The sequence below is a fragment of the Anaerosacchariphilus hominis genome, assembly GCF_014290175.1.
Lineage (GTDB): Bacteria > Bacillota > Clostridia > Lachnospirales > Lachnospiraceae > Laedolimicola > Laedolimicola hominis.
Window position 1 is genome coordinate 57,672 of the sequence record NZ_JACOOR010000009.1, and the last position, 57,381, is coordinate 115,052.

57 protein-coding genes, 1 tRNA gene and 1 riboswitch (2 of these 59 running past the window's edge) are annotated in these 57,381 nt (G+C 50.7%); of the genes, 9 read left to right on the top strand and 49 right to left on the bottom strand.

The genetic code is table 11. From position 1 onward, the window contains the following. From rsmH to H8S44_RS14520, 25 genes are all read right to left on the bottom strand, one after another. A protein-coding gene (gene rsmH, locus H8S44_RS14400; RefSeq protein ID WP_186997548.1) for a 16S rRNA (cytosine(1402)-N(4))-methyltransferase RsmH crosses the window boundary here: on the bottom strand, positions 1-255 show its 5' portion. The gene continues 681 nt to the left of window position 1, outside the view; the window shows 255 of its 936 coding nt (coding positions 1-255); it begins with the start codon at positions 253-255; its stop codon lies off the left edge, out of view. A gap of 32 nt (positions 256-287) precedes the next feature. Beyond that, positions 288-725 (bottom strand): division/cell wall cluster transcriptional repressor MraZ, encoded by a 438-nt coding sequence (gene mraZ / locus H8S44_RS14405; RefSeq protein ID WP_186873891.1) that lies wholly within the window; start codon positions 723-725, stop codon positions 288-290. Positions 726-990: 265 nt separating this feature from the next. Next, a complete protein-coding gene (gene efp / locus H8S44_RS14410) occupies positions 991-1,548 on the bottom strand; it encodes an elongation factor P (RefSeq protein ID WP_186873892.1) in 558 nt (185 codons plus the stop codon). A gap of 198 nt (positions 1,549-1,746) precedes the next feature. After that, a complete protein-coding gene (locus H8S44_RS14415; protein ID WP_186873893.1) occupies positions 1,747-2,826 on the bottom strand; it encodes a M24 family metallopeptidase in 1,080 nt (359 codons plus the stop codon). 28 nt (positions 2,827-2,854) lie between these two features. After that, a complete protein-coding gene (locus H8S44_RS14420; RefSeq protein WP_186873956.1) occupies positions 2,855-3,352 on the bottom strand; it encodes a YqeG family HAD IIIA-type phosphatase in 498 nt (165 codons plus the stop codon). Positions 3,353-3,370: 18 nt separating this feature from the next. Continuing rightward, the gene (gene nrdR, locus H8S44_RS14425; RefSeq protein WP_186873894.1) at positions 3,371-3,823 is read right to left on the bottom strand and encodes a transcriptional regulator NrdR; all 453 of its coding nucleotides are present in this window, start codon (positions 3,821-3,823) and stop codon (positions 3,371-3,373) included. A gap of 149 nt (positions 3,824-3,972) precedes the next feature. Next, positions 3,973-4,656 (bottom strand): SpoIIIAH-like family protein, encoded by a 684-nt coding sequence (locus H8S44_RS14430; RefSeq protein ID WP_186873895.1) that lies wholly within the window; start codon positions 4,654-4,656, stop codon positions 3,973-3,975. Continuing rightward, entirely contained in the window at positions 4,653-5,264 is a 612-nt protein-coding gene (locus H8S44_RS14435; protein ID WP_186873896.1) for a stage III sporulation protein AG, read from the bottom strand. Before H8S44_RS14435 ends, H8S44_RS14430 begins: the two co-directional genes overlap by 4 nt. Then, positions 5,203-5,607: a stage III sporulation protein AF gene (locus H8S44_RS14440; RefSeq protein ID WP_186873897.1), complete on the bottom strand. Its 405-nt coding sequence runs from the start codon at positions 5,605-5,607 to the stop codon at positions 5,203-5,205. The genes H8S44_RS14435 and H8S44_RS14440 overlap by 62 nt, the downstream gene beginning before the upstream one ends. Before the next feature lie 25 nt (positions 5,608-5,632). Next, positions 5,633-6,685, bottom strand: a complete 1,053-nt coding sequence (locus H8S44_RS14445; protein ID WP_186873898.1) for a stage III sporulation protein AE — start codon at positions 6,683-6,685, stop codon at positions 5,633-5,635. 2 nt (positions 6,686-6,687) lie between these two features. Next, on the bottom strand, positions 6,688-7,071 hold the full coding sequence (locus H8S44_RS14450) for a SpoIIIAC/SpoIIIAD family protein (RefSeq protein WP_186873899.1): 384 nt from the start codon (positions 7,069-7,071) through the stop codon (positions 6,688-6,690). Positions 7,072-7,086: 15 nt separating this feature from the next. Then, positions 7,087-7,281, bottom strand: coding sequence for a stage III sporulation protein AC (spoIIIAC, locus tag H8S44_RS14455; protein WP_186873900.1), 195 nt, complete (start codon positions 7,279-7,281; stop codon positions 7,087-7,089). A 46-nt stretch (positions 7,282-7,327) separates the two neighbouring features. Continuing rightward, a complete protein-coding gene (locus H8S44_RS14460) occupies positions 7,328-7,846 on the bottom strand; it encodes a stage III sporulation protein AB (RefSeq protein WP_186873901.1) in 519 nt (172 codons plus the stop codon). Continuing rightward, the gene (gene spoIIIAA / locus H8S44_RS14465; RefSeq protein ID WP_186873902.1) at positions 7,840-8,790 is read right to left on the bottom strand and encodes a stage III sporulation protein AA; all 951 of its coding nucleotides are present in this window, start codon (positions 8,788-8,790) and stop codon (positions 7,840-7,842) included. Before spoIIIAA ends, H8S44_RS14460 begins: the two co-directional genes overlap by 7 nt. A gap of 195 nt (positions 8,791-8,985) precedes the next feature. Further along, a complete protein-coding gene (alaS, locus tag H8S44_RS14470; RefSeq protein WP_186873903.1) occupies positions 8,986-11,625 on the bottom strand; it encodes an alanine--tRNA ligase in 2,640 nt (879 codons plus the stop codon). Between the two features lie 89 nt (positions 11,626-11,714). Next, complete coding sequence (locus H8S44_RS14475) at positions 11,715-11,963, bottom strand: thioredoxin domain-containing protein (protein ID WP_186873904.1); 249 nt, start codon at positions 11,961-11,963, stop codon at positions 11,715-11,717. Position 11,964: 1 nt separating this feature from the next. Next, entirely contained in the window at positions 11,965-13,197 is a 1,233-nt protein-coding gene (tyrS, locus tag H8S44_RS14480) for a tyrosine--tRNA ligase (protein ID WP_186873905.1), read from the bottom strand. A gap of 507 nt (positions 13,198-13,704) precedes the next feature. Next, entirely contained in the window at positions 13,705-14,493 is a 789-nt protein-coding gene (locus H8S44_RS14485; RefSeq protein ID WP_186873906.1) for an ABC transporter ATP-binding protein, read from the bottom strand. Positions 14,494-14,505: 12 nt separating this feature from the next. Then, on the bottom strand, positions 14,506-15,564 hold the full coding sequence (locus H8S44_RS14490; RefSeq protein WP_186873907.1) for a FecCD family ABC transporter permease: 1,059 nt from the start codon (positions 15,562-15,564) through the stop codon (positions 14,506-14,508). Between the two features lie 74 nt (positions 15,565-15,638). Then, positions 15,639-16,709, bottom strand: a complete 1,071-nt coding sequence (locus H8S44_RS14495; RefSeq protein ID WP_186873908.1) for an ABC transporter substrate-binding protein — start codon at positions 16,707-16,709, stop codon at positions 15,639-15,641. A 279-nt stretch (positions 16,710-16,988) separates the two neighbouring features. Continuing rightward, positions 16,989-17,204: riboswitch (cobalamin riboswitch) on the bottom strand. 205 nt (positions 17,205-17,409) lie between these two features. Next, the gene (locus tag H8S44_RS14500; protein WP_186873909.1) at positions 17,410-17,949 is read right to left on the bottom strand and encodes a hypothetical protein; all 540 of its coding nucleotides are present in this window, start codon (positions 17,947-17,949) and stop codon (positions 17,410-17,412) included. Beyond that, positions 17,946-18,869 carry a hypothetical protein gene (locus tag H8S44_RS14505; RefSeq protein WP_186873910.1) on the bottom strand — a complete coding sequence of 308 codons (924 nt, stop codon included), beginning with the start codon at positions 18,867-18,869 and terminating at the stop codon, positions 17,946-17,948. The genes H8S44_RS14500 and H8S44_RS14505 overlap by 4 nt, the downstream gene beginning before the upstream one ends. 16 nt (positions 18,870-18,885) lie before the next feature. Beyond that, positions 18,886-21,081, bottom strand: coding sequence for a DEAD/DEAH box helicase (locus H8S44_RS14510; protein WP_186873911.1), 2,196 nt, complete (start codon positions 21,079-21,081; stop codon positions 18,886-18,888). Positions 21,082-21,084: 3 nt separating this feature from the next. Then, positions 21,085-22,923: a site-specific DNA-methyltransferase gene (locus tag H8S44_RS14515; RefSeq protein ID WP_186873912.1), complete on the bottom strand. Its 1,839-nt coding sequence runs from the start codon at positions 22,921-22,923 to the stop codon at positions 21,085-21,087. 19 nt (positions 22,924-22,942) lie between these two features. Next, on the bottom strand, positions 22,943-23,866 hold the full coding sequence (locus H8S44_RS14520; RefSeq protein WP_186873913.1) for a Fic family protein: 924 nt from the start codon (positions 23,864-23,866) through the stop codon (positions 22,943-22,945). A gap of 143 nt (positions 23,867-24,009) precedes the next feature. Between H8S44_RS14520 and H8S44_RS14525 the strand changes: the two genes are divergently transcribed. Together H8S44_RS14525 and H8S44_RS14530 are read left to right on the top strand one after the other, a co-directional pair. Next, positions 24,010-24,312 (top strand): hypothetical protein, encoded by a 303-nt coding sequence (locus tag H8S44_RS14525; protein WP_186873914.1) that lies wholly within the window; start codon positions 24,010-24,012, stop codon positions 24,310-24,312. A 17-nt stretch (positions 24,313-24,329) separates the two neighbouring features. Next, positions 24,330-24,497, top strand: coding sequence for a hypothetical protein (locus tag H8S44_RS14530; protein WP_186873915.1), 168 nt, complete (start codon positions 24,330-24,332; stop codon positions 24,495-24,497). Positions 24,498-24,600: 103 nt separating this feature from the next. Here H8S44_RS14530 and H8S44_RS14535 read toward each other — a convergent pair. The 15 genes from H8S44_RS14535 to mgtE form a co-directional block, all read right to left on the bottom strand. After that, positions 24,601-24,672, bottom strand: a tRNA-Glu gene (locus H8S44_RS14535). A gap of 131 nt (positions 24,673-24,803) precedes the next feature. Then, on the bottom strand, positions 24,804-25,973 hold the full coding sequence (locus H8S44_RS14540) for a CapA family protein (RefSeq protein WP_186873916.1): 1,170 nt from the start codon (positions 25,971-25,973) through the stop codon (positions 24,804-24,806). 122 nt (positions 25,974-26,095) lie between these two features. Continuing rightward, positions 26,096-26,446 (bottom strand): PqqD family protein, encoded by a 351-nt coding sequence (locus H8S44_RS14545; RefSeq protein WP_186873917.1) that lies wholly within the window; start codon positions 26,444-26,446, stop codon positions 26,096-26,098. Further along, a complete protein-coding gene (locus H8S44_RS14550; protein WP_334297575.1) occupies positions 26,447-28,366 on the bottom strand; it encodes an OPT family oligopeptide transporter in 1,920 nt (639 codons plus the stop codon). Between the two features lie 182 nt (positions 28,367-28,548). Next, complete coding sequence (locus tag H8S44_RS14555) at positions 28,549-29,202, bottom strand: HAD hydrolase-like protein (RefSeq protein ID WP_186873919.1); 654 nt, start codon at positions 29,200-29,202, stop codon at positions 28,549-28,551. 12 nt (positions 29,203-29,214) lie between these two features. Continuing rightward, complete coding sequence (rnhA, locus tag H8S44_RS14560) at positions 29,215-29,697, bottom strand: ribonuclease HI (protein ID WP_186873920.1); 483 nt, start codon at positions 29,695-29,697, stop codon at positions 29,215-29,217. Positions 29,698-29,706: 9 nt separating this feature from the next. Beyond that, complete coding sequence (locus tag H8S44_RS14565; RefSeq protein WP_186873921.1) at positions 29,707-31,074, bottom strand: NCS2 family permease; 1,368 nt, start codon at positions 31,072-31,074, stop codon at positions 29,707-29,709. A 174-nt stretch (positions 31,075-31,248) separates the two neighbouring features. After that, positions 31,249-32,730: a stage IV sporulation protein A gene (spoIVA, locus tag H8S44_RS14570; RefSeq protein WP_186873922.1), complete on the bottom strand. Its 1,482-nt coding sequence runs from the start codon at positions 32,728-32,730 to the stop codon at positions 31,249-31,251. Positions 32,731-32,818: 88 nt separating this feature from the next. After that, on the bottom strand, positions 32,819-34,348 hold the full coding sequence (locus H8S44_RS14575; RefSeq protein WP_186873923.1) for a PucR family transcriptional regulator: 1,530 nt from the start codon (positions 34,346-34,348) through the stop codon (positions 32,819-32,821). Between the two features lie 66 nt (positions 34,349-34,414). Beyond that, positions 34,415-35,266 carry a bifunctional 5,10-methylenetetrahydrofolate dehydrogenase/5,10-methenyltetrahydrofolate cyclohydrolase gene (locus H8S44_RS14580; RefSeq protein ID WP_186873924.1) on the bottom strand — a complete coding sequence of 284 codons (852 nt, stop codon included), beginning with the start codon at positions 35,264-35,266 and terminating at the stop codon, positions 34,415-34,417. 22 nt (positions 35,267-35,288) lie between these two features. Beyond that, positions 35,289-35,918 carry a cyclodeaminase/cyclohydrolase family protein gene (locus H8S44_RS14585; RefSeq protein WP_186873925.1) on the bottom strand — a complete coding sequence of 210 codons (630 nt, stop codon included), beginning with the start codon at positions 35,916-35,918 and terminating at the stop codon, positions 35,289-35,291. Positions 35,919-36,170: 252 nt separating this feature from the next. Then, positions 36,171-37,862 carry a formate--tetrahydrofolate ligase gene (locus H8S44_RS14590; RefSeq protein WP_186873926.1) on the bottom strand — a complete coding sequence of 564 codons (1,692 nt, stop codon included), beginning with the start codon at positions 37,860-37,862 and terminating at the stop codon, positions 36,171-36,173. A gap of 373 nt (positions 37,863-38,235) precedes the next feature. After that, positions 38,236-38,736: a flavin reductase family protein gene (locus H8S44_RS14595; RefSeq protein WP_186873927.1), complete on the bottom strand. Its 501-nt coding sequence runs from the start codon at positions 38,734-38,736 to the stop codon at positions 38,236-38,238. Positions 38,737-38,769: 33 nt separating this feature from the next. Further along, a complete protein-coding gene (gene trpS / locus H8S44_RS14600) occupies positions 38,770-39,774 on the bottom strand; it encodes a tryptophan--tRNA ligase (RefSeq protein ID WP_186873928.1) in 1,005 nt (334 codons plus the stop codon). A 54-nt stretch (positions 39,775-39,828) separates the two neighbouring features. Next, entirely contained in the window at positions 39,829-41,184 is a 1,356-nt protein-coding gene (mgtE, locus tag H8S44_RS14605) for a magnesium transporter (protein ID WP_186873929.1), read from the bottom strand. Between the two features lie 364 nt (positions 41,185-41,548). Here mgtE and H8S44_RS14610 point away from each other — a divergent pair, with 364 nt between their 5' ends. Next, on the top strand, positions 41,549-42,028 hold the full coding sequence (locus H8S44_RS14610) for an S-ribosylhomocysteine lyase (RefSeq protein ID WP_186873957.1): 480 nt from the start codon (positions 41,549-41,551) through the stop codon (positions 42,026-42,028). A 152-nt stretch (positions 42,029-42,180) separates the two neighbouring features. On the opposite strand, the gene H8S44_RS14615 is transcribed toward H8S44_RS14610, so the two are convergent. The 3 genes from H8S44_RS14615 to H8S44_RS14625 are packed head-to-tail and all read right to left on the bottom strand — an operon-like array spanning position 42,181 to position 44,767. Further along, positions 42,181-42,939 (bottom strand): inositol monophosphatase family protein, encoded by a 759-nt coding sequence (locus H8S44_RS14615; protein ID WP_186873958.1) that lies wholly within the window; start codon positions 42,937-42,939, stop codon positions 42,181-42,183. A 14-nt stretch (positions 42,940-42,953) separates the two neighbouring features. Beyond that, the gene (locus tag H8S44_RS14620) at positions 42,954-43,553 is read right to left on the bottom strand and encodes a YdcF family protein (protein WP_186873930.1); all 600 of its coding nucleotides are present in this window, start codon (positions 43,551-43,553) and stop codon (positions 42,954-42,956) included. A 41-nt stretch (positions 43,554-43,594) separates the two neighbouring features. Continuing rightward, entirely contained in the window at positions 43,595-44,767 is a 1,173-nt protein-coding gene (locus H8S44_RS14625; RefSeq protein WP_186873931.1) for an aminotransferase class I/II-fold pyridoxal phosphate-dependent enzyme, read from the bottom strand. A gap of 198 nt (positions 44,768-44,965) precedes the next feature. Between H8S44_RS14625 and H8S44_RS14630 the strand changes: the two genes are divergently transcribed. After that, positions 44,966-45,325, top strand: a complete 360-nt coding sequence (locus tag H8S44_RS14630) for a DUF1292 domain-containing protein (RefSeq protein WP_186873932.1) — start codon at positions 44,966-44,968, stop codon at positions 45,323-45,325. A gap of 156 nt (positions 45,326-45,481) precedes the next feature. Here H8S44_RS14630 and H8S44_RS14635 read toward each other — a convergent pair whose 3' ends face one another. Genes H8S44_RS14635 through H8S44_RS14645 form a run of 3 tightly spaced genes read right to left on the bottom strand, consistent with a single transcriptional unit; the run spans position 45,482 to position 48,729 of the window. After that, positions 45,482-46,324, bottom strand: a complete 843-nt coding sequence (locus H8S44_RS14635; RefSeq protein ID WP_186873933.1) for a MurR/RpiR family transcriptional regulator — start codon at positions 46,322-46,324, stop codon at positions 45,482-45,484. Positions 46,325-46,378: 54 nt separating this feature from the next. Beyond that, positions 46,379-47,548: an amidohydrolase family protein gene (locus H8S44_RS14640; RefSeq protein ID WP_186873934.1), complete on the bottom strand. Its 1,170-nt coding sequence runs from the start codon at positions 47,546-47,548 to the stop codon at positions 46,379-46,381. A 20-nt stretch (positions 47,549-47,568) separates the two neighbouring features. Then, positions 47,569-48,729, bottom strand: coding sequence for an ABC transporter substrate-binding protein (locus tag H8S44_RS14645; protein ID WP_186873935.1), 1,161 nt, complete (start codon positions 48,727-48,729; stop codon positions 47,569-47,571). A 277-nt stretch (positions 48,730-49,006) separates the two neighbouring features. On the opposite strand from H8S44_RS14645, the gene H8S44_RS14650 reads away from it, so the two are divergent. The 4 genes from H8S44_RS14650 to H8S44_RS14665 are packed head-to-tail and all read left to right on the top strand — an operon-like array spanning position 49,007 to position 52,384. Then, entirely contained in the window at positions 49,007-49,885 is an 879-nt protein-coding gene (locus H8S44_RS14650; protein ID WP_186873936.1) for a branched-chain amino acid ABC transporter permease, read from the top strand. A 10-nt stretch (positions 49,886-49,895) separates the two neighbouring features. Then, positions 49,896-50,912 (top strand): branched-chain amino acid ABC transporter permease, encoded by a 1,017-nt coding sequence (locus tag H8S44_RS14655; RefSeq protein ID WP_186873937.1) that lies wholly within the window; start codon positions 49,896-49,898, stop codon positions 50,910-50,912. After that, on the top strand, positions 50,909-51,670 hold the full coding sequence (locus H8S44_RS14660) for an ABC transporter ATP-binding protein (protein ID WP_186873938.1): 762 nt from the start codon (positions 50,909-50,911) through the stop codon (positions 51,668-51,670). The genes H8S44_RS14655 and H8S44_RS14660 overlap by 4 nt, the downstream gene beginning before the upstream one ends. Positions 51,671-51,673: 3 nt before the next feature. Then, positions 51,674-52,384 carry an ABC transporter ATP-binding protein gene (locus tag H8S44_RS14665; protein ID WP_186873939.1) on the top strand — a complete coding sequence of 237 codons (711 nt, stop codon included), beginning with the start codon at positions 51,674-51,676 and terminating at the stop codon, positions 52,382-52,384. 29 nt (positions 52,385-52,413) lie between these two features. Here H8S44_RS14665 and H8S44_RS14670 read toward each other — a convergent pair whose 3' ends face one another. Together H8S44_RS14670 and gltX are read right to left on the bottom strand one after the other, a co-directional pair. Then, positions 52,414-54,258, bottom strand: coding sequence for an ATP-dependent helicase (locus tag H8S44_RS14670; protein WP_279288126.1), 1,845 nt, complete (start codon positions 54,256-54,258; stop codon positions 52,414-52,416). A 3-nt stretch (positions 54,259-54,261) separates the two neighbouring features. Continuing rightward, positions 54,262-55,713, bottom strand: coding sequence for a glutamate--tRNA ligase (gene gltX, locus H8S44_RS14675; protein WP_186873940.1), 1,452 nt, complete (start codon positions 55,711-55,713; stop codon positions 54,262-54,264). Between the two features lie 204 nt (positions 55,714-55,917). Here gltX and sigG point away from each other — a divergent pair, with 204 nt between their 5' ends. After that, on the top strand, positions 55,918-56,700 hold the full coding sequence (gene sigG / locus H8S44_RS14680) for an RNA polymerase sporulation sigma factor SigG (protein WP_186873941.1): 783 nt from the start codon (positions 55,918-55,920) through the stop codon (positions 56,698-56,700). Between the two features lie 14 nt (positions 56,701-56,714). Here the strand turns inward: sigG and sigE are convergent, their stop codons facing one another. Next, positions 56,715-57,381 carry the 3' portion of an RNA polymerase sporulation sigma factor SigE gene (gene sigE / locus H8S44_RS14685; RefSeq protein WP_186873942.1) on the bottom strand. The gene runs 74 nt beyond the window's last position, so only the last 667 of its 741 coding nucleotides appear in the window; its start codon lies off the right edge, out of view; its stop codon occupies positions 56,715-56,717.

Here is a 57,381-nt window from a genome sequence, read left to right on the forward strand (position 1 = left end):
TCTTCGCATGTTGCAGTAATTGCTTCGCACGATGGTCACCCGCTCTCCGAACTCCTTCAGGCGTTCCCCGGCTGCCGCGATGGCGTCTGCGTCCTGATCGATGCCGATAAGTCTTCCCTTTTCGGAAAGTCTCTTACAGATCTCATAAGAATGGCCGCCGCCTCCAAGAGTTCCGTCCACATAGATGCCGTCGGGGCGGATATGCAGTTGTTCTATGGTCTCCTGCAAGAGGACCGATACGTGTGAAAATTCCATGCGCTTCTCCGGTTTTCTTTTCTCGACAGGACCTAGATATCCAGGCCCAGCTCCGTCAGCTGACCGGCGATCTCGTCCATATCGATCTCTTCGTAATTGTTATTCTCGTTCCACTTCTCCTCGCTCCAGATCTCGATACGATTCAGGAGTCCGGCCAGTACAACGTCCTTCTCGATACCGGCAAACTTCCGAAGGGTCGCCGGAATCAGTACTCTTCCCTGCTTATCAAACTCACAGGAAGTGGCGCCTGCGGTCAGAAAACGGACGAAAGAACGGGCGTTTTTATTGGTCATGGGCAGCTTTTTCAGCTTTTCCTCATAGTTTTCCCATTCTTTCATGGGAAATACAAAGAGGCAGCCATCCAATCCCCTCGTCACGATACATTCATCGCCGAGTTTCTCCCGGAATCTGGAGGGAATGATCAGCCTGCCCTTGGTGTCTACCGTATGGTTATATTCGCCTCGGAACATAGCGTCACCCCACTTTCGTCGAGCTCTGTGCCTCTGTCACCACTTTCCTGCACATCAGCTCCACCTTTCACCACTATTCACCACTTGTGGTATCATCATATCTTAATTTTTATTAAAAATCAAGCCCTTTTTCTGTGAACTTTGCACAAAAATAAGAACCTCCATATCTAGTATTTACATATTCTGCAAACACTAGATATGGAGGTTCTTAAATTCATGCCGGATCCCTTAAAAATCCGTCTTCATAATTTCTTAAGATAATGGCTTAGACTCTGGACAGATACTCGCCTGTACGTGTATCGATCTTGATCTTGTCGCCCTGCTCCACGAACAGCGGAACATATACAACTGCTCCGGTCTCTACGGTAGCCGGCTTGGTTGCGCCTGTGGCAGTATCACCCTTGAAGCCCGGCTCGGTATCCGTGATCTCCAGCTCTACGAAGAGAGGCGGCTCTACTGCAAATACGTTACCATTGTAGGAACATACCTTAACCATTTCATTCTCTTTTACAAACTTCAGGGAATCTCCGATATCGTCCTTGTTCAGAGCGATCTGATCGTAATTCTCTGTGTTCATGAAGTTATACAGATCTCCGTCGCTGTACAGATACTGCATCTCCACACGATCGATTCTTGCTGCCGGGAACTTCTCGGTAGGACGGAAGGTCTTCTCTACCACGCCGCCATTGATGATATTCTTAAGCTTGGTTCTTACGAAAGCCGCGCCCTTACCCGGCTTTACATGCTGGAACTCCATGATCTGATATACATTTCCCTCGATCTCAAGTGTTACACCGTTTCTAAAATCTCCTGCTGAAATCATTCTTAAATTTCCTCCTGATGTTTTAAACGCATGGTTTCTGCGCATATAGTTATAAGTTGTAACTGCCTGACACAATCACCTGCATTATATTCTATAATAAAACTTCTGCTTTTTCAAGCTTTTTTCTGCGTCTGTCCGCACTTCTGTAAAATTTCTATGAAATCCCCATCTGCTTTCCATAAGATTCCCATGGGAGCTCTATCCTATCTCGATAAGCTCCTTTGGTGAAGAAGTGAGATTCCGGACGCCGGTCTCCGTGAACACTACCATATCCTCGATGCGGACGCCGCCGAAACCGGGCACGTAAACTCCCGGCTCCACAGTCTCAATCATGCCCGGAAGAAGCACGGTGGTATCTCTCACAGACAGGGTAGGCCGCTCATGGATTTCCAGTCCTACGGAATGTCCCAGTGCATGTCCGAAGCAGGCGCCGTATCCGGCCTCCGCGATCACATCCCGGGCCAGTCGATCTCCCTCGATCCCGGTCATGCCGGGCTTCAATCCCGCAAGGGCTGTCTGCTGGGCCCGGAGCACCAGTTCGTAAAGCTCTTTCTGCCGCGGACTCGCCTTTCCGACGATCACAGTACGGGTCATGTCTGAACAGTAGCCCCGATACCGGCAGCCGAAATCCATGGTCACGAAATCACCCGGTTCCAGCTTTTTCTCCGTGGGAACCGCATGGGGAATGGCCGAATGATACCCCGATGCCACGATGGTATCGAAGCTGGTTCCCTCCGCCCCGTGATTTTTCATAAAATACTCCAGCTCCGCAGCCACCTGAAGCTCGGTGACTCCCGGCCGCAGGAAATCCAGGATATGGGAAAAGGCCAGATCACCGATGTGTTCCGCCTCTGCCAGAAGCCGAATCTCCTCCTCCGTCTTCACGGCCCGGAGCTTCGAGAGTTCCATTCCCAGAGACTTCCACTGTTCTGCCGGGAGTCCGCTTTTCTTCATCAGGCTCATTACCGTTCCGTAGAGCATGGCGCCTTCTTCAAAGCCCAAACGCCCGACTCCGTCCTCTTGCATCAGCTCCTTCAGTAGATCCCCGTAGCCGTACCCGGCGCTTATGGTGCGGACTCCATAGCCCTCCCCGGCCTCTTCCTCCGCCAGCAGGGTGTACCGGCTGTCCGTAAGGATCAGGCTGCGCTCCGCTGACAGATACAGATAGCTGTCCGTCCCGGTAAAGCCGCTGAGATAGCGGATATTTGCCGGAGATGCCGCCAACACTCCGTCTACCTTCTGTTTCTTCAGAAAACTCCTTACTTCTTCCTGCGTCATTTCTTATGCTTCCCTTCTTTCCATCCCCTTATTGCTGCTTTCTCCGATAAAAGAACAACACAATTTTCTCCAGATACCGTTTCAGCACGATCTGGATCTCCTCATGGGGATCCATGGGCTTCACCAGGATCGAGTACATCCCGGCCCGGTTCGCCCCCCACACGTCTGTGAACAGCTGATCCCCGATAAACAGGGTATTTTCCAGACGGGTTCCCATTTTTTCCATTCCCTCCAGATAGCCCTTCCGGGATGGCTTGTCCGCCTTGTATACAAAGGGAGTCTCCATGGCATCCGCAAAGGGCCGCACCCGGGGCTCTTTATTATTGGAAATCAGACAGGTAGCAAAGCCCAGTCCATGAAGCCGCCGAAAGAGCTCCACGCTCTGTTCGGTAGCGGGAGCTCCATGGGGAACCAGTGTATTGTCCACATCAAACAGGATGCCGCGATAGCCCCTGCGATACAGCTCTTCAAAATCGATTCCATAAGTGGAATCCTCATATTCTTTCGGGTAAAATGCCTGTAACAGCACGTATTTCTCCTCCTGTTATTTATCTAACATCTTCTTCAGTTCGCTTAGGAAAGTATTCACATCCTTAAACTCCCGGTACACGGAGGCAAAGCGCACGTAGGCCACGGAATCCAGATCCTTCAGCCGGTCCATGACCATCTCTCCGATGGCGGAGCTTGGGATCTCCCGCTCCTCCCTGCTGAAGATATCGCTCTCAATCGTGTCGATCATGGCATTGATATTCTTCAGGGGAACCGGCCGCTTATGGCAGGCTCTGAGCACACCATCCTCGATCTTGCTCCGATCGTAGGGCTCCCGGTTGTTATCCTTTTTTATTACAATCACAGGAATGGTTTCAATCTTTTCATAGGTGGTAAAACGTTTGCCGCAGGCATCGCAGAGACGACGGCGGCGGATAGAACTGTTGTCGTCGGCCGGTCTGGAGTCAATGACCCGGGTATTTTCCTGGCTGCAATAAGGACACTTCATAATATACCTCCGTTTTTTTGGCACTGACAGCCCGGTTCCCGGGCTGCCGGTACGCTTGAATTGTAAAAAGTATATTATATTTTTGTGTTTTCTGCAATGGATTCTCTCCAGATCGGGCCATTTCTTTCTGATTTTCTTTCTGATTTTCATCACTCCGCTTCCGCGGCCGGTGTGATCACGATATTTTCCGCTGTCACGCCGGTTTTTCGTTTTACAATATCCTCGATCTGGGCCCGGCCCGCGTCGTCCACATCGGCCATATTGACCACCACATCGGCCTTGCCGTCAGTGAGGCTCACCACCACGTCCTCGAAACCCTTGGCCTCCAGAAGCAGCTCCGCAGCCGCTTCCTTTTCCGCCAGATCCGTCAGCTCCACCATACTGTCGATGGCGCTCTGCTTCTGGGCGTCCGAGATATTGGCATTGTTAATGATATCCAGAAGAGTCTCTTTGTTTCTGGAGCGCAGCTGCTCCCGGCTGAGCTTTGCCTCTGCAGCAAAGCCTGTGCCCGGGGAGGTGCTGGCCATGACCGCTTCTCCCGGTTCCTCATTTTCCTCCACCTCCGCAGTTTCTCCTTCCGTTCCGTCCCCGTCCAGACTGGCAATATCCCCATCCTCGAACTGCAGCTCCTCCAGACCAGACTGGGCGTAGAGATCCTCCGCTGAGAGATCCGCAGCCGCCTCCGCGTCTGTCCCGCTCTCCGCCGTATCCGTCCCGGCTGCTTTTTTCACCGAGTCCAGTCTGGTTCCTGAATAATTCAGATAGCCTGCCACGGCAATCATGATTGCGAGAGCTGTAATAATCATCTGATTTTTTTTGAATATGTTTTTCACTTCGCACCCTCCATCTTCATTATTTTAATTTTATGTGCCTCTATGGGGAATAATGCCTCCACGGCTTCCAGAATCTCCTGACGAATTACCGGATTCCCGCCGCCCTCGGCAATAACCAGCACACCCTGTATCTGCGGCTCCAGCTCCTTTACCACATAGGGCACTTTACTGCCATCGCTCTCTTCCCGGTAAACGGTGGACTCCGACCAGCTCCTTTCCGTGGTCTCCCGGCTTCCGCCCGAGGCGTCCTCCTCCTGTACAGTCTGGCTGCTGCCCGGCTCATCCTTTTCCACCACCTGTTCTCCGGTGGTCTCCAGAGTAATCAGCACCCGGGTCCGGCCCACACCGGAAACCTGACTCAGGGCCTCGGAAAGCCGCTGTTCCAGCTGTTCCTCGTAAGACAGGCTTTCCCGGGTACTTCCTTCTGTTTCCGCTGTATTCGTCTCCTGCTGCCCGTCCTCCCCCTGGGAAGGATTTTCAGGGGACACCGGAATGGCAATGACCGCCAGCAGGACCCCGCAGAGCAGAATCACCGCCAGTTGTTCCTTATTCGGCTTTTTCAGCTTCTTCAGGTTCTCCCATTTCCACTTTGATTTCCGGGATTCCAAGCTCTTCTTCCTCCTCCATTTCTATCTCTGACTCCGACTCTGATTCAGATTCCGTCTCCAGTTCCTCCATTTTCTGTTCCAGGGCCTTTTCGGCTTCCTCCTGCCGCCTCTTAAAATCCCGGAGCTCCTGATCGCTGGTCATCTCCACATAAGTATCATCCAATACCCGGTTCAGTCCCATCGCAGAAAGAACCGGAGACAGCACCACGATCATCAATACGATTCCCATAAAAAAGCGCAGATATTTCCGCTGGCTCTCCTCCGGTAATACATGGAGTACCACATTCATTAGAAGGGTATAAAAAGCCACATCCCGGATCCAGCCATACAAAAACTCTTTCATCTGCCCGCCTCCTTCCCGGAGTTTTTCACAGTCCGCCCCGCACGGACACGGTTACCACCACAATGGCGATCACAAAGAGCACCAGCACTGTAAACACCAGCTGCAAAAGCAGGCAGATTCCTTCTCCGGCTCCCGCCACGCAGCCCACGATCCGTTTATCAGAGACCGGCTGAACCAGGGCTGCCGCACCTTTCAGGATCAACATCAGGACACCAAGCTTCACCAGGGGCGTCAGGCACAGCAGGACCAGGACCACCAGGGCCGCAGCTCCGATGCCGTTTTTGATGAGCACCGCGGATCCCAGCAGCAATTCGGTCACAGATCCCGCCGCGTTTCCGATACCCGGCAGGCTTTTGAATACCTGGCTGAAAGCTGTCTGCCGCACTGCGTCCACTGCCGGGCTAATGAGGCCCTGAATGGTATGAAAACCCACCACCACCGCCAGCAGGGACTTCAGGATCCAGCCCACGGCTTTTCCGGTCATCTCCGTCATCTGGGACAGATATTCTTCCTTTGTCATGTGATTGACAAATACCAGTATCAGATAAACCTGGATCAGAGTCAGAAGCCATTCCCGGATCAGCCATTCCAGCAGATAAATGAGTCCCAGTAGGAACTGATAAAAGACTAGGGCCGTGGTACTTCCGGCGGCCAGCGTTACCGCCAGACACCAGGCCGGAAGCAGGGCTTTCATGAATTCCAGAATCCCTGTGAGCACCTGCTCTGTCAGCTCCGTGGCCCCGGAAAATACCTGCATCAGGGTCAGAAATAATAACAGATAGGTGATTTCAAAGCCGGTTTCGCCCGCCTGCCGGTTCTGGAAGATATCCGTAAAGCCCGTGAGCAGGGCCGCCGCGATGCCCAGTACCAGAATGGACACCAGGATATATTTTTCCGTTCTCCAGTCTGTCCCGGCCTGTTGGAGCACCGCCCGCAAGAAACCGTCCAGGGTAAAGGGCCGTTCCCCGGAAATCAGCTCCAGCACCGTATCCCGGAACTGAAAGCTGCCGTTTAAGATGTCGTCCACAGCCCTTTGTACTTCCTGAAAATCCAGCTGTTCCCATACAAATGTATCCATGGCTACCCTCCCAGAAAGCCCTGCACCGTATCCAGCAGGGCGGTCACGATAGGCATGCTCACCGCCAGAATGGAAAGTCTGGCAAAGATCCCAATCTGCCCTGCCACCGCCGAATAGCCCGCGTCCCGGCAGATATCCCCGGCGAATTCTGAGATGCAGGTGATTCCGATGATTTTTAGCAGCACCCGGATATAGGAAGCCTGGATGGAAATGGAATTCTGGATGAGCCGGATACTTTCCACCACTGCTTCCAGCTTCTCCTGGGCCAGCATCAGAAGCAGGACACCTGTGGCCACGCTTAGGACCGCCGCGTATTCCGGTTTGGTCTCTTTCAGCTCCATGGCCAGAAAAACGCCTGTGATCCCAATTATCGCCGCCTGCAGCATGGTCCTCCCTCCTTTTCAGAGCGCAAATAGCTGCTTCATGGTATCAAACAGTTCAAAAATATAGGGCAGGATCCAGAACAGCACCAGTACCAGACCTGCCAGACTGGTGAGAAATGCCTGTTCCTCCCGGCCGCTGTGCTTCAGCACCTGGCTAATCACGGATACCAGGATTCCCACCGCCGCGATTTTAAATATGAGATTGACGCTCATATTCCCTCCCTGTCTCTCCGGGCTGTTTTCCCGAAAGTTTCTGTCTTTATATCAGTAATATCACCAGGAAGATGCCTCCGGCCACTCCCAGGCTCCGGTACAGCCGTTCCTTGCTTCCTCTGTCCTCCAGAGCCTCGGCGATTCCGCAATCCAGCTGCTCCAGATAAAGGTCGATGGCCGCCAGCTGCATCTCCCTATCCAGATATCCCAGTACCTCGCCCAGAGTCTTTAATCGTTCCCGATCCGCCCCGGTAAGCCGGGTCTGTCCCAGGCACTGGCAGATCTTCCGGTTCCAGATTTCGCCAAGCCCCGTTCCGTCCGCCTGTTCCAGTTCCCCGGCCACTTCCTCCAGAAACCCCTGAAAAGGCTCCGAAAGCCGCTGGGCAATGCGGACAAAGGCCTCCGGAAGGGGCGTCTTCGCGTAGCGGATCTCGCCCCGCAGCATGGCCGCCAGCCGCTTCAGGATCCGCAGTTCCTCGCATCTCTTTTTCAGATCCATGCTGAAGCTCACGCCGATTCCCGTGGAGGCCAGAAGAATAAGAAATGCTCCCGCCGTTTTCAGCACAGCACTCTCCCCTTTCCGTCCAGAATCCGCTCCACCACTCCGGGTGGGCCGCCCGCTTTCAGAATCACCAGCCGCTCAAAGACCCTGTCCTCCATCATGGACCGGAACAGTGGCTTGGCCAGCAGATCTTCCCGACTGCTTCCGTGGACGGTGGCCAGGATCCGGCAGCCGCAGTAAAGGGCTGTCTCCATGGCTTTCACGTCCTCGGGCCGCCCCAGTTCATCTACCGCCAGCACCTCCGGCGCCATGGAACGGACCAGCATCATCATTCCCTCCGCTTTGGGACAGGCGTCCAGGATGTCCGTCCGGATACCCAGATCGTTTTGGGGGATTCCCTGATAGCTGCCGCCGATCTCCGACCGCTCGTCCACGACGCCCACGGTGCAGCCCCGCAGGCCCAGGCAGCCGTCGGAGATCTGGCGGATCAGATCGCGCAGCAAGGTGGTCTTGCCACAGCGGGGCGGCGAGATAATCAGTGTATGGAAGGGGCCCTCCGGGCCATACAGCCAGGGCAGTACTCCGTCAGCACAGCCTTTTACCTGGTGGGATATCCGCAGGTTCAGGCTGGACAGGTGACGGATGTTCCGGACGCTCTCCCCTTCCGTGATGACTTTTCCGGCCACGCCCAGGCGGTGGCCGCCGGGCAGGGTCAGATAGCCCTGGCGTAGCTCGTCCTCATAAGCGTAAAGGGAATAGGTTCCAGCCAGCTCCAGTGTCTGCTGTACTTCCTGTTCGGTGACTGTCAGGCCCTTTGCCTGCTCTGTGGTACAGGCACCTGATTCGGTCAGGAAGGTTTCCCTGTTCCGGTAGTTAAGAATCAGTGGCTTTCCGGATCGGAGACGGATCTCCTGCAGGCGGGGGCTGTCGGCCAGGATGGGGGACAGAGCGGACCGCAGACGGGTGGGAAAGATGTTGGATAGCTGTTGGGGGGATTTTGGTTTCATGGTTTCACCTCTTGGGACAGTATATGTGGAGGTGTAGTGTGAAAGAACTTTGACAGATGAAAACGGACGAAAAATACCAAAACTACTGAGACTGTCCGTAAAAATAGAATCCTGCAACACGGTATTTCCTATAGAGCAAAGAAGCGGCAGGTCGCTTACGCTCCTGCCGCTTTTTTGTATCCTAATGTGTCTGTTTTATTTCATTTGCTCGGCTGCCACTTCGGCTACTTTGGTGATGGCTGCGTCGATGCCATCGGCATTTTTGCCGCCGGCCTGGGCCATGCCGGGACGTCCGCCGCCGCCTCCTCCTACGAGGCCTGCGATGGCTTTGATCAGGTTGCCTGCGTGTGCGCCCTTTTTCTGGGCTCCTTCGGTGGCTGTTGCCATGAGGCTTACTTTGCCATCGATGGCGCTGGCCAGGACAACTACGCCTTCGCCCAGCTTTTCCTTGAGCTGGTCGCCCAGGTCGCGGAGGCCGTTCATGTCTACGCCTTCCAGCTTGGCTGCCAGAACTTTGACTCCGTTAATCTCTTTTACCTGGTCCATGACGTCGCCCAGGGCGTCTTTGGCCGCCTTGCTCTTCAGGGCTTCGTTTTCACTGTGCAGCTCTTTGATCTCGGCCAGCAGGTGCTCGATCTTCTCGTTCAGGCCTGCCGGGGTGGTCTTGGCGGTCTTGGCTGCCTCCTGAAGCTGTGCCTCTACGTTCTTATAATAAGCAAATACACCATCGCCGGTCAGTGCCTCGATACGGCGCACACCTGCCGCGATGCCTGCCTCGGATACGATCTTGAAGACCATGATCTGGGAGGTATTGGCTACATGGGTACCACCGCAGAGCTCCTTGGAAAAATCGCCCATGGTTACCACACGTACCTTCTCTTCGTACTTCTCGCCGAACAGAGCCATCGCTCCGGTCTTCTTCGCTTCCTCGATATCCATAACGTCCGTCACAACCGGAAGTGCCGCCTGGATTTCCTGATTTACCAGAGCTTCTACTTTCGCGATCTCCTCCGGCGTCATAGCCTCGAAATGGGAGAAGTCGAAGCGGAGACGATCCGGTGTAACCAGAGAGCCCTTCTGCTCCACATGGCTGCCCAGTACCGTCTTCAGTGCTTTCTGAAGCAGATGGGTAGCGCTGTGGTTCTTGCAGGTGTCTGCATGCTTCTTGGCTGCTACTTCCAGGGTTACCTGATCGGATACCTTGAACATGCCCTTGGTTACGCGTCCCACATGGCCGATCTTGCCGCCGCGGAGCTTGATGGTATCCTGTACTTCAAACTCGCCGTTCTCAGAACGGATGACGCCTGTGTCACCCTCCTGGCCGCCCATGGTAGCGTAGAACGGGGTCTCTTTTACAAAAATGGTGCCGCTCTGGCCGTCTGTCAGAGCTTCGGTCAGTTCGCTCTCTGTGGTCAGGACTGTAATCTCAGACTCTGCGGTCAGGCTGTCATATCCCACGAATGTGGAGGTTACCTTCGGGTCGATCTGGTCATATACGGTGGCGTCCGCACCCATGTAGTTGGTCACTGCGCGGGCCTCTCTTGCCTTGACACGCTGCTCCTCCATGGCTGCCTTGAAGCCGTCCTCGTCTACGGACAGGCCCTTCTCCTCCAGGATTTCCTTGGTCAGGTCTACCGGGAATCCGTAGGTATCGTAAAGTTTGAAAGTATTCTCACCGGAAAGCACCTTCTCGCCCTTTGCTTCCATCTCTGCTTCCATGTCTGCCAGGATGCTTAAGCCCTGGTCAATGGTCTTGTTGAATTTCTCTTCCTCCTGGTCCAGAACCTTGAAGATAAACTCTCTCTTCTCGTCCAGCTCCGGATATCCGTCCTTGGATCCCTCGATAACGGTCTCGCTTAAGTGCGCCAGGAACTTGCCCTCGATACCCAGAAGACGTCCATGGCGGGCTGCCCGGCGGATCAGACGGCGCAGTACATAGCCCCGGCCCTCATTGGTGGGCATGATACCGTCGGAAATCATGAAGGTAGCGGAACGGATATGGTCGGTGATCAGACGGATGGATACATCCTTCTGTTCGTCCTTCTTGTATTCGGTGTGAGCCAGCTCGCAGACCTTATCCCGGAGCGCTCTTACGGTGTCCACGTCAAAGATGGAATCCACGTCCTGCACCACGCTTGCCAGACGCTCCAGACCCATACCGGTATCAATATTCTTCTGCTTCAGCTCGGTATAGTTGTTATGGCCGTCGTTATCAAACTGGGTAAATACGTTGTTCCAGATCTCCATGTAACGGTCGCAGTCGCAGCCTACGGTACAGCCCGGCTTGCCGCAGCCATACTTCTCGCCTCTGTCATAATAGACCTCGGAGCAGGGGCCGCAGGGGCCTGCGCCATGCTCCCAGAAGTTGTCCTCTTTTCCAAAACGGAAAATACGGTCTGCCGGGATGCCGATCTCTTTATTCCAGATATTAAATGCCTCGTCATCCTCAAGGTATACGGACGGATACAGACGCTCCTTGTCCAGTCCCACCACCTCGGTCAGGAACTCCCAGGTCCAGTGAATGGCCTCGTCCTTGAAGTAATCGCCGAAGGAGAAGTTACCCAGCATCTCAAAGAAGGTGCCGTGACGGGCGGTCTTTCCCACATTTTCAATATCGCCTGTACGGATACATTTCTGACAGGTGGTCACTCTGCGGCGGGGCGGAATCTCCGCGCCGGTGAAATACGGCTTCAGCGGAGCCATACCAGAGTTAATCAGCAGAAGACTGTTGTCATTATGAGGTACAAGAGAAAAGCTCTTCATTGCCAGATGTCCCTTGCTCTCAAAAAATTCCAAGAACATTCTTCGAAGTTCATTTACGCCATACTGTTTCATTTGTTCCCTCCTAAGCCCATATCTCGTTACACAGGCTCTCTCTATTCCATAATCTTTTTTATTATAAATTCTGGAATAGGGTTTGTCAATTACCAGCGCTTCATTTCCCGGATCAACTCTTCCTCGTAGTCGCCCAGGACCTCCTGCTGACGGCCGCCGTGGTAGAGATTGGTCTCTGCGCCGCGCTCACCATTTTCCTCAAACTCCCAGATGTGATAGGGGACGCCGCGGTAGGAGAAGTCAATGCTGCCAAGCCCGTCCTCCTCCGTGTATTCATATTCCCAGCCCTTTTCCTCCAGAAAGGCACGGACGCGGGAAAGATACTGTCTTTCTTCCATATTAATCAGCCTTTACCTTATGGTATGCCTTCTTGCCTTTGCGAAGCACCAGCGCTCCGTCGGCGTCCATATCGCTTGTAGTGAACTTCTGATACACGTCGGTTACCTTCACGTCGTTGACGGTGACGCCGCCCTGCTGTACCAGACGTCTTGCCTCGGAACGGGTGGGAGCCAGCTTTGTCTCCACCAGAAGAGTCAGGATATCCTTGCCCTCATCCAGGTCAGCCTTTGCGTAAGTGGTAGTCGGCATATCGTCGGTCTTGCCGCCGTTGGCGAACAGGGCTCTTGCAGCCTCCTGCGCTTTCTTAGCTTCTTCCTCACCGTGTACAATCTTGGTGATCTCGTATGCCAGAACCTCTTTCGCGTGATTGATTTCCGCGCCCTCCAGAGCTCCCAGGCGACGAACCTCGTCCATGGGCAGGAAGGTCAGAAGTCCCAGACACTCCTCTACCTTCACGTCCTCGATGTTTCTCCAGTACTGGTAGAACTCGTAGGGAGAGGTCTTCTCCGGGTCAAGCCATACAGCGCCCTTCATAGTCTTGCCCATCTTAATGCCCTCGCTGGTAGTCAGAAGCTTGAAGGTCAGGCCGTAAGCCGGTTTGTTCTCTTTTCTGCGGATCAGCTCCACGCCGCCAATGATGTTGGACCACTGGTCATTGCCGCCCAGCTCCATCTGGCAACCGTACATCTGGTTCAGCTTCAGGAAGTCATAGGACTGCATGATCATGTAGTTGAACTCGAAGAAGGTCAGTCCCTTCTCCATTCTCTGCTTGTAGCACTCTGCGGTCAGCATCCGGTTTACGGAGAAATGAGCTCCTACCTCGCGCAGGAAATCCACATAGTTCAGATCCAGCAGCCAGTCAGCGTTGTTGGCCAGAATCGCGTTGTCATTGTCGAAGTCAATGAAGCGGGACAGCTGGTTCTTGAAGCACTCTGCGTTGTGCTGGATGGTCTCTTTGGTCATAATCTTACGCATATCGGACTTACCGGAGGGGTCTCCTACCATGGTAGTTCCGCCGCCCAGAAGGGCGATGGGGCGATGTCCTGCCCGCTGCATGTGCATCATTGCCATGATGGTCAGGAAATGTCCTGCGGTCAGACTGTCTGCGGTGGCGTCAAAACCGATGTAAAAGGTTACTTTCTCTTTTCCGAGGAGCTCTCTTACCTCCTCCGGATGGGTACACTGCTCGATGAAGCCACGCTCCATGAGTACGTCATAAATGTTTTCTGCCATTGTTCTCTTCCTCCTGATTAGAAATTTACTCTGCTGTGCAACCCTGGCTTTTTTTCAAAGCCAGGGTTCACGGGCTTCGCCCTATGTTCGAGTCTCCATCCACATTTCCCATGCAAGCATGAAAAATGTACCTGTAGCCCGGAATGCACGGCTCATTGCTTACGTGCAAAAGAAACCCCCGTCCCGTAAAAGGACGAGGGCTACGCTCGTGTTACCACCTTTTTTCATAAACAGCTCGCGCTGCTTACCTCTTCAAGTGCCCGGTATCGACACTCTAGCACGTTAACGGGTGCGGGATTCCGTCGCAGCCTACTTCCTGCCCCGGAAAACGCTTCCGGAAATGGGTTCGGTGCGAAGCTCGGGGATGTATTCAAAATCAGGAGATACGCGCGCCTCTCATCGCCCGGCTGCTTTCTGTCCGCTCCCTCCGACTTCTACTTGTTCCCGTCAAAGCCTTTTGGTTTATGTGTAAATCTGGGTTCATTATAGGCAGGGAAACTGGTTTTGTCAAGCCTTTTTTCCGCTTTTTATCCAGCCTGGCAGATAATAGATCTGCTGCTTTCCCGTGGCTGTATTTTTCGTAATCTGCGCTTCGATTCGGAAGTATTCCCTGAGATTTTCCCGGGTCAGCACCTGCTCCGGTGTGCCGTAATCCACGATTTTCCCCTGATACATAAAGATGATCTTATCACAGTACAGGGCCGCCAGGTTCAGGTCATGGATAGATGAAAACACCGTCACATCCTGCCCCTTTAAGATATCCATAATCTGATACTGATAGCTCACGTCCAGATGGTTGGTGGGCTCATCCAGCACGATAAAGGCGCTCTCCTGCATCATCACCCGGGCCAGCAGTACCCGCTGCTTCTCGCCGCCGGACAGGCTCAAGTAGGAACGGTGCTCATAACCGGACAGTCCCACTTCCTTCAGACATTTTTCACAGAGCTTCTTATCCTCCGCCGAATCCCCCTGCAGGAATTTCTTCTTGGCGTACCGGCCAAACATGACCATGTCCCGCACCTCGAAGTCGAATTCCACATGATTCTCCTGAGCCATGACTGCCATTTCCCCGGCCATTTTTTTGAAGGAAAAATCCAGCACATCCTTTTCATTCAGAAAAACGGTACCCCGGCCCGGCTTGTAGGTCCGGTAGATATTTTTGAGGAGGGTGGATTTGCCGCAGCCGTTCGGTCCGACCAATCCTACGAACTCGCCGTCCTGTACCTCCAGGCAGATTTGTTCCAGAATGCTTTTTCCGCCTATCTGATAATCCAGATTTTTTACCTGTAAACTCATATTCTGCCTCCTCTACTTTTTTCCCATATTGCCCCGACGAATCAGATACAGGAAGAAGGGCGCGCCGAAAAAAGCCGCTACCACGCCGATGGGCAGTTCAGACGGAGCAATGATGGTACGTGAAATCAGATCGGTAAGCATCGTAAAGAGTCCGCCTCCCAGAATCGCCATGGGAATCAGCCGTCTGTGTCCGGATCCCACAAAGCTCCGCATGATATGGGGTACGACCAGCCCCACAAATCCGATCACGCCGCTGACCGATACGACAACGCCGGTCAGAATCGTGGAAGCCACAATGATAACCAGTTTCATTTTCCGGGTATCCACGCCCAGGGTCTCCGCCACGTCGTCGCCCAGAAGCAATACGTCCAGCTCCTTCGCGAACAGGAAAATGACCACGATTACCACAACGCCAACCACCACCACATATCTCAGCTTGCTCCAGGTGGCTCCGCTTAAGGATCCTACCATCCAATAGAGCGCCATCTTCGCCTTATCCGATCCCGTATTGATTCCATATACCATCAGATTGGTAAAGGCCGAGAACAGGGCGGAAGTCGCGATACCCGCCAGAACCAGCTGCGTCGAGGTAATCCGGCCATGGATCGACGCAATGCTGAGAGACAGACAGATGGAGACAGCCGCTCCCGCCGTAGCTCCAAAGATAACCGAATATCCGCCCATAAAGCTGAACCAGCCAAGCAGGATCGCGCAGACTGCCCCGGCAGAAGCTCCGGAGGAGATACCCAGCACATAGGGATCTGCCAGGGGATTCTTGGTCAGCGCCTGCATCAGAACGCCGCACAGCGCCAGTCCCGCGCCTACGATAAAGGCCATCAACACGCGGGGAAAACGGATATTCCAGATAATATTTTCTGTCTTGCCCTCCCAGGCAATCCGAAAGATATCCTTCCCGGAGATCTTATTTACAAGAATTTTTCCAATATCGCCTGCCGAGACGTTCACCGCACCGATGGTTACCGATATGGTCAATACCGCGGCAATCAGCAGCAATACCAGCAGCAGCGTCACAAGGAAGCGGCCTTTGCCCGATTTTACTGTTCCTTTCATAGATTCCTCCTTCAAGAACACAAATAGAATGAGCAAGAAAAACGGGGAGCTTTCACTCCCCTGTCTTTCCCCTGTTAGAATTTATCCGGATACAGCTGCTCGGCAATGGCCTTAACCGCGTTGGCGCTTCCTGCGCTTCCCTGCATATCGCTGCAGCATACGGAGTAGATTCTGCCTTCCTTTACGGCGCGCAGATCCTTGGTGAACTCATTGGTCTCCAGGAACTCCCGCTTCTCAGCCACATCGTCTCCGGTATACTCCAGAATCAGAATCACATCCGGATCACGCTCTACCACTTCCTCCCAGGAGGGCTTTGCCCAGCCTGCTTCAATATCATCGAAGATGGAGATACCGCCGGCCTTCTTGATGATATCGCCCGGCATACCCTGGCAAGCAGTAAACGGTACATCCTCTCCGGAATCATAAGCAAATACTTTTACCGGATTCTCATAGGCCTCATCGCCCAGAGCGTCCTGCACCTCCTGCAGGGTATCCTTCATAGCCTGTACCTTCTCAGCTGCCAGATCCTGCACCTTGAAGATCTCGCCCAGAGTTTCGTAGTCCTTATACAGATCCGCAAAGGTTGCGCTGTCTGTGCACACATACGGGAAATACATGGCGATACCATTCTCATCGCAGAAATCCTTATTGAAATTCTTATCGGAAAATGTGGAATCCCAGGCCATCAGGAAATCGCAGCCGGTTGCCAGCAGCTCTTCCTTGGACAGATTTGTCAGGCCTTCGCCCGGGTTCATCAGCTGGGGAACCTGATCGCGGGCCGGATACTCAGAAGCCGTACTCCAGCAGGAGCCCTTGGTATAGCCTGCCATCTGATCCTGCAGTCCCAGATCAAAGAAAAAGTCTGCCATCTGGTCACCGGAAGCTACCACAGCGGAGGGCATTTTGGTGATGGTATACTCTACGTTCTCGCCCAGTCCGGAACGCTCCAGGTTCAGGGTAATGGTAACCGGCTCATAATCGCTGTCTGCATCGACCGTCTCATCAGCTGCGTCGGTACTTTCTGCATCCTCTGTGGTCTCCTCCGCAGTGGTGGTTGTGGTATCCGCAGTCTTGGAACCACAGCCTGCCAGCATACCAGCCACAAGGCAGGTGCTTAACAATACGCTTACTACTCTCTTCTTCATGTTTCTTCTCCTTCGTTCTGTAAAATGATTCGTCCATAAATAGAATGTGCCATCGGCACGTTCTCGCGCCGAGGCGCGGTTGCTTCAGCAACCATCTGCCATTGCGCCGAGTGCGCATCTATGCAAGCTCTGCTTGCTTTTTATGGAATAAGGAATTCTAATAGAATTCCTTATTCCATAAAAAAAGCACCCTCTGATCTATCCAAATCAGAAGATGCACCCGTATTCGGCATCCGGACGCACTGCGCCCTTTATCTTTCGCAAATGTCATGGACCGTGACAGCAAAAGCAGAATAAGCAGGTCTTCTGGCTTGCGCTGGCCCTGTCTGTCTTCTTCCTTCCCACCCCGGATTCCAGTCTCTGCTGGTCTGGGCAGTGAAAGAAAACGGCCTTTCTTTCGCGCTTACAGCGGCGGCACCGCACGGGATTCCCACCCGTTTCTCTTTTCACCGATTCCACATTACGGTGGTCGGCACTTATTCCGTTAATTTTATAACATACTTCCCTTTTCCTGTCAAGTAGCTGCTTTCTATTTTTCATTTTTCATTAACAAAAAAGGTCTTCTTCAAAGAAGGTCTGGGTAAGTATGCTCAAAATCAACAACGGATAGGGAAAAGAGCTAAATCTAAACGTTTTTTCTTAAAATAAAAGGGTTGCAGTAGCGATTTTTAAATCGTTACTGCAACACATCCTTCATTAGTTATTTTTTATTTGCCCAAAAAGTAAGATACATTTGTGCTACCGATTCAAGCAATACAAATAATATATGTAAGATAATAAAGATACAAATAGATGTAATGTATTTTAAAGTTACAATCGGCAAAAGATTCTGCACGAGAGAAAGTGTAATAAGCCCTACTAAATATATAATCTCAATAATAACATTATAAGCTATGTTGGAAAGTAAAATCTGAAATAAGGATAATTGCTTTCCATTAACCGGCTTATATTGCTTTTTGTTTGACTCGGTTTCTTTTAAGTGTTGTATATTCTTGTTATCTGAAGATACTAAAATTGTAATTATCGCTACAGAAAAAGAAATTAAAATTGCTACGATATTTATTTGTGTACCTACAAATCCAGAAAAGGTCACCAAAACTTTTTCTGAATTACCGATATTGAAGCATATTGCTAATAATAATGCAGCCAAAGCAATCAACATTGGAACGAGGAATTTAGTAAAGACTTTTTTCCTTGAAATAAAATAATCTTTAAGTGGAACAAATATTATACTTTTCATTTTTTATTCCTCATTTCTTCTATAAACACCTGCGCTTTGTCAAAGAAATCAGCACTATTCACCTCATTTGTTATAACTTCAGACTGAACAGATAAATAATGTTTCATCTTCATAAGGTCTGTATCGACTTCAAATTGACCAGAAGCGTTTGTTCCCTTAACAGAAATTTTCTTTATTCTATTATTACTTTGTAAATCATCATAATATGCTTTAATAAGATTATCAGGAAACTTTTTGGCTCCTTTAGGTCGCTTGAGCCAAATTTCAACTTCATCATCTATATCATCACGATTTGCAAATTGCATAAAATCATCCTTTATATCCTCTTTGCTGACAGTTAATTTTAGAGCTGATGTTGTTCTGGCATTTTTCAATGAGGAAAGGAAATCGTCTCCTGGCATAATTTCGTGAGATAGCGTATAATGATACTTATCCTCACTATCTTCGTTATAATTTGCAAATTGTGTGTTGAGGTAGTCAATAATACAATTTATAGATATACCATAATGATTGCTCTCGTGAACCGCAAGAAAACGGTGCTGTCCTTTAGCAAGGCGAACACATAGATGCGTCTTTTCCTCATCACCATCTTGCTGACGCTTACGAGTCCCCAATTCAGTCATTGTATCTGTATCTATTTCATTTCGAACATGATTATATTTTGCGGACTTAAAAATAATATTGTAGTTTCCATTTTTTAAATCTGTATACGAGTCAAGCCACACAACCTTTTCTGAAGTTGTAATGTCCTTTTTCCTGTCGGTCAGATTCTTTGTTGTTATATATGACAGTAATTTTGAAAAGGAATCCACGATCTGCTGTATATCGTAAGTAGAAGAATCATCACTATCCTTCTGTTTTGAAATTGTAAGATAATAAAAGTAAATCGGAACTTTTTTCTTTGGTTCTTGACTACTCATTTTTATCTCGCCTCCCTTATAATACATCAGATAGCAGTTTCCAACTGTCACTTTTTATATCCTCAGAATATGTTTCTGTACAAATGCAAAGTTCGCCACTTTGCTTATCCTGCCGAACGATACCACCAAGCAGCTTATATTTTTCGGTGTAAGACTTTAGCACTCTAAACTCTTTGGCAGTATACTTATCAATATCCTCACTGTCACCCGTCTTAGTAAATCCGCCTTTTGTTTCTATTATCCAAATCTTACCATCAGTAGTTCCGATAATATAGTCAGGATAAAAAGACTTTTGCTTTCCAAAGTTATCCGTATAAACAATAGAGAAATATTCAATGCCCCTATCTCCATTCTTATAAAACCACTGAATTTTATTGCTGTTCTCACAATAGCGTTCAAAAAGTTTTTCAGGCAAGGAACGATTTTCTGCAGAAGATAGATATCCCTTGTATACGTTCTTCGAAAATTCAACTTGTGATTTTGCAGTTCCGTCATAGGTGAAAATCATTTCCAATGGAAAACCAAGTGGCTTTTCTGTTGTTTTCGGAATTGCCAATGTCAGTTGCAAAGCCTCATCTGCCATAGCATCACGAACATCCTCAACCAATAAACGTTCATTATTGATGATAAATGCATAAAGTTCCTTTGTTTCAATTTTTAGAATTTTAAAATCACATCGCAACCCATTAAGGAATAATTTACGCATAATAGTATTCGTACTATTGTAATCCAGGTTTACTTTATAGCCTATCTCTGCAACACAATGATGATATTCCTTACCGTGTTTATGTGTGTTCAATGGCTCGTGTATCGAGATATCGTTTAAGCCAGCTATATTTTCTTTTGATAAAGTATTCACAGAGCCCGACTTCGTATAGTCGATAATATCCGCAGCAAAGGAATAACCGTGTGCTTCCAATAGCGTTTTATTTTTAGCCGTATCGCCCGTGATGTGATATTTCTTTTCAAAATACTTGTATATTACTTTAAGGGATAGTTTTGCATCACGAGGATATGGAACATCGGTTTTATATTCGCTGATAAGTGTCAATGAGCGATACTCTGGCTTTAAAAACACCTTGTATGCATCGAGTGCCCCTTTTCCTAAATTCTGCTTTACACTTTCTGTGAACTTCTCATCTAAAGTATACAGATAACAGCTATCAAGCAAATCACTTTCATAATGCTTTGCTTCAGGCATACGGCGGATTCGCCCGATTGTCTGAATTTCAAAGACTTCACTCATGTTATCACGAAGCTTTACAAGAATTTGTGATCGAGGGCAATCCCAGCCTGTAGCCACAGCCTGTTTGATAATGACTGCGATAGGTTCTGTGTTTGGTTGTTCAATATCTTCAAGGTTTTGTTTCTTGTCTGAAAGCCATACGGCAAGCAAATTGTTCTCGTAAGTAATTCCTTTGCTTTCAAAATATTCTTCAACTCTGTCAAGAAGGGCATCTGACTTGTTCGGAATTTGCACAATAATAAGGGGATTAATTTCAGCATTTCGATTTAAATACTCTGAGTGCAATTCCCTCTGCTTGGTGATTGCCTTGTCAAGTAAATATGTAATTTGATCATCCACGCTGATATGCTGCTCAAAATTCTCATTAATAATAAGCAGTTTTTTGATTAATCCTTCCGAAATAACATCTTCTTCGGGAATATCGATTAAAATGGCGTTCTTATAATTTTTAGGCGTAGCAGAACAGCGGATTATTTTATCAGAGTGAAATAACTCAATAATATCATCCGCTTTGATTGTGTCGTTTTGGTGGGACTCATCAACAATAATTTTAAAGCACAAATCATTATCAAGAGCATTGCGTATGTGTTCGATAAAGTTTGTGCGCTCGCTGTCTTTTAAAGCATTGTTTCCTTTCTTAGTCAGCTTTTCCCAGTTAATAAAGCAAGCGTCGTTTTCTTCAAAACCAGCAGTCATAATATCTGAAAGCAATTTTGTTTGACTACCATGAATATACCGATCCATTTTTTCTTTACTTTGTTCCTCAAGGTTGCCTTTGCCGGGAGTAAGCCAAATAAACACCGTTTTATAATTACTTTTTAAATACTCATCCATAAAATGAGTGAGTATAATGGTCTTTCCGCTTCCCGTACAGCTTTTGAGAATAATATCTCTATTCGACTGTTCCATCGCTTCAGTTAAATCGGCGATAGCTTTTATCTGAAAATTTGCAAGGGTAATATCCATTTTTTAGCCCTCCAATTCTTTGTAATAGTAGTCAGGAATGATATTTACTGTGATTTTCCTATCTTTTATAGCTTGTGCTTGCTGGGCATCCATCAAAATATCGTTCCCTAAGTATAATTTCTGACATTTTGTATTGTTTTCAAGTTGAGAAATAAAATCGTCAAGTTCTTCTTCGGTCAGCACGATAGCAATTTCTGCATTACCCGTGAAATTCACACCGTTTTCAAGCTCGACAAGTTCACGGATATGCTTTAACAACTCGTCCGCATATTCGTAATACATACGGTCGGAAATGGGGACATAGTCAACTTTATAATATTTAAGGCTTGCGGGCATTGCTTCAAAAACTTTTCCTTTTTCTGTGGTATAACCTCGTATTACATTTGAAAGTCTTTGATATGTTTTTTCCCTGCATATATTATTTTGATTATTTGTGCAAAGTATAAATTGTCTATTTCCTTCATCTTCAATATTTTGAGATATTACAGCATGTCCTGTTGACCCTGAACCTGCGAAGAAATCAAGTACCGTTATGTCATCATCAGGATAAAGAGAGATAATTCTTTTTAACAAATCAATAGGTTTTTTGCCGTTGCCAAATTCAACATTACCTTCTTTTGTCAAATTATTGATCCTTGATGTATAGTCCCAATAAGTGCCTTGAAGATCTTTTTTATAAAGAGCCCCATCAATATTTTCACATATATCTCCTAGCCAAGCAAACAAACGACACTTATCTCCCTTGTAAAACTGTTCATAAAGACGGCCTTTGTTCTTACCCGTTTTAGGAATATATTCAATAGATACAATGTCATCAGATATTCCATATTGTTTTTTGGCATTTATAACTCTTGTTCTGATTGATGATTGAGCATCTTTAGCTTCAAAAATAAGTTGTCCGTATTTGTAATAAACTTCTTGTTCGCTGATATTTTTGTCAATCATAACTTGCCTTACGGATTTAACAGTTGCATTTTTCCGGCGAAAAAGTTTAATCTCATCTCCGTTACCATCAACTGTCGAGCCAATATATTCTTTTTCTCCACGATCAACTAAAACAGAAGTATAATGCCAATTCTTGCCTTCCGATTTATATTGCTCTACAACGGAATAGATTTCTCTGTACTCATAAGGACCATTGAATAGCGGTAGCGATGAATAGTTCTTCGCATAGACAAGTATGTATTCGCAGTTTTTCTTAAATTTTTTATCTTCTCCGCCACCAGATGCTCCTGCAATATTTTTCATATTGACACTGATAACATTCAAAAAATTTTCTTCGCCGAAAACAGAATCACACATTAAACGAAGCTGTGATAATTCAATATCACTTATCTGAATAAATATTACGCCCCTTTCAGTTAATAAAGTACGAGCAATTTCAAGTCTTTTCGACATAAAACTAATCCACTTTGAATGTCTGAATCCATCTTCCGAATCAACATAGCAATCGTCGTATATAAAATCCTTGTTTCCAGTATTGTATGGCGGATCTATATAAATAAGATCCATACTATTTTTATGTGTTTTTTGCAACAGTTTTAAAGAAGCAAGATTATCACCCTCGATAAGAAAATTCATTTGTCCGCCGTTGTCGATGAACAGCTCTTTCTCTTCGGTAAGTACCGGGGTATGGGTATCCAGCACCTCGTCAATTTCCTCACGGTGTTCCTCGAATACAAGTCCATATTTCTTGCCGTTTACATCTTTCTCCAAATCAGAAAGATAAGAAAGCAGGTTACCAGTATTCTCATCCTGTGGAGCTGAAGCAATAAAGGTTCGGATTTCTTTTATTTTATTCAGCAAGTCCTCACGCTTTTGTTTTGATATATTTGTACTCATTTTGTTTCTCCTAATGCTTTTACTCTTTCACAATTTCTAAATATCGGTCAAGGCGTTCGTTTACATACTCTGTAACAAGTAACACCATATCGTCTGCTTTGCCGTCACAATAAAATGCATCAAAAGCATCATAATAGCGTTTACGGTCAGTAAACTTCACATTGATTGCGGGATAGCCGTTACGGATAAGCTCAAGATTTAAAATCAATCGACCTGTTCTGCCGTTACCGTCTATAAAAGGGTGTATTCCTTCAAATTCGAGATGAAAACGGGCAATGCGTTCAATCGGATGCATTGTCTTTTTACGCTCTTCATTTTCGGCAAGTAACTCCGTCAATTTCGGCTCAATGAGAAATGGTTGTACCGGTTCGGTATATGCACCTGCAATTGTGACAGGAATACGGCGGTAAACTCCTTTATCTTCAGGTCTGTTCATTAGTACTAATGAATGAATCGCCTTGATTTCCGTATCTCTCAATCTTGCCTTATTTTGTGCAATATCTTCAATATAAAGGAATGCGTCACGGTGCCCGACAGCTTCAAGATGATCTTTCAAGGGTTTACGGTCTATCGTCATTCCTTCAAGCACCATAGCGGTCTCTTTCAAAGTAAGCGTGTTGCCTTCAATAGCGTTTGAATTATAAGTGAAGTCAACCATAAACTCATCACGCAAACGCTGTGTTTCGCCTGCAGTAAGCGGACGCATATCGTCAAGTTTAACTTTTTTAATATCAATTTCAGTTAGTATATCTGCAAATCTGCCGCGTTTTCTTTTGTTAGGCAATTTTCGTTTATCCAACGGTTTTTCTGTTTCTGCAGGTATCATATATAATTTTCCTTTGCGGATAACTCCGTCAATTTCACCTTTGGCACAAAGCAAACGAACACGACGGGTAGAGATACCCCATTTTTCCGCCGCCTGTGTAACTGTTAAATATTCCATCTTTCATACCTCCTGATTTGAGGGCTACTTATATAAATTTAGCATATCACATTATCGGAATAATTACAATGAATTTTAGAAAAATTCGACATGTATTTGCCGATAGCGGAGTGTTCGGCAGTTAGTATAACAAAATAGTCACGATGACAGACAATATTCTTTATCTTGACGAGCAGGGCTCCCCCTGCGACGATTACAGAGATATTCACGAAGCGATTGACGAAACGACGAAAATGCTTCTCTCCATGACAAAGGAGGAGCGTATCGAATGGTTTCGTGAAAGCAGGTATCCGTATCCCATCAACTTTGATATGGAAATCGGCAATACGGTCTACTCCGTATCCAGCCATTTCAAAAGCTCTACGAGGATAACGCAACTGGCAAAATCAGCGACGAGCAATTTGCCACAATGTCGGTGTCCCTTGAAAATGAGCAGAGCGAGTTAAAAGATCGTATCCCCATTTTGGAAGATGAGCTTGAAAATGCAAAAATTAAAACCGAAGGCTTACAAAGGTTCATTGACAAAGTAAAACAGGTTACTCGTCCCAACACCCTCACAGCCGAAGAAATGGAAGAATACTTCCAAGAGCACATCAGCAAAAAGCCTTTCTTAAAGGCAAAAACGGCATAGCCACAAGGCTACACCGTATTCACACAACAATATTTCATTGAGATACAAAAGCCTTTGGGGCACCTTCCTTACGGAGGGTACCCCAAATCCAGAAACTTTTCAGCAGTCGATAGGGGAATCGAACCCCTGTTTTCGCCGTGAGAGGGCGACGTCTTAACCGCTTGACCAATCGACCATCTTATAAACTTTTGTGCCGCTCGCTTGCGACTTGTTTAGTATATAATAAGGCCGGAAAAAATGCAAGCACTTTTTTCAATATTTTAAATTTCTTTTAATTGTTCATATATTTTCAACTTTTCAGATAATTTATGGTATCACCGTTCCATCGCCCTGAATGTTCACTCCAAAGGACAAATTCCGGAGGTTTTCATAAAAGGCCGACCGCTCTGACTCCGGCATCAGCCCCATCTGATTGGAGACGCTGACGCAGGGAAACACCCGCACGCCCACGCCCTCCTCCGACAGGGTCAGCTCCGCCATCATGGTCTCATAGGTGCGGTTGGCGAAAATGAAATTTCCCAGGCTGTAAAAAATGGGTTTTCCGTTATAGTACTCGATGCCCTGGAGCACATGGGGATGGGCCCCAATGACCGCATCCGCCCCGACGTCGATGTACTGGCGTGCCAGGGACTTCTGATAGTCCTCGGGCTCCGTATTCCGCTCGATGCCCCAGTGGACATAGACTACCACATAGTCGCACTGCTCCCTGGCAGCCCGGATCTCACTCAGAAGCCGGGTGGCGTCATAGGTGGTGAAGAGTCCGGAATTTCCCGAGGAAGCGTTCCAGGAATGCTCCGGGATCACCCGGGTGGCTCCCAGAAAGCCAATGGTTTTTCCGCCCGCTTCTATGGTCTTCAGAGCGCTGGCCTCATCCAGATTCTGTCCGGCTCCCACATGGAGAATCCTGTTCTGATCCAGCACTTCCAGAGTCTCCGTCAGGGGGCCCCGTCCGAAGTCCAGCATATGATTATTGGCCAGGGTTACGATGTCCACGCCCAGCTCCGGCAGAACGGAAACAAAGCCCGGATCCACCCGGAAGGTATATTCCTTGTCCTCCATGGCCTCACCGGTGGTGCCAAAGGGGAATTCCTCGTTCAGCATAAAGATATCTGCGTTCCGGGTCGTCTGCAAAAGTTCGTCGGAGGCCGCCGCCCCGATGCCCTGCTGTCGGTACTTGGTCTGCAGCACATCCGTCAGAAAGAGATCTCCCGCAAACAGTAGGGAAATCTCCGAATCCTGTGTCTGTTCCTCTTCCGCTGCCTCTTCCCCATCCTCCGTAGTCTCTTCCAAAGCCCCAGGCCCCTCCGCCGGAAGCTCCTCTGCCGGCTCTGCCACCGCCACCTGCGGAGGCTCCGCCGTACCTTCCACCCACTGTACGCTGTTCCACACGAAAAAGCGGTCGAGAAAAACCAGCATTCCTGCCAGTACCACTGCGATTCCGATGATTGTAAACAGCCTGCGGAAAAATCTTCCCATGGTCTCCTTCTCCTTTGCTGCCGTTCTTTTTCTGTTATCTTACCCTGTTTTCATAAAAAAGGCAACAGCCCTCCGGGAGGAAGGGCTGCTGCCGATTCTTAAGATTTTATGATTTCTTCGTTTTATTTCTCCAGCGGCGTACTGTATCCGATGTAATGATTCTGATACAGAATCTGGAAAAACTTCGTAAGTCTGGGAAGAAGCGGTTCCGCCTCCTCGCCGTAGCGCTCCTTTACCAGGAAGCTGATGTCGTAGATGGTCCGCTGGCCATCCATCTTCTGCCATACAAAGCTGCCGTATTCGTCCAGACTGATGTAGCTCACCTTGGGCCGTTTGAAAAACTTCTGTGCCAGCCAGTTATAGAAGCCCTTGTTCTGCACTTCTATCTCCACCTGCTTCTTTTCGTTCAGCTTCCAGTTGTAACCCGGCGCGCAAACCGGCACATAATCCAGATAATTCTTCTTTTTCTTCATTTATTTCTTCTTTCTGCCAATGGTAACCTTGAACAGGGTCGCAGTCAGCAGCGCAAAGAATACCAGACCGCCGATGTTGCTGTTGATCGGAGTACCGGATACAATGGTACCCAGGAACTCACCCAGGGAGCCGTCTGCCATGGGGATGATAGCAAATACTGCCAGCAGAATACCAATCAGACCCTCACCTGCGATCAGACCAGAGCAGTACAGCACGCCGTTATCGATCATGTCCTTCTTTGCCTTCTCGTCCATGTTCTTACGCTTCTCAAGGAAGAGACGAACCAGACCACCGATCATCATCGGGGTGCTCAGGTGAATCGGCAGATACAGACCTACGGCAAAGGGAAGTACCGGGATGCCAAGAACCTCAACCACGATACCGATGAACGCGCCTGCGAATACCAGGTTCCAGGGCAGGTTGCCGCCCATAACGCCTTCAACGATCATCTTCATCAGAGTTGCCTGGGGAGCCGGAAGCTCAGTGGAACCGTAGCCCCATGCCGCGTTCAGCAGGTACAGAATACCGCCGATGGCAATGGCAGACGCGATAACACCAATCAGCTCACCAATCTGCTGACGCCAGGGTGTCGCTCCTACGATGTATCCGGTCTTCAGGTCCTGAGAAGTATCGCCTGCAATGGCTGCTGTGATACAGATTACAGAGCCAATCGCAATGGCTGCTGTCATACCAGCCTGTCCAACCTGGCCGGTAGCCTTCAGAATCATAGCTGTTATAAGCAGGGTAGCAATGGTCATACCGGATACCGGGTTGTTGCTGCTTCCGATCAGACCTACCATACGGGAGGATACGGTTGCAAAGAAGAAACCGAAGATGACGATCAGGAACGCGCTGAACAGATTTACCGGTACGATCGGTACCAGCCAGATAATCAGAGCAAGCGCTACAATACCGATAACGATGAACTTCATGGAAAGATCCTTATCCGTACGCAGGTCGCTGCCGGTGCTGCCCTTGCCATAGCCCTTTATAGCGTCGCGGAAGGTGCTGATGATCAGCGGCAGGGACTTGATCAGGCTGATCACACCGCCTGCTGCTACGGCGCCTGCGCCGATATACTTGATATAGTTGCTCCAGATAGCAAAGGAACCGTCCACTGCGTACAGCTCAGCAACGCTTACCTCTGCCGGGAACAGGGTTACATTCTGACCGAACAGAACGATCAGCGGCATCAGCACGAACCAGCCCAGCACACCGCCTGCGAACAGATAGGAAGAAATCTTGGTTCCGCAGATATAGCCGACGCCAAGCAGAGCCGGAAGCACGTCGATGCCGACGCCGGATCCCTTGTAAGCCGGAATCTCATAATGCACCTCGCTGGGGAACAGCTTCAGGCCGTCTGTAACGAACTTGTAAACTGCAGCCAGGCCCAGGCCCTTAAATACGATACCGGCTTTTTCTCCGCCTTCCTCGCCTGCCAGAAGTACCTCGGCGCAGGCCTGTCCTTCCGGATAGGGAAGGGTACCGTGCTCCTGCACGATCAGAGCCTTACGAAGGGGAACCATGAACAGTACGCCCAGGCAGCCGCCGATCGCAGCGATGATCGCAATCTCAGGCAGAGACGGCGCGCTTGTACCCCACTCGCTGGCCCACAGGAACAGGGCCGGCATGGTGAAGATAGCGCCTGCAGCTACGGACTCACCGGCGGAACCGATGGTCTGTACCATATTGTTTTCCAGAACGGAATCCTTCTTCAGGATGACGCGGATGACACCCATGGAAATAACCGCTGCCGGAATGGATGCGGAAACTGTCATACCTACTCTCAGTCCCAGGTAAGCGTTTGCGCCGCCGAACAGAACAGCCAACAGAATACCGAGGATGACAGAGGTCGCCGTAAACTCCGGAAGAGACTTCTCAGCCGGAATATAAGGCTTAAAATTGTTATCACTCATAATTACTCTCCTTTTCTTCTCTTCCCGGCCCGTTTCTCCCGCCGGAACCTGGAAGGCAGTGATTTTGCTATTTTAGCACAATGATGCAGCCTTTCGCAATCCTTTCTTATCACTTTCTTAAGATTTCCACCATTTTCCGTAAGATATTCACCCTTTTTTCTTTTACCGCCCCTACATTTTACTTTTTATTCTTCCAATAACATCTCTTCCAGCTCCGCCACGCTTCCGGCGATGCGCTCCGCGCCGGCTTTCCGGAGTTCTTCCAGGCTTCCGTAACCGTACAGGGCGCCGATGCTGTGGATGCCGCTCTCGGCAGCGGCAGTCATGTCGTTTTCCCGATCGCCCACCATGACAGTGCCGGACAGTTCCGAAATCTGCTGCTGTTCCAGCATCTGACGGATGAGATCTGCCTTGGGAATGGAAAGGCCGTCCACCTTCTGACCCACGATATCATCGAAACGGCGGGTCAGGTCAAAGTGGTCAAGAATGTCCCGGGCGAAGTTCTCGCCCTTGGCAGTCACCACATAGACCCGGTGGCCCTTTTCCCGCAGCCGGTCCAGCATTCCCGGGATACCCGGATAGACCTGGTTTTCGTATTTACCCTGGCGGTCGTAGTACTCCCGGTAGTAGGCACAGCCCCGCTCGCTCTGCTCCTCTGTCAGCGTATAGTACTTTCCGAAGGATTCCATCAGGGGCGGCCCGATGAAGGGACGCAGCTTATTCAAATCCGGCTCCGGCACGCCCAGCTTCTCCAGGGCGTACTGTACTGCCTTTGTGATGCCCTCTTCGGAAGCTGTCAGGGTTCCGTCCAGGTCAAAGAATATATTCTGATAACGCATCGTTTCTTCCTCCTATACCCCGGCCATCAGGCCCTCGTCCTCGATGAGATCGCCGCCGTCGGCCGCCGTGGTGGCCAGATGATCGCAGCGTTCGTTCTGGGGATGGCCGTCGTGGCCCTTTACCCAGATAAACTGCACCTGATGGGGCTCCTTCGCCTTCAGCAGGCGCTTCCAGAGATCCACATTTTTCACCGGGCCGGAGCTGCCCTTCCAGTTCTTTTTCAGCCAGCTGTCCACCCAGTGCTTATTAAAAGCGTCCGTCACATATTTGGAATCGGAATACAGCTCCACCTGGCAGGGGCGGGTCAGGGCCTCCAGGCCCGTGATCACCGCCATCAGTTCCATGCGGTTATTGGTGGTTTTTTTGTAGCCCTGGCTGTATTCCCGCTCATGGAGCTGCCCCTTACTGTCCGTATAGTGCAGCACCACGCCGTAGCCTCCGGGGCCGTCCGGATTCCCCCGGGCCGCTCCGTCCGTATAGATTTTTACCAGCATACCTTCTCCTTAAATCAGGAAATATTTCGCCAGGAACAGCACTGCCAGGATATACATAACGATGCTGATCTTCTTTTCCTTTGCCTTACCGGTTACCACATTCAGCACCACATAGGAAATGACTCCCATGGAGATACCCTCGGAAATGCTGTAGAAGAACGGCATAGCTGCCATACAGATAAAGGCCGGGATACCCTCGCCGAAGTCGGTAAAATCGATCAGGCCCACCTGATTTACCATGTAGAAGCCTACCACAATCAGGGCCGGAGCCGTCGCAAAGGACGGAATCGCCAGAAAGATCGGAGACAGTAAAAGTGCCAACGCAAAGAGAACCGCGGTGGTCATGGCTGTCAGACCGGTTCTTCCACCCTCGGATACGCCGGATGCGCTCTCCACAAAGGTGGTGGTGGTAGAGGTTCCAAGAAGGGCTCCCACAGTCGTACCTACGGCGTCTGCCATCAGCGCGCCCTTGATATTCGGCAGCTTTCCGTCCTTATCCAGCATGTCCGCCTTGGAAGCTACTCCGATCAGGGTTCCCAGGGTATCGAACATATCCACAAACAGGAACGCGAATACGATAACGATAAACTGGCTGATCGGAATCGCCTTAAAGTCCAGCTTGCAGAAAATGGGTGCCAGGCTCGGAATGGAGATTCCGGCAGAAAAATCCGGGAGCAGGTTATAGAAGCCCAGCTCCGGGTTCGGCACATAGATACCTGCGAACTGGCAGATGATCCCCAGAATCCAGGTGGCCAGGATACCCCAGAGAATATTGCCCTTTACATTTTTGATAACCAGAATTGAAGTGATAAACACGCCTACGATGGCCAGAAATACAGTGATTCCCACATCGTTCATGGTGCCGCCCTCTACGGCATCCAGGGAAAAGAACTCCACCAGGGTAGCTCCACCCACCACGATCTTGGCATTCTGCAGACCGATGAAGGCGATAAAGAAGCCGATACCTACGGATACTGCCTTCTTCAGGTTCGCCGGAATAGAATTAAAAATGGCCTCACGGATATTGAACAGGGACAGCAGGATGAAAATAACGCCCTCCACGAATACAGCCGCCAGAGCCGCCTGCCAGAGATATCCCATGCCGATAACTACAGTGTACGCGAAGTACGCGTTCAGCCCCATACCCGGAGCCAGCGCGAACGGATAGTTGGCGAACAGCGCCATACATACGGTACCCACAACAGAAGCCAGGACTGTGGCTGTGAAAATCGCGCCCTGATCCATTCCCGTTGCACCAAGGACACTGGGATTTACTGCCAGGATATACGCCATGGTCATAAACGTGGTGATACCTGCCAGAATCTCTGTCTTCACTGTGGTATGATTTTCTTTCAGTTTAAACAACTTCTCTAACATTATTTCCCTCCTATAAGTTGTAGTGTAAACAGAACATGTATCCTAGTGTAGCATAGATACGGACGGAGGTAAACTGTTTTCTCTCTTTTCCCCGGCTTTGCGCCTTTGCGAGCGGCTAAAAAAGACCGGAATCTCCACTTTTCAGATTCCGGTCCTCCACATATTCCCACCTTTTCAGATAATAATACACACCAGCCCGCCGGTGCTTTCGTTGACGATCTTCTGCATGGTGTCCTGAAGCTTCTGCTGGCTTTCGTCGCCGATCTGGTAGATTTTGCTGCGGATGCCGTCCTCCACCAGTTCTTCCACGGATTTGCCGAAAATGTTCGTACTCCAGATCCCCTTTTCGCTTCCGCCGCTGTCCTTCAGATAGGTAATCAGATCCCGGGCCTGGGCCTCGCTTCCCAGGATGGGCGCGATCTCCGTCTCGATATTGGCACGGATCAGATGGATGCTGGGGGCTGTGGAGCGGATCTTTACCCCGAATTTATTGCCCTGATGGATCAGCTCCGGTTCCTCCAGGGTGATCTCCTCCTGATCCGGCAGCATCACCCCGTAGCCCTTCTGACGCACCGCCAACAGGGCTGTTTCTGCCTTGTCATATTCCTGTTTCTTTCGTGACAGCTCCCGAATCAGGCCAATCAGCTCATACTCCCCGGCGATCTCGCTGCCGGTCAATTCGCTTAACAGCTCATAATAATACTTTTCATCCAGCTCCAGCCGCACCTTCCCCACGCCGCAGTCCATCTGCACCGCTTCCAGCTTCATGCTGCGGATGAAAGAGCCTGAGGGCGTAAATTTTTCCTGCTGCAGATCCCGGATGGTATGCAGCTCCCCGGAAAGCCTCCGCAGCTGCTCCAGAATATCCTGCCGGATCCGGTGTTCCGCCGGAAGCATCTCCACCCACCGGGGCGCGTAAAATTCCAGCCGCACCAGCGGAAACTCATAGAGCATCTGGGTGAGAATCCGGGTCACATCCTCCTTTTTCAACTGCTCGCAGTTTACCGCCAGCACAGCCACCCCGTATTTTTCCTCCATGCGGGCTGCCTCTGAAGCCGCCGCTTCGCTGTAGGGCTTCTCGGAATTCAGCAGAATCAGGAAGGGTTTCCCCAGCTTTTTTAATTCCGCCACGGTCCGTTCCTCCGGCTCTATGTAGTTCTCCCGGGGAATCTCGCCGAAGGAACCGTCGCAGGTCACCACGATGCCGATGGTGGCGTGATCGGTGATCACTTTCTGGGTGCCCAGTTCCGCTGCCTGGGAAAAGGGAATCTCATGATCAAACCAGGGCGTCCTGACCATCCGCTCCACTCCGTCCTCGATGTGTCCCTCGCTTCCTGGCACCATGAAACCCACGCAGTCGATCATGCGGATCTTCACCTCCACGTCCCCGGAAATCCGCACAGAAGCAGCCTCCTTGGGAATGAACTTGGGCTCCGTGGTCATAATGGTTTTCCCGGCCGCCGACTGGGGCAGTTCGTCCCGGGCCCGGGTCCGGGCATGCTCATCCTCGATCCCCGGCAATACACACAGATCCATGAACCGTTTGATAAAGGTGGATTTTCCCGTGCGGACCGGCCCCACTACCCCCAGATAAATCTCCCCTCCCGTGCGGGTCTGGATGTCTTTATACAGATTATATTCCGGATTTTTGTCCATAAAAATACCCCTTCCACATATACTGCTAAAATATATGTCAGGGGTATTTTCTATATTACAGGGTTTTCTGTCATATTTTATCAGTTGTTTATTCTTCCTGCTCCAGGATACGAAAGGTCATCATTACATACAAAAGCGTGTCATAATCGTTCAAATCCAGCTGTACCAGTTCTTCGATCTTCTCCATCCGGTACAGAAAGGTGCTCCGGTGGATAAACAGCTTCTTGGCTGTCTGTACCGCATTCAGCTGGCTTTCCACATAGGTCTTCAGGGTATGATAATAATCTGTATGATGCTGCCGGTCATAGTCCTGCAGCCTTAAAATCCGCTCAGAGCACACCAGCCGCACCGGGAGCTCCCGGCTGGCCTGCTCCAGCACATAATCCAGGGCCACTTCGTCGAACCGGTAGATCCAGCGGTAGGGCTTTCTCCGGCACCCCACTTCCAAAGCCGTCACAGCCTGACGGTAATAGGCGTCCAGTTTCTTAAAGCCTGTGAACTCATTGCTGACACCGGCCTTCAGAAAGGTATCCTTCAGAAAATTCACCATTTTCTCCAGAACCTCTTCGGCCTCGCTCTCCATTAAGGTCAGATTCGCAAAAATCGCGATATTGTTTTCGTACTGGAAAGCACTGCTTCCACATTTTCCCAACATGCTTTCCATATGTTTGCAGATAAAACGGACAGTCATATTGGCCCAGTCCAGGGAATTCACCTTCAGGCTGACGCAGAAGTAACGGTGCTCCGCCTTCCAGCCGAACTCAGAAAACCATTTTTCCGCGCTCTTATTATCCCTGCCCGGATTCGACAGAATGTCGGACAGGATCCGATCCAGCCGGTGGCCAATCTCCACCTGGGAATCGATGAGCCGCGCCAGGGCACTTTGGATATACACCGACAGATATTCCAGCAAAGCTCCGTCGTAGGATTTGAACCGGCTTAAGCTCTCCACCATCATCACCTGATAGGTAAACTGATCATTTTCAAAGAGATTCACCCGCAGGGTCCTGGCTCCTGTGATATACTCCGGCAGGTAATAGGCCCCACGTTTCTTCCGTTGGTTCAGGATCCGTTTTCCGTTCTGATACTCGTCACTGGACTGGATAACCGAGTCCAGATCCACCAGACTGGCCAATTCCTCCCGGGTATCAATGACGCTGGAATAGCCGATGACAAAGTAGTCCGCAGAGCTGACGATAATGGGATTCAGGAAGAGACGGAAGCTCTCGTCCAGCAGTTCCTGGATACTGTCTGCCTTCTGGGCCAGATCCCGGATCTGCTTCTCCCAGCGGTCATAATAATCAAAAATCCGCTGAATCTCATTGAGCAGCGCAAAGGGCGATGGCTCGTCGATCAGCTGAAACACCTGACCGTCGTTCTCCGTATTCCGGGTCGGCACCTTGCCGATACAGAACAGCACCGTCCGCTCCGGCACCACCAGCATCTCCGCAGTCCCCGGCTTCTGGGTGTAAATATAGATCTTATCCGGCTGCATCTCATCCCCGTCCTCGTAAAATAATACCTGCTCCAGATGCAGTTCATTGGTCAGGGCCTTTTTATTCTGAAGTCCAAATTTAGACTTTAATTTATCTGCCAGTATGGCGGTGCTCAGCTTCATACGCAAAAATGCCTCCTTTTCGTACATAGTGTACGAAAAGGAGGCATAAATGTCAATGTCAATCTATTACAGATATTTTCTCTTTGCTGCCTCTACCACATGGCCTACCAGTACGGAAGTGGTTACGCTTCCTACGCCGCCCGGTACAGGAGTGATAGCGTCTACAATCGGCTCAACCTCAGCATAAGCCACATCGCCGCAAAGCTTGCCCTCTGCGTTTACGTTAATTCCCACGTCGATAACGGTCTGACCCGGAGCCACATAATCCTTGGTTACCACGCCTGCGCGGCCTGCTGCTACGATAAGGATATCAGCCTCGCGCGCTACGCTGGGCATATCTACAGTCCTGGTATGGCATACGGTTACGGTCGCGTTCTTCTTGATCAGCATCATGGCAGCCGGCTTTCCAACTACCAGAGAACGGCCGATGACTACAGCCTTCTTGCCGGTGCAGTCGATTCCGTAGTGATCCAGGATCTCCATACAAGCCTGAGGTGTACAGGGCGGGAAGCCTACTGCCTTGCCGGTAAATACGCCGGACATGGAACCGTCGGTCATACAGTCTACATCCTTCGCCGGATCAAGAGCGTTCTCGATCTCAGTCTGGTTCAAATGCTTCGGAAGGGGACGGAACAGCAGGACGCCGTGAATATTGTCGTCCTTATTTACCTTATCAACTGCTGCCAGAACCTGCTCCTGGGTAGCATCTGCCGGAAGCAGAATCTTCTCGCATGCTACGCCCAGAGTCTCACAACGCTTGGTTGCGCCTCTCTCGTAGGAGATGTCGCTCTCGTTCTCACCCACACGGATGATACCGAGGGTCGGGTTGATGCCCTTCTCCTTCAATGCTGCCACATCTGCTTTGATGCGCTCGTTCAGTGCTGCTGTTACTTCTTTTCCTAATAACTGCTTTGCCATTTTTTATTTCCTTCCTTTTATTTTATCTCAGTCTCGCTGTTACGCTTGCGAAAATATCGTCTGCGATCTTGGTGTACTTCTCAAGCATGGCGTCTGCTTTGGCGTTCAACTCTGCTGCGTACTCCTTGTCCGCCATGGACTTGGTGTTAATAAATACGTTCAGAGAAGCACCCTCCAGAGCCGCCTTACAGAAAGCTGCGCCTACGCCTGCGTCGCTGATAGCCAGGGCAGAACCCTTTGCAGCGAACTCTACAATGAGATCCAGTGCCTCGCAGCACTTCTCCATAATCTCCATCGGTACGGAGCAGGCATCCTTCAGAACGATGGCCATGACACGCGCCTTCTCTGCCTTCTCCTCCTCGGTCTCACGGGGCATACCGTAAGCCTTTGCCAGGGGCTCGAAAACCTCTGCGTCACGCTCGATCAGACGAAGGAAATCCTTCTGAAGAGCCGTCGCCTTCTCTTTCAGTGCATACATCTCTTCCTCTACGTCCGCGTACTTCTTCTTGCCGACTGTCAGGCTGCCTACCATGTTGCCCAGGGCAGTTCCCACTGCTCCTACCAGTGCGGATGCTCCGCCGCCGCCCGGAACGGGAGCCTTGGAAGCCAGCACTTCTACAAATTCATCACATCTGCTGGTTGAAAATCCCATATCGTTCTCCTTTATGTATCAAAATGATAGATTCATTATATCATTGTTTCCCTATGCGCACAAGTGGGAAGGACCATTCGGTCCTTCCCTTTGTGTCTATTTGTTTGGGTTTATAATGGGTAGCTGATTCTATAGAAACGCTGTTCAAGCGTTTCCTGCACCGGATTTGCGTCGTGAAGCGACAACTTCCTCTGCAAATCCGTGTGCATCCTGCAGAGCATCTAAGAAAATACGGATGCAATCAGGATTTTCTTAGAACAGGCCGCTGATCTTACCGGTCTCGTCTACGTCGATTCTCTCTGCAGCCGGTACCTTCGGCAGTCCGGGCATGGTCATGATTTCGCCGGTCAGAGCTACGATGAAGCCTGCGCCTGCGGAAATCTTCAGGTTACGAACGGTTACCTCGAAGTCCTTCGGAGCGCCCAGCTTGGTCTGGTCGTCGGTCAGGCTGTACTGTGTCTTAGCCACGCAGATCGGGCAGCTGCCAAAGCCCATAGCCTCAAGCTGTTTCGCCTGCTTCTGAGCATTTGCGGTCAGAACGACTCTCTTGCCGCCGTAAATCTTGGTTACGATAGCGTTCAGCTTATCCTCGATGGAGGTTCCCTCCAGCTCGTAGGAATATGTGAACTGGTCGTTGGGCTGCTCGCAGAGACGTACTACTTCTTCTGCCAGAGCTACGCCGCCTTCGCCGCCCTTAGCCCATACTTCAGACAGAACTACGTTTACACCCAGCTCCTTGCACTTCTTCTCTACCAGGTCAAGCTCTGCCTTGGTATCGGTCGGGAATGCGTTGATAGCAACCACGCAGGGAAGCTTGTATACGTTTGTGATATTGCTTACATGCTTCAGCAGGTTCGGAAGACCAGCCTCCAGAGCCTCCAGGTTCTCATTGTTCAGGTCTGCCTTCGGAACGCCGCCGTTGTACTTCAGAGCACGAACGGTTGCTACGATAACAACTGCGTTGGGCTTCAGGCCTGCCATACGGCACTTAATATCCAGGAACTTCTCAGCACCCAGGTCAGCGCCGAAGCCTGCCTCTGTGATGGTGTAATCAGCCAGATTCAGGCACATCTTGGTAGCGGTTACGGAGTTACAGCCGTGCGCGATGTTTGCGAAGGGTCCGCCGTGTACGATAGCCGGTACATGCTCCAGAGTCTGTACCAGATTCGGCTTCAGAGCGTCCTTCAGAAGAGCTGCCATAGCGCCCTGTGCGTTCAGATCGCCTGCGGTAACCGGCTTCTGCTCGGAAACCTTTCCGTATGTATATCCGATGATGATTCTTGCAAGTCTTTCCTTCAGGTCTGTGATATCCTTAGCCAGACACAGAACAGCCATGATCTCGGATGCTACGGTGATATCGTAGCCGTCCTCTCTCGGCATACCGTTGGTCTTTCCGCCAAGTCCGTCTACTACGTTACGCAGCTGACGGTCGTTCATATCTACGCATCTTCTCCAGGTAATCTTTCTCGGGTCGATGTTCAGAGCATTGCCCTGGAAGATATGGTTATCAATCATGGCTGCCAGCAGGTTGTTCGCTGCGCCGATAGCGTGGAAGTCACCGGTGAAGTGAAGGTTGATATCCTCCATGGGAACTACCTGTGCGTATCCGCCGCCTGCTGCTCCGCCCTTTACGCCGAATACCGGTCCCAGGGACGGCTCACGAAGAGCTACCATAACCTTCTTGCCAATCTTCTGCATACCGTCTGCCAGACCTACGGATGTGGTGGTCTTTCCTTCTCCTGCAGGAGTCGGGTTAATAGCGGTTACCAGAACCAGCTTGCCGTTCTCAGCCGGTTTTTCTTTCAGCAGATTGTAGTCAATTTTTGCTTTGTACTTTCCATACTGCTCCAGATATTTGTCATCGATACCTGCCTTGGCTGCGATGTCAGTAATCGGCAGCATCTCTGTTTCCTGTGCGATTTCAATGTCTGTTTTGAATCCCATTGTAAAACTTCTCCTTTCATATTACCGGCCCTTCCGCGGCTCGGTTTCTGTGGTTTTGTTTTGTAGATAATTTAACAATCGGTCTTGCATTCATTGCTTATCTACTATGTGACCTATTATAACGGCCGTTCCCGGAATCAGCAATCATACACTTTGTTCAATATTGATATTCTTTTCACGAATTCGTTTTTTCTTGTATTTTCATGAATTCTCACCATTTTGATCTGATTTTTCCGGCTCCCGTTTTCAATTCTTTTCTCATTTTCTCATTTATTTTCTCTCATTTATCCTACAATATGCAGAAACGGCTTTACGGGACAATTCCCGCAAAGCCGTTCTATTTACATATTTTTACCGGATTTTAACCGGACTCTTACGCTCTTACCAGCACCTGTTCCACTTCCGCAATATACAGAGTGTGATAATCCTTGTCCGGATACCATTTTTCGTCGCAGCTCTTATCGATAAAGCAGGCCGGATCGTAGTTCTGGGCATAGAGCTTTCTGCACACCAGCACCGTATTGGCCTCGCCGAAATAAGGCGTTCCCTCCGCATGCTCCACAGTCAGTCCGGCTTTCGCGATCTTATCCTCGTCCCGTCCGGACACAGTGCCCAGATAGCTTAAGGTCTTCCGATACTCCTCATCCAGTACAGACAGAGAAAAAGTCTCACCCGCATCCACGAATTCCTTGGTGTAGCGCTGGGGACGCAGCACGATATAGGCCACGTTCTTTCCCCACATGACGCCCAGGCCGCCCCAGGAAGCAGTCATGGTATTCACCTTGCCATCCTTTTCTGCTGTGACCAGAAGCCACTCCTTACCAATCATGTGAAATACGTTTTTATCCAGTTCTTCCGGTTTGATACTCTTCATATCCAGTTCTCCTGTTTTCCTGAAAATCTTTTCCTAGCGGATCCGCTCCGGGAAGCCCACCTTTTTCTGGACCTTCCGCAGGGTCTTGTTTGCGAAATACTGGGCTTTCTCAGCATTGTGCTTGATAACGCCGTCGATGTAGCCCTTGTCCCTGGACAGCTCGTCCACCCGGTCCTGCAGAGGCTTCAAAACAGAAATAACCGCCTCTCCCACAGCCGGTTTGAACTCGCCGTAGCCCTTACCGTCAAACTCCCGCTCCACCTCTTCCGGGGTCTTGCCGGTGCATGCGCAGTAAATACTGATCAGATTCTTGATACCGGGCTGCTCGTCGCGATAAAGGATCTGTCCCTCGGAATCGGTCACCGCACGCTTGAACTTCCGCATAATGGTATCCGGATCATCCATCAGGTAGATACTGCCGTTGGGGTTCTCATCTGACTTTGACATCTTCTTGGCCGGATCCTGCAGGCTCATAATCTTCGCGCCCACTTTTCCGATATAAGCCTCCGGCACGGTAAATACGTCGCCATAGATACCGTTGAAACGCTGGGCGATATCCCGGGTCAGTTCCAGATGCTGCATCTGATCGATGCCCACCGGAACCACGTCCGCCTGATAGAGCAGAATGTCCGCCGCCATCAGTACCGGATAGGTAAAGAGACCTGCATTGATATTGTCCGCATGTTTCGCCGCCTTGTCCTTGAACTGGGTCATGCGGTTCAGTTCGCCCATATAGGTGAAACAGTTCAGAATCCACGCCAGCTCCGCATGGCCGGACACATGGGACTGATAGTAGATGCAGTTTTTCTCCGGATCCAGCCCTGCCGCGATATACAGGGTCAGAAGAGCCCGGGCACGCTTACGAAGGGTGGCCGGATCCTGACGCACGGTAATGGAGTGCATATCCACTACGCTGTAAAAACACTCATATTCATCACTTAAAGTCACCCAGTTTTTCAGGGCTCCCAGATAGTTTCCCAGTGTCAGATTTCCAGTGGCCTGCATACCGCTGAACAGTACTTTTTTGTCTCCAAGCATTTCATTTCCTCCCGCTGTTTTTTGACAGCTTTTTATTTCTCATTTTTATAAATCTCACGCCAGATTCAGAAGGGCACAGGCCACTCTGAAGTAAATCAGCAGACTGCCGACATCCACGATAGTGGTAATCAGCGGTGCCGCCATGATAGCCGGATCCAGCTTCATCTTCTCCGCCAGCATGGGCAGTACGCAGCCAATAATCTTCGCCAGCACAATAGCCGCCACCAGGGACAGAACCACCGCCATGCTCAGCATGGGACGTCCCGGATACTGGAGCATCAGACGCACAAAGTTCGCCGCCGCCAGAACCAGGCCGCACAGCAGTCCCACCCGGAACTCTTTCCAGATGACACGCAGTACATCCTTCAGCTCAATCTCGCCCACGGCCATACCACGGATAACCATAGTACTGCTCTGGTTGCCGCAGTTTCCGCTGGTATCCATCAGCATGGGGACAAAGCTTAAGAGCAGCGGCAGCACCTGAATGGCATGCTCATAATCCATAAGCACCGTACCGCTTAGGATCGAAGTAAACATCAGAATCAGAAGCCAGGGCAGACGGTTCTTCGTAAGCTCCAGCACGCCGGTCTTCAGATAGGGCTTTTCCGAAGGAAACATGGCCGCCATCTTCTCAAAGTCCTCGGTGGCCTCCTGCTCCATGACTTCCACCGCGTCGTCGACGGTGACGATACCCACCAGCCGGTCCTCGTGATCCACCACCGGAAGACAGAGGAGATCGTATTTATTGAAGGTCTCTACCACATCCTCCCGATCCTCGGTGGTCACCGCGTAGATGATATTCTCATCCATGATATCCTTGATAACGGTGTCGTAGGGATTCATCAGCAGATCCTTCACTGTCACCACACCCTGCAGGCAGCGCTTGCTGTCCGTCACAAAGCAGGTGTAAATGGTCTCCTTATCCACGCCATTTTCCCGGATATACGCGAAAGCCTGCTCCACGGTCATATTCCGCTTCAGGCCGATATATTCCGCTGTCATGATGCTTCCGGCGCTGTTCTCCGGGTACTGTAAAAACTGGTTGATCAGATTCCTGGTCTGGGGCGTGGCGTTCTGAAGCACACGCTTGACCACGATGGCCGGAAGCTCCTCCAGCATATCCACCGCGTCGTCCACATACAGATCCTCTATGATCTTTCCCAGCTCATAGTCTGTGATGCTGTTGATAATATGCTCCTGATCTTCTACCTCCAGGAATGAAAATACGTCCGCCGCCAGTTCTTTGGGCAGCATCCGATATACCAGTACCTTCTTCTCCGGCTCCTGCTCTTCGATGAACTCCGCGATATCCACCTCGTTCATCTCCGACATCATCTCCCGAAGCTTTCGGAACTGCCGGCTCTCCAGGAGTTCGTCCAGTTCCTCCCGATCATAACTTCCTATTGCCATACCTGTATCCTCCCACGTCGCAAACGGGCATGACAAAAACTTCCCGGAGTAAAGCGCCTATGCTTCGAACCGAATGGAAGAGTCCATGCCCGTATGTATTCTATTCTTGTCCAAGCTATAACTTCGACTTCGCCCGTCCACGGACTCCTCACTTCCTTTTTTCCGCATAAATTTGACACCGCCCCATTACAAATGGACAGTATCCGCTTGTTTCATCATAGCACTTTACCCCCACTACCGTCAACGCAAAGATTTTTCACTTTTTCTTTGGAGCTAAATGTGCTAAAATCATACCAATAAGTATACGAATCCCCACGGAAAGCTCCTCCGGCTTCCGCTGATTCGATTCAGAAAGGATTTTATGATGGAAAAAATAACAAGTTTTACCATTAACCATTTACTTCTGCAGCCTGGCGTCTATGTATCCCGGAAGGATCCGGCCGGAAATGCTGTGATTACCACCTTTGACCTGAGGCTGACCAGCCCCAATGAGGAGCCTGTCATGAATACGGCGGAAATGCACACCATCGAGCATCTGGCCGCCACCTTCCTACGCAATCATAAAGAATACGGACCCAGGACCATCTACTTCGGACCCATGGGCTGCCGCACCGGCTTCTATCTGCTGCTGACCGGCGACTATGAATCCCGGGATATCGTTCCGCTCATGATCGAAATGTGGGAGTTCATCCGGGACTTTGAGGGCGATGTGCCCGGCGCCAGTCCCAAGGACTGCGGCAACTATCTGGATATGAACCTTCCCATGGCCAAGTACCTGGCAAAAAAGTATCTGGACCAGGTGCTCTACGATATCAAAGAAGAGCGGCTGATATACCCGAAGTAAGCGTATCTTTTGCAAGCTCTGCTTGTTTTTATGGAATAGGGAATTTCTTATTCCATAAAAAACGGACAGGCTGCCCGGCATATTCCGGCGTCTGTCCGTTTTCTTATCTCATTTTTTGAATCTTATTTTTTCGAGTCTGTCACAGTTCCGGGTTATAGCAGCTGCCGCAGCTCCTCATGGAGCTTTCCGTTGGTGGCCACGATTCCGCCCGGCTCCACCGGATTCACCTCCGCGCCGTCGTAGCGGGTAATCCGTCCTCCGGCTTCTGTGAGGATCAGCATGCCTGCTGCAAAGTCCCAGGGCTGCAGCCGGGCTTCAAAGTAACCGCCGATGCGTCCTGCCGCCGTATAAGCCAGATCCATGGCCGCGGATCCGGTCCTGCGGATATCCTCACATTTTTCAAAGACCCGCTGAAAGGCCGCGAAGTTCCGGGGCGCCAGTTCCTTCTGATAAGGCGCGGTTCCGATGGCAATGATGGTCTCGCTTAAGCTTCCCGCCTCCGCCACATGGATGGGACGGCCGTTCACAAAACTTCCCTTCCCCTTTTCTGCGTAAAAGATCTCCTCCCGGAAGGGATCATAGATAATCCCCATGAGAATTTCACCCCTGCTGTACAGGCCAAGTGACACGGTGCTGTGCTGATAATCATGGACCAGATTCGTGGTGCCGTCTATGGGATCCAGGATCCAGAAGGTATCTCCCTTCATGGCATGAAGCCCGTCCTCTTCTCCCAGAAACTCCACCTCAGGATACCGCTCATAAAGCTTCTCCTGCAGAAAGTTCTGAATATTTGTGTCCACCTGGGTCACGTAATCCGCCAGTCCCTTCACCTTTATATGGCCCGCCATGTCCCGGTTTTCCACGAAGCGTCTGGTCTCCCGGACCAGCCTCATCACTTCATTTATATCCACATTTCTTCCCATACTCATGTTCTCCCTTTCTCCTGCTTCCCATAGTCCCGCAGAATCTGATGGAACTGACTGCCGCACTTTTCAAGCTCCCCCAGAACCTCATCGATCTTCTTTTCCTCCCGGAACCAGTTCTTCCGGCTAATGCCCCGGGTCACCGTGGGACACACAAAAAACTCCGTCTCCGGATAAAGAATCTTATAATAAAGAAGGGCCCGTCTGGCATGTACCGCCTGAGGACAAAGGATGGCTTTTCGGATCCCAAGTCCCGCTTCATCGGTCACCCTGCGGGAGTAAATGGCGTTCTCGTAGGTAAAAGTAGCCTGATCCTCCCGGAGAATGGCCGCCTCCGGGACGCCGCTTTTCATCAGGATATCCCGCAGGTACTCCCACTCGGTCCGGCCCTCATAGCCGGGAATCCGGCAATGCCCCACAGGCTTGCTCCACCGGCCCGAAGGCAGCACCAGAGGCGCGTATCCCTCCCGGTAAAGCCCGGCCGCCGTCTCTGCGATAGCGCCCTGATCCCCGCCCGGGATGAAGATGATATCCGCCTGCTCCGGCTCGTTTTCCACAAAGATAAATTCTGTCATATCCTCGATAAAGCTGCTCTTCTTCATATAACGCTCCCGTTCTCTTCTGAACTGCTTCTGAGCTCCTTCTATCCGGCCAGCATACCGCTGTCGCGTACGGCCGCCACTGCCTCTTCGATCTCCGGCACCGGATGTACCAGCGCCATCCGCACATAGCCCTCTCCCAGGCTGCCGAAAGCGCTGCCCGGCGTCACGATCATGCCGGTCTTCTCCATCAGCTCCATGGTAAAGGCCACGCTGTCCGTATATCCCACAGGCAGGGGAGCCCACACAAACATAGTTCCCTGGCTGTCCGGAACCTGCCAGCCGATGCTTCGGAGGCCTCCGCACAGAGCATGATTTCTCCGCTCATACTCGGCGCACTGCTCCTTTACCGCATCCTGTGGTCCGGTCAGGGCCGCCACGGCCGCCTTCTGAATGGGCAGGAAGATACCGTAATCGATCTGGGAGCGGACCTTGGAAAATTCTTTAATAATCGCTTTATTTCCCACTGCAAAGGACATCCGCATACCTGTCATATTGTAGCTCTTGGACAGGGAATAGAACTCGATACCCACCTCTTTCGCTCCCGGATAGGACAGGAAGGACTTTCCCTCCCTTCCGTCGTAAATGATGTCGGAATAGGCGTTGTCATGGAGAATGATCACGTCATACTTTTTCGCGAAGGCGATCAGTTCCCCGTAGAAAGCGTCATCTGCCACGGAGCAGACCGGATTGGACGGATAGGACACGATCATGAACTTGGCCGCCCGGGCCGTTTCCTCGGGAATATCCTCAAACTTCGGCAGGAAATTATTCTTTTCATACAAAGGATAGGTCTCGATCTTTGCGCCGGTCAGCTGGGGCCCTAAGGAAAATACCGGATACCCCGGATTCGGAGCAAGCATGATGTCTCCGGGATCGCAGAGCGCCACAGCCACATGGGCCATACCCTCCTGGGATCCGTACAGAGTCATGATCTCATCCGCTTCCAGCCTTACCCCGAAGCGCTTCCGGTAGAAATCCTGCATGGCTTTTATGAGCTCCGGCCGGTCTGTGATGGCGTATTTGTAGTTCTCCGGATCCTTACAGGCCTCCACCATGGCGTCCATCACATGCTTCGGCGGCTGAAAGTCCGGTGTTCCGATGGAAAAGTTATAGACCTTTCTTCCCTCTTTCTCCAATTCATTCTTTTTATGGGCCAAGGCCGCAAAGATGCCCTCCTGAATCTCTTCCGCCCGTTTTGAAAACTTGAATTCCATTTTTGTTCCTCTCTGTATCACGACGCTGCATCCGGCGCCTTTTTCTTTTTGTACTCCTCATGAACCGGCTTTCAGCCGATCCGTATTATTTTAATACAATTTCTGCTTCAATTCAATTCTTTTCTTGCTTTTCCGGCGGCGGTCTGATAGAGTAAGATTGGTAACTGAATTTTATCAAATAAAAAGGAGATTTATCAAATGGCAGACAATAAATGCAGTACACCGGACTGCGGAGGAAACTGTGATTCCTGTAACGGAGATATCACCGTGACCCTGACTCTGGACAATGATGAAACCGTAGAGTGCGCGATTCTTACGATTTTCCCGGTAGACGGTCGGGACTATATCGCTCTGCTTCCCCTGGATGAAAATGGGGAAAATGAAGACGGCGAGGTTTATCTGTATCGTTATGACAACAGCACCGGATCTCCGGTTCTGGATAATATTGAGTCGGATGATGAGTATGAGGCTGTGGCAGATATGTTTGATCAGATGCTGGATGCGGCGGAGTACGATGAGCTGGTCGAGGCTGAGGAAGAGGACGAACCGCTGAATTAGATAAAGACGGACGAAACTCCCCTGCCATTTTCTTTCCATGTTCACCACGGCCTTGCGGCCTGACTGGTTCTCTCAGGAAAGAAAATGGCAGGGGAGTTTCTGATTATGTCGGTTTCCTCATGACCCTTTTGGGAGGCTGTTTAAAAAGTTTTATTCTTACATTAAAATATCATTTTCCAAAAGAAAATCTTTCTTTTTTTCGTAGTACTCCAGGACTTCGGGGTCGTGGATGCGGCTTACGGAAATTCCCAGGGCTTTGATGATGGTGACGGCCATGACGAAGCCGTAAGAGGGGGTTCTGTTTCCGGGGAGAAGGCTGATGTCGGCGTTGATGGCCAGGGGGGAGCTTGGTTTGTCAGAAATAGCTACGGTCTTTGCTCCCACCTTCCGGAAATGCTTCAGGATCTCCACGGTGTAGTTCGTATAGGGCTTGAAGCCCACGGCCAGCAGTACGTCCTCCGGCTTGGCTCCGGCAATCCGGTCGTAGATGTCGTCCACGCCCAGAGTCAGCAGGATCACGTTATCCATGTATTCCATCAGCAGATTGTGCATGTAGACTGCCATACAGTAGCTGGCCCGCAGTCCGATGATGTACACCCGCCGGGCGCTTTTGATGGCCTCCACCGCCAGTTCGAAGTTTTTATCCAGATCCTCCGTCATCATTTCCTGCAGAACCTGGGTGTTTTTTTCTACCTGCTCTTTTAAAATGCTGTTCCCCGACTCCTTCCAGTTCCGGTAAGCTTCAGACTCATGCTCCACCAGATTTTTCTGCAGATAGGTCTGGATCTCCCGCTGCAGGGCCGGAAACCCCGTATACCCCAGCTGGATGCAGAACCGGTGCACACTGGCCGGACTGACCTCCGCAGCCTGAGCCACTTCCTGGATGGACTGGAAGGGCAGCTGCATATATTCTTTTTTCAGATAATCCGCGATCTTCCGAAAGGTGCGGGTCAGTCCCGCGTACTGCCGGTCGATCTCTGTCAGAAAGTTCAGTTCCATTCTGCCTCTTCCTTCCATCAGCATTGTCGAGATTGTCACAGTTATTTTATCTTACTATACTTTTCCCAGTTTGTAAATCCGATCCACATTCCGGTACAGGATGTTCTCTGCAGACTGCTCTGCAAAGGACAGGGAGATATAGCCCCGATCCACCAGGGAATCCAGCGCCCATCCCAGGGCCTTTTTCATGTACACGGCTCCAAACCAGCTGTGCTCCGGGATTCCGGCTCCGTCGGTACCGAAGCAGACCTTATTCAGCGGTGCCAGTTCAAAAAGCTTCAGAAGCTTATCCTCCGCCGCGATGCTGGCATAGGGACAGAAGGATGAGATATCCGCGTACACATTTTCGTAGTGATTCAAAATCATGCCCAGCTCCTCCAGATAGGGATAGGCCCCGTGAATCAGCATCAGCTTGGTTTCCCGTATCTCCGGCAGATTCATGGCGTCGTATAAGAGGAAGGGATTTCCTTTGATCAGATTACAATCCGGGCTGTCTCCCAGTCCCGTGTGGATCTGCAAGGGGATATCCAGTTCGTGGCAGATCTGGCAGCCTACCAGGAAGGTATAGTCCCGCACGATCTTCTCCGCCTCCCCATCCGTCGGATCAGTCAGAAACCGTTCATATCCGGCCTTCACCCGGGCCTCCGGCAGGATCTTCACTTCCAGTCCCGTATAATAGGCAATCACGGACTTTAAGGCTGTCAGATGTTCTCGCTCCACCATTTTCTTCGTCCGCTGTATCAGCAGATCTGTGAATTCGGAAAAGGGCGTCCCTTCCTCCATGAGCTCATTGGCCACCCATTCCACCCGGTTGATGGAATGAATCTCCACGCCCTCGCAATCCTCATACATGCCCTGAATTTCCTCCGGCCGCAGATATTTGCTCCGGTCGTGCTTCTGTCCGATGGGGTAGCCGAAATCCACCAGGAACTTCCGGTATCCGGCGTCCTTCCACAGCTTCTGCATATAGCCGCTCCGGTCCTCCCGGATGAACTGATTCCGATACCGGATGACCTCACTGTCCGGCGTATCTGTTTCCATGCCGTACAGTCGTTTCAGCTCTCCCAGCATCATATGGTAATACAGGGTGTTCCGCATGTCCTCCGATGGTACCGGATACAGGCCGATGCAGAAGTTCCTTTCAAATTCCTTTGCCTCCCTTCCCGCCGGGAAGGGATGGCAATGATTATCCGTCACCGGATAATTGGTCAAATCCAATTTCACAGGTTATTCCTCCCTTTCTGTTACTGCTTAATTACCAGATCCGGCACCTGTGCGTACGCGCCGTCTGTAATTGTAAATACATATTCATCCTTGATGGGTACCCGGACATCATTGAAGCTGAAGGTACCGGACACACCCCGATAATCCTTTACATCCGCAATCCAGTCACGCATTTTTACCCGATCTCCGTCTGTGGCCTCGATGGCTTTCAACAGCAGATTCATGGCATCATAGGACTGGGTCACATAGGTATCCACCTGATTTCCGGTCTTTTCCTCGTAAGCGTCCTTCAGATATACATATTCCTCATCTGTATTCTCCAGTTCAAAGGAGTTCAGCATCAGGATTCCCTCCGCGTTGGCTCCTGCCAGATCCAGGAACTCCTGCTTGTACAGGGTATTGGTGGCGAATACCGGAACTTCAAAGTCCAGATTCTTCATCTGCTGCAGAATCTGCGCTGCGTCGGAGTACAGAGCCGCCACAAATACGGCTTCCGGCGCGCTCTCCTTCATCTTGGAAATCAGCGGGGTAAAGTCCTTGGTCTGACCTGCGATAAAGGTCTCATCCGCGGAAATGCTTCCGCCGTACTCTCCGATGCTGTCGGTGAACTGGGTATTCACACCTACACCCCAGTCATCGTTACTGTAGATAACTGCGATATTCTTATATCCGTAATTTTCCACGATCATCTTCGCTGTCAGCTCCGCCTCATAGGAGGAAGACAGCTGCATGGAAAAGATGTAATCTCCGATTTCCGTGAACTGGGGATTGGACGCCTGGGGAGAAATCATGGGGATTCCCTCCTCCTGGAAGACCGGAGCCGCCGCCATGGAGCAGGACGAGGTCTGGGAACCGACTACTCCGATGTAGCTTCCGTCCGCCACGATCTTATTGGCGATATTCAAAGCTTCCTTGGCATCCTTTTTATCATCAAAATAAGTGACTTCCACCTGTTTTCCGTTTACGCCGCCCTCGGCGTTTACCTTGTCAGTGAGAATATCCAGGGTATTCTGATAGGTCATGCCGTACTGGGCCGCGTCTCCGGTCAGGGGCGCGATCACTGCGATCTTATAGGTATCTCCGTCTGCCGCGCCTTCCGCGGAAGAGCTTCCGCAGCCTGTCATCGCTGCCGCAAGACATCCCATTGCCAAACAACCTGCCAACCATCTTCTTTTTTTCATAATCCTCGTTCCTTTCTCCTCGTAGTTTGTAAACGAAAAGACGCTTCTCCTTTTCGGGGAAACGTCTTCGTTTGCATCATCATAGCAGTCCTTTTTTCCCTTGTCAAGAGAAATTATAAATTTATTTCAAAAATAAAATTTTTATTTCATTTCACTTGACAAATCCTTTTTCATCTATTACTATGGGAAAAACATCAAAACGAAAGCAACGGCGCTGACAGGACTTTTCCGGTCGGCGCCGTTTCTGCTTTTATAGGAAGAAGGAGGCATATCGCTTATGTTTTTTCAACAGCTGGTCAATGGTATTACCATTGGAAGTACCTACGCTCTTGTGGCCATCGGCTACTCTCTGGTATTCGGTGTCCTGCAGCTCATTAACTTTGCCAACGGTTCCTTATATATGCTGGGCGGCTACCTGACCCTGGTCATGTATCTTTCCTTACACGGAAATATCGGAGCCGCGCTTCTTATCAGTCTGGTGGTTACCGGCTTCGCCGGTTTTCTCGTGGATTTCGTTGGCCTTCGGAAGCTCCGGGCTGACAACGCGCCCCGGATGGCCGGTCTTATCAGTACCTTAGGCATCAGCACTGTCATCGACAATGCCATCCAGATCTGGTTCGGCACTGAGACCAAAGCCTTTCCGAACTTTTTGGATTTCGGAAAATTCACCATCGGGAAAACGGTCATCTCCTGGACCCAGATTATTATTCTGACTGTGAGCCTGCTTCTGATGATCGTATTTTCTCTGATTGTATATAAGACCAAGGCCGGAAAGTCCATGCGGGCCGTGGCCCAGAATGTGAACGCGGCCAGGCTTATGGGCATCGACGTGAAGCTGGTCATCTCCGCCACATTTATCGTAAGCGCTATCCTGGCCTGCATCTCCGGCAGTCTGGTGGGTTCCTACTATCAGACCATTGACACCATGATGGGCTTCTCTGTGGGTATGAAGACCTTTGCCGCCGCGGTTCTGGGAGGCGTCGGTTCCCTTCCGGGCGCCATGCTGGGCGGGCTGATCGTGGGCGTGGTAGAGACCATCGGAGCCAGCTATATCAGCTCCGGCTACCGGGATGCCATTGCTTTTCTGATTCTGATACTGGTACTTCTGATTAAACCCAGCGGTATTCTGGGCAAGCAGAAGATCGAAAAAATGTAGGAGGTTCCTTATGAAAAAAACATCGAAATTATCAGCCTGTCTTTCCGGTTTTCTGAAATTCGCAGCCCTTCATCAGAAGCTTTTCATTCTGGGAGCCCTGACCCTCGCCATTCTGTTTCCCTTTCTGATCACAGACCGCTATGTAATGCGTCTGGCCGTGGTGGGCTTTATGTACGTGATGCTCTCTCTGGGACTTAACCTGGTCACAGGATACATGGGACAAATGTCCTTCGGTCACGCAGCTTTCTGGGGTATCGGCGCTTACACCGCCGCCCTTCTCACCAAGAATCTGGGCCTGGGCACCCTGCCTGCCTTTCTGGCCGCGGCCATCGTGGTGGGTATCTTCGGCTTCCTGCTGGGTCTTCCGGTGCTGAAGCTCAAAGGGTACTATCTGACCATCGTGACCATGGGCTTCTGCGAGATCGTCCGTCTGGTGGAGCTGAACTGGATGCCGGTCACCAACGGCCCCATGGGTATCTCGGGAATTCCCAAGTTTTCCTTCTTCGGAATCTCCTTTCATACCTACCGTTCCTTCTATTTCATCATCCTGATCCTGGTGATTCTGACAACCCTGCTGATCCGTCGGCTCATCCGTTCCCGCTTCGGCCTGGCCCTGAAGTCCATCCGGGACGACGACGTGGTGGCTGAGGCCATGGGCGTTCCCATCGTCCGCTACAAAATTCTGGCCTTCGTTATTTCTTCCATGATTGCCGGTGTGGCCGGAGCCTTTTACGCCCAGTACATTACCTATATCGACCCGACCTCCTTTACATACAACGCTTCCCAGGAAATGCTGGTGATGGTCATCTTCGGCGGCCTGGGCAGTATCCCCGGCAGCTTCCTGGGCGCTCTCGCCCTGACTATCCTGCCTGAGCTGCTCCGGGATCTGATGGAATACCGTATGCTCATCTACGGCGTGCTCATGGTGGTTATGATGCTGGTAAAACCGGACGGTATCCTGGGCAATGTAAACTTCGATTATTTGAAAGAACAGGCTGCTGCCAGAAAAAAGGAGGCTGTGAAATGAAGGTTTTAACTGTAAATCATGTGACCCAGCGCTTCGGCGGACTGACCGCCCTTTCCGATATTAACCTGGAAATCCGGGAGCACGAGATCGTAGGCGTCATCGGCCCCAACGGCGCCGGAAAAAGTACCCTCTTTAACGTCATTACCGGCATGTACGCGCCTACAGAGGGCGACGTCTATCTGGGCGAAACCTGTATCAGCGGCTGGAAGCCCTATGAGATCACGGCGGCAGGCCTGGGAAGAACCTTTCAGAATATCCGGCTTTTTCCCCGTATGACCGCTCTGGAAAATGTGATTCTCGGCATGCACTGCCGCCGTCAGACCACCCTTCCCCAGATCATATTTTCCACCCGCAGGAAAAAAGAAGAGGAGGAACGCTGCCGGAAAGAGGCTCTGCGTCTTCTGAGCATCGTAGGTCTGGAAGGAAAGGAACTGGCCATGCCCTCCAGTCTCCCCTACGGTGAACAGCGCCGTCTGGAAATCGCCCGGGCTCTGGCCACCCAGCCCCGGCTTCTGCTGCTGGACGAGCCGGCCGCCGGTATGAACGAAAATGAAACGGCCCAGCTTCTGGAGATCGTAAAATCCCTGAAGTCCATTGGCTGCGCCATCGTCCTCATCGAGCATGATATGAAATTCGTCATGAATGTGTGCGAGCGCCTTTACGTTCTGAATCACGGAGAACAGATCGCCGACGGCACACCGGAAGAAATCCGAAATAACCCGCTGGTAATCGAAGCTTATCTGGGATCGGAGGAATAAACTATGAGTCATTTGAAAATTGAACAGCTGAAAGTAAACTACGGCGGAATTCAGGCGCTGAAGGGCGTGGATCTGGAAGTAAGGGAAGGAGAAATCATCACCCTGGTGGGCGCCAACGGCGCCGGAAAAAGTACGCTGATGAATACCCTTATGGGTCTGGTGCGTCCGGCCCGGGGACATATTTATCTGGACGGCGAAGAAATCACCGGCCTGGATACCAAGAAAATCGTACAAAAAGGCATGGTGCTGTCTCCGGAAGGCCGCCAGGTTTTTCCGGAATTTTCCGTGAAGGATAATCTGATGATGGGGGCTTATCTCCGGAAGGAAAAGGATGCGGCCAAAGAACTGGATACGGTGCTTCAGATGTTTCCGATTCTGAAGGAACGTTTTTCCCAGACTGCCGGTACGCTCTCCGGCGGCGAGCAGCAGATGCTGGCCGTGGGACGGGCCATGATGGCGGATCCGAAGATCCTTTTACTGGACGAGCCTTCCCTTGGACTGGCTCCGCTGGTTATCAAGGAGATTTTTCAGATGATTCAGCGGATTCGCAATATGGGGGTTACGGTACTTCTGGTGGAGCAGAACGCGCGGATGTCGCTGAAGATTTCGGATCGGGCTTATGTGCTGGAGACGGGGCTGATTGTGGCTTCGGATACGGCGGAGCGGATCCTGAATTCGGAAGAAATACAGAAAGCTTATCTTGGTGGGTTATAAATAAGACAGACGAGCTGCCGGACGAGTGTCTATTCGTCCAGCAGCTCGTCCACGAACCGGGAGCGATCGGCTTTTTTTCCGTAGAGTTTTTTGACGGAAAAGACATAAAGGAGCTCTTTGGCCCGGGTCATGGCCACGTAGAAGAGGCGGCGTTCTTCTTCCATATCTTCTTCAAAGAGGACTCTCTTGTGAGGGGTGATGCCTTCGTTGGCGTCAATGAGAAAGACAATACGGTATTCCAGGCCTTTGCTGCTGTGCATGGTGGACAGGGATACTCCGTCGGTGTTCTGTTCCCGTTCTTTGGCCTGCCGCAGAAGCTCGGCGCGGATGGCTGTGATGCGGGCTTCCCATTCTTCCAGGCTCTTGAAGCCTGCTGCCAGTTCCCGCAGCTCGTCCAGGATCCCCAATAAATCTTCGGGCTTTCTGCCCTTGTAATCGGCGTATTCTTTCAGATATTCTTCGTAGCCGATGATATTGCGAATGTAGTGCAGGGCTCCGGTGGGGCTCAGCATACCGCACATTTTCAGATCTTTTTCCAGCTTTTCAATACGTTCGCAGACCCAGGGCTTGTCGTCATACCAGGTCAGGAGGGCTTCCCAGGACACCAGCTCGTCCTCCAGGCACTCCCGCCCCAGATACCGCCTGGGCCGGTTCATCACCTGCAGAAAATCGCTGCGCTTCACCATTCCCTTTTTCAGATCCCGTGCCATGTGCAGATAGGCAAAGACATCCTTTACGATCCAGTGATCATAGAGATTCGGCAATGTGTCCCGCATACGGAAGGGGATGCCCTCGGAGATTAGCTCCTCCACCAGCTTCCGGGGCTGGGTGTTAGTCCGGAACAGGATGGCCACATCCCTGTAGGAGCCGCCCTTTTCCCGGTAGGTTTTGATCTTGTCGATGACGCAGGCGTATTCCTCGTCCTGATCCCGGAACTGGTGATGCAGGATGGGCGGCCCCTGCTGATTCTTAGCCTGAATCTTCTTGGCGAAACGCTGCCTGTTGTGCTCGATGACCCGACAGGCTCCCTCCACAATCGGCTGACTGCAGCGATAATTCATATCCAGAAGCACTCTCTCTGCCTTCGGATAATCCTCCTCGAAATGAAGCATAATCTCCGGCTTCGCACCCCGGAACCGGTAGATGGACTGGTCGTCGTCTCCTACGATGAACAAATTATTCTCCGGAGCTGCAAGCATGCGGACAATATCGTACTGGAGCCGGTTGATATCCTGGAACTCGTCCACCAGAATATACCGGAACTTCCGCTGCCAGGCCCCCAGGATATCCTTCCGCTCCTTTAAAAGCTCGTAACAGTAAACCAGCATATCGTCAAAATCGATTTGATTGCTGCGGCGGAGCCGGTTATCGTATTCGTTGAAAATGGCTGTGAAGCTTTTGGTGTCGCAGGAGGCAGCCTTATACTCCTGCAGATTCATCCGGTCATTTTTCACCTTACTGATCTCGGCGGCGATGCTGCCGATGAGCTCCGCCTCGTCGTCGGGTTCCAGCTTCTGCTTATAGACTGCCTCCCGCAGGAACTGATACTTCTGCTCCTCCCGGAGAATATTGTCGGCCCCATAACCGTAGGCCAGCTTCAGGATCTGAAAAAAGACCGCATGGAACGTGCCGAAGGAAACCGCCGTACTGCTGCTGTTCGTCAGCTTCAGATACCGCTCCTTCATCTCCCTCGCCGCCGCTTTTGTAAAGGTAATAACCAGAATCTCTCCGGGATGGATGTGACAGACTTCCGTCAGATACCGGACCCGCCAGGTAAGCACCATGGTTTTCCCTGAGCCGGGGCCGGCCAAGACCAGCATGGGGCCGTCCCGATGGGTGACGGCCTTCTGCTGTACTTCAGATAATTGCTTCAAACTTTATGCCTCCAGCTTTGCGATGGCTGCGCGCACACGCTTCAGAGTCTCTTCCTTGCCGATGACCTCCATGAGCTCTGTGGCTCCGCAGGGCGTCATCTGCTTTCCGGATACGGCGATACGGATGGGCCACAGCACATAGCCGTTCTTGCAGCCCTTCTCCTCCACATACTTCAGAAGGCGGGCATAGAGTCCGTCGTTGCTGTAATCCTCCTGCTCCTCCAGAATCGGAAGCAGCTCCTTTAATACCTCCAGGGAAGACTCCACAGAGGTCTTCATCTTCTTATGGGCGTAGATGGCGCTGTCATACTCCGGAACCGCCTCAAAGAAATCTACCATCTCCTCGATCTCCGGGAACACCTCGATACGTGTCTTTACCATGGCCGCGATCTTCTTCAGATCGTAGTCCCCGGTAATGACCTTCTTCAGGTGGGGCAGAGCCATCTCATAAAACTTGTCAAAGTCCATGGCTTTGATATACTCGCCATTCATCCATTTCAGTTTTGTATAGTCAAAGACAGAAGGAGCCTTGCTGATATGATGATAATCAAAGGTCTTTACCAGCTCTTCCAGGCTGTAGATCTCCCGATCTTCCTCCGGGCTCCAGCCAAGAAGGGCCACAAAGTTAATAATGGCCTCCGGCAGAAAGCCCTGCTCCAGCAGATCCTCAAAGGAGGAATGGCCGCAGCGCTTGGACAGCTTCTTATGCTCCTCATCAGTAATCAACGGACAATGAACATACACCGGTACCTCCCAGCCGAATGCCTCATAGAGACGGTTATACTTGGGAGATGAAGAAAGGTACTCGTTTCCGCGGACCACATGGGTGATGCCCATGAGATGGTCGTCTACCACATTCGCGAAGTTATAGGTGGGATATCCGTCGGACTTGATCAGAATCATATCGTCCAGCTCCGCGTTATCCACCGTGATATCGCCGTAAATATCGTCATGGAAGGTGGTGGTTCCGGTAGTCGGATTATTCTGGCGGATGACGTAGGGCGCGCCTGCTGCCAGCTTCGCCTCTACCTCTTCTTTGGACAGATGCAGGCAATGCTTGTCATAGACTACGATCTCTTTTCCGGCCACCTCGGTCTTCAGGGATTCCAGACGCTCCTTGTCACAGAAGCAGTAATAAGCCTCGCCCTTCTCAATCAGCTTCTTGGCATACTCCAGATAGATGCCTGCCTTCTGGCGCTCACTCTGTACATAGGGTCCTACACCGCCATCCTTATCGGGTCCCTCGTCATGTACCAGACCTGCCTTCGCCATGGTGCGGTAAATGATATCCACTGCGCCCTCCACATAGCGCTCCTGATCGGTATCCTCGATACGGAGCAGGAAGTCTCCTCCCTCATGCTTCGCGATCAGATAGGCGTACAGTGCGGTTCTTAAGTTTCCCACGTGCATTCTTCCTGTGGGGCTCGGTGCAAATCTTGTTCTTACTTTACTCATCTTTACTCACTCCTGTAATTTATCAAAAATTCCTCTGAATTTTCTGTTCTGACATGAAATGCCGCTCTGGAAATTATATACCAAAGAAGCCCCTTTTACAAGCTGTCAAGGTCTATTATTTTTTTTATTTTCCGGGAGGACGCATAGAAAAAATGCTGCGGGAAATCTTGTAAGTATCACAAGTACACAGGAGGTCCCAACATCATGGCACTGAACAAAGTAGAAATCTGCGGCGTAAATACAGCAAAGCTTCCCCTCCTGACCGCCCAGGAACAGGACGCCCTCTGGGAGCGTATGGAGCATGGCGACCGGGAGGCCCGGGAACTCTATATCAAAGGAAATCTGAGGCTGGTCCTAAGCGTCATCAAACGTTTTTCTTCCACCAGTGAGAATGCCGACGACCTGTTCCAGATCGGCTGTATCGGACTCATGAAAGCCATCGATAACTTTGACCGTTCCCTGGGTGTCAAGTTTTCCACCTACGCCGTCCCCATGATCATCGGAGAAATCCGGCGCTACCTCCGGGACAATAACGCCATCCGTGTCAGCCGCTCCCTGCGGGACACCGCCTACAAGGCTATTTACACCCGGGAATGTCTCATCCGCCAAAATTCCCGGGAGCCCTCCCTCAGCGAAATTGCTGAGGAAATCGGCCTGCCGGATGAAGAGATTCTCTTTGCCCTGGACGCCATCCAAAGTCCGGTCAGCCTCTACGAGCCGGTCTACAGTGAGGGCGGCGACACCCTGTATGTAATGGACCAGATCAGCGACCGTAAAAATAAAGAAGATCTCTGGGTTGAAGAACTTTCTTTAAATGAAGCCATGAAGCGGCTGCCGGAACGGGAAAACTATATCATCCGCCTGCGGTTCTTCCAGGGGAAGACCCAGATGGAGGTGGCCGACGAAATCGGCATCTCCCAGGCCCAGGTCAGCCGTCTGGAAAAGAACGCCCTGAAAAATATGCGGAACTATCTGAAGTTAAACTAAGCCCATGTCCGGCTTCACTCGTACTTCATAATCTCTTTTTTCAGCCGCCGGATGATCTTTTTCTCCAGTCTGGAGATATAGGACTGGGAGATGCCCAAAAGGTCCGCCACTTCCTTCTGGGTCATTTCCCGTCCCATGGGATCCTTCAGGCCGAATCTCAGCTCCACGATGGTTCGCTCCCGCTCAGACAGAGTCTCGATGGCCTTATCCAGAAGCTTCCGCTCCATCTCCGTCTCGATATCCCGATAAATCACATCCTCGTCCGTTCCCAGAATATCCGACAACAGCAGTTCATTTCCGTCCCAGTCCACGTTCAGAGGCTCGTCGATGGAGACCTCCATGCGGGTCTTATTATTCCGGCGCAGATACATGAGGATCTCATTTTCGATACAGCGGGAAGCGTAGGTGGCCAGCTTGATATTTTTTCCGCTGTTAAAGGTATTGATGGCCTTGATAAGACCGATGGTTCCGATGGAAATCAGATCCTCCACGCCCACGCCCGTATTGTCAAAACGCTTGGCTATGTACACCACCAGCCGCAGATTATGCTCAATGAGCAGGGCTCTGGCTTCGCTGCTACCCGCCGTCCCCAGCCTTCCGATGGCCGCCGCCTCTTCCTCCTGGTTCAGAGGCGCCGGAAGTACTTCCGCGCCACCGATATAATGGAGCTCCTTTTGACGG

What these genes read in the sequence shown, in the direction of transcription:
- H8S44_RS14520 (WP_186873913.1), bottom strand. Translation starts at nt 23,866, where the DNA reads ATGGAATATTTAACAGTTACACAGGCGGCGGAAAAATGGGGTATCTCT.
- H8S44_RS14660 (WP_186873938.1), top strand. Translation starts at nt 50,909, where the DNA reads ATGAAGGTTTTAACTGTAAATCATGTGACCCAGCGCTTCGGCGGACTG.
- H8S44_RS14650 (WP_186873936.1), top strand. Translation starts at nt 49,007, where the DNA reads ATGTTTTTTCAACAGCTGGTCAATGGTATTACCATTGGAAGTACCTAC.
- alaS (WP_186873903.1), bottom strand. Translation starts at nt 11,625, where the DNA reads ATGAAACAGTATGGCGTAAATGAACTTCGAAGAATGTTCTTGGAATTT.
- H8S44_RS14565 (WP_186873921.1), bottom strand. Translation starts at nt 31,074, where the DNA reads ATGTTAGAGAAGTTGTTTAAACTGAAAGAAAATCATACCACAGTGAAG.
- H8S44_RS14510 (WP_186873911.1), bottom strand. Translation starts at nt 21,081, where the DNA reads ATGGATATTACCCTTGCAAATTTTCAGATAAAAGCTATCGCCGATTTA.
- H8S44_RS14595 (WP_186873927.1), bottom strand. Translation starts at nt 38,736, where the DNA reads ATGAAGAGTATCAAACCGGAAGAACTGGATAAAAACGTATTTCACATG.
- H8S44_RS14635 (WP_186873933.1), bottom strand. Translation starts at nt 46,324, where the DNA reads ATGGAACTGAACTTTCTGACAGAGATCGACCGGCAGTACGCGGGACTG.
- H8S44_RS14620 (WP_186873930.1), bottom strand. Translation starts at nt 43,553, where the DNA reads ATGAAGAAGAGCAGCTTTATCGAGGATATGACAGAATTTATCTTTGTG.
- rnhA (WP_186873920.1), bottom strand. Translation starts at nt 29,697, where the DNA reads ATGCTGGTAAAAATCTATACGGACGGAGCGGCCCGGGGGAATCCGGAC.
- H8S44_RS14545 (WP_186873917.1), bottom strand. Translation starts at nt 26,446, where the DNA reads ATGAAGAAAAAGAAGAATTATCTGGATTATGTGCCGGTTTGCGCGCCG.
- H8S44_RS14610 (WP_186873957.1), top strand. Translation starts at nt 41,549, where the DNA reads ATGGAAAAAATAACAAGTTTTACCATTAACCATTTACTTCTGCAGCCT.
- H8S44_RS14450 (WP_186873899.1), bottom strand. Translation starts at nt 7,071, where the DNA reads ATGCTGCAGGCGGCGATAATTGGGATCACAGGCGTTTTTCTGGCCATG.
- H8S44_RS14415 (WP_186873893.1), bottom strand. Translation starts at nt 2,826, where the DNA reads ATGACGCAGGAAGAAGTAAGGAGTTTTCTGAAGAAACAGAAGGTAGAC.
- gltX (WP_186873940.1), bottom strand. Translation starts at nt 55,713, where the DNA reads ATGAGTAAAGTAAGAACAAGATTTGCACCGAGCCCCACAGGAAGAATG.
- H8S44_RS14500 (WP_186873909.1), bottom strand. Translation starts at nt 17,949, where the DNA reads ATGAAAAGTATAATATTTGTTCCACTTAAAGATTATTTTATTTCAAGG.
- spoIIIAA (WP_186873902.1), bottom strand. Translation starts at nt 8,790, where the DNA reads ATGAAACCAAAATCCCCCCAACAGCTATCCAACATCTTTCCCACCCGT.
- H8S44_RS14515 (WP_186873912.1), bottom strand. Translation starts at nt 22,923, where the DNA reads ATGAGTACAAATATATCAAAACAAAAGCGTGAGGACTTGCTGAATAAA.
- H8S44_RS14490 (WP_186873907.1), bottom strand. Translation starts at nt 15,564, where the DNA reads ATGAAAGGAACAGTAAAATCGGGCAAAGGCCGCTTCCTTGTGACGCTG.
- tyrS (WP_186873905.1), bottom strand. Translation starts at nt 13,197, where the DNA reads ATGGCAGAAAACATTTATGACGTACTCATGGAGCGTGGCTTCATCGAG.
- H8S44_RS14485 (WP_186873906.1), bottom strand. Translation starts at nt 14,493, where the DNA reads ATGAGTTTACAGGTAAAAAATCTGGATTATCAGATAGGCGGAAAAAGC.
- nrdR (WP_186873894.1), bottom strand. Translation starts at nt 3,823, where the DNA reads ATGAAGTGTCCTTATTGCAGCCAGGAAAATACCCGGGTCATTGACTCC.
- H8S44_RS14665 (WP_186873939.1), top strand. Translation starts at nt 51,674, where the DNA reads ATGAGTCATTTGAAAATTGAACAGCTGAAAGTAAACTACGGCGGAATT.
- trpS (WP_186873928.1), bottom strand. Translation starts at nt 39,774, where the DNA reads ATGCTTGGAGACAAAAAAGTACTGTTCAGCGGTATGCAGGCCACTGGA.
- efp (WP_186873892.1), bottom strand. Translation starts at nt 1,548, where the DNA reads ATGATTTCAGCAGGAGATTTTAGAAACGGTGTAACACTTGAGATCGAG.
- H8S44_RS14630 (WP_186873932.1), top strand. Translation starts at nt 44,966, where the DNA reads ATGGCAGACAATAAATGCAGTACACCGGACTGCGGAGGAAACTGTGAT.
- H8S44_RS14505 (WP_186873910.1), bottom strand. Translation starts at nt 18,869, where the DNA reads ATGAGTAGTCAAGAACCAAAGAAAAAAGTTCCGATTTACTTTTATTAT.
- H8S44_RS14445 (WP_186873898.1), bottom strand. Translation starts at nt 6,685, where the DNA reads ATGGATACATTTGTATGGGAACAGCTGGATTTTCAGGAAGTACAAAGG.
- H8S44_RS14590 (WP_186873926.1), bottom strand. Translation starts at nt 37,862, where the DNA reads ATGGGATTCAAAACAGACATTGAAATCGCACAGGAAACAGAGATGCTG.
- H8S44_RS14655 (WP_186873937.1), top strand. Translation starts at nt 49,896, where the DNA reads ATGAAAAAAACATCGAAATTATCAGCCTGTCTTTCCGGTTTTCTGAAA.
- mgtE (WP_186873929.1), bottom strand. Translation starts at nt 41,184, where the DNA reads ATGGCAATAGGAAGTTATGATCGGGAGGAACTGGACGAACTCCTGGAG.
- H8S44_RS14645 (WP_186873935.1), bottom strand. Translation starts at nt 48,729, where the DNA reads ATGAAAAAAAGAAGATGGTTGGCAGGTTGTTTGGCAATGGGATGTCTT.
- H8S44_RS14440 (WP_186873897.1), bottom strand. Translation starts at nt 5,607, where the DNA reads ATGAAAGAGTTTTTGTATGGCTGGATCCGGGATGTGGCTTTTTATACC.
- H8S44_RS14580 (WP_186873924.1), bottom strand. Translation starts at nt 35,266, where the DNA reads ATGGCAAAGCAGTTATTAGGAAAAGAAGTAACAGCAGCACTGAACGAG.
- spoIVA (WP_186873922.1), bottom strand. Translation starts at nt 32,730, where the DNA reads ATGGACAAAAATCCGGAATATAATCTGTATAAAGACATCCAGACCCGC.
- H8S44_RS14495 (WP_186873908.1), bottom strand. Translation starts at nt 16,709, where the DNA reads ATGAAGAAGAGAGTAGTAAGCGTATTGTTAAGCACCTGCCTTGTGGCT.
- H8S44_RS14575 (WP_186873923.1), bottom strand. Translation starts at nt 34,348, where the DNA reads ATGAAGCTGAGCACCGCCATACTGGCAGATAAATTAAAGTCTAAATTT.
- H8S44_RS14555 (WP_186873919.1), bottom strand. Translation starts at nt 29,202, where the DNA reads ATGCGTTATCAGAATATATTCTTTGACCTGGACGGAACCCTGACAGCT.
- sigG (WP_186873941.1), top strand. Translation starts at nt 55,918, where the DNA reads ATGGCACTGAACAAAGTAGAAATCTGCGGCGTAAATACAGCAAAGCTT.
- H8S44_RS14625 (WP_186873931.1), bottom strand. Translation starts at nt 44,767, where the DNA reads ATGGAATTCAAGTTTTCAAAACGGGCGGAAGAGATTCAGGAGGGCATC.
- spoIIIAC (WP_186873900.1), bottom strand. Translation starts at nt 7,281, where the DNA reads ATGAGCGTCAATCTCATATTTAAAATCGCGGCGGTGGGAATCCTGGTA.
- H8S44_RS14585 (WP_186873925.1), bottom strand. Translation starts at nt 35,918, where the DNA reads ATGGGATTTTCAACCAGCAGATGTGATGAATTTGTAGAAGTGCTGGCT.
- mraZ (WP_186873891.1), bottom strand. Translation starts at nt 725, where the DNA reads ATGTTCCGAGGCGAATATAACCATACGGTAGACACCAAGGGCAGGCTG.
- H8S44_RS14475 (WP_186873904.1), bottom strand. Translation starts at nt 11,963, where the DNA reads ATGGAAGAAAGACAGTATCTTTCCCGCGTCCGTGCCTTTCTGGAGGAA.
- H8S44_RS14525 (WP_186873914.1), top strand. Translation starts at nt 24,010, where the DNA reads ATGACAGACAATATTCTTTATCTTGACGAGCAGGGCTCCCCCTGCGAC.
- H8S44_RS14540 (WP_186873916.1), bottom strand. Translation starts at nt 25,973, where the DNA reads ATGGGAAGATTTTTCCGCAGGCTGTTTACAATCATCGGAATCGCAGTG.